Here is a 55,429-nt window from a genome sequence, read left to right on the forward strand (position 1 = left end):
GAAACCGCGCCAGGTGCTCGACGCCGAGCGGGCGTTCGCCGAGACGTACACGTCCGCCGTGCACCGCGGCGCCCACACGGTGGCGGGGGAGGCCACCGAACTGTTCGAGGAGGCCCGCGAGCGCGTGGCGCGTTTCGTCGGCGCACGCCCCGATGAGCTGGTGTGGACCTCGAACGCCACCGAGGGCCTGAACCTCATCGCGTACGGGATGTCGAACGCCTCCCTCGGGCGCGGCGGCGCGGCCGCCGCCCGCTTCCGGCTCGGCCCGGGCGACGAGATCGTGGCCACGGAGGCCGAGCACCACGCCAACCTCGTGCCGTGGCAGGAGCTCGCCGCGCGGACCGGCGCCACCCTCCGCATCATCGGGCTCCACGACGACGGGACGCTGCGTCTCGACCAGGCCGCCGAACTCATCGGCCCGCGCACGCGCGTCGTCGCCTTCGCGCACGTCTCCAATGTGCTCGGCGCCGTCGCCCCCGTCGCCGATCTCGTCGCGCTCGCCCACGAGCACGGTGCGCTCGTCGTCCTCGACGCCTGCCAGTCCGTGCCGCACCTGCCCGTCGACGTCGCCGCCCTCGACGTCGACTTCGCCGTCTTCTCCGGGCACAAGATGCTCGGCCCCACCGGTGTCGGCGCGCTGTACGGCCGATCCGACCTCCTGAACGCCCTCCCGCCGTTCCTCACCGGAGGCTCGATGATCACCACCGTGACCCTCGACGGTGCGGAGTACCTCCCGGCGCCGCAGCGCTTCGAGGCCGGCACCCAGCGCGTCTCGCAGGCCGTCGCGCTCGCCGCGGCGGTCGACTACCTCGACGCGGTCGGCATGGCGGCCATCGCCGCCCACGAGGAGGCCCTCGGTGGCCGGATGCTCGCGGCGCTCGCGGAGATCCCCGGCGTGCGCGTCCTCGGTCCCGGCGTGGGCACGCCGCGCGTCGGCCTCTCCAGTTTCGTCGTCGACGGCATCCACTCGCACGACGTCGGCCAGTTCCTCGACGATCGCGGCATCGCCGTGCGCGTCGGCCACCACTGCGCCCAGCCGGTGCACCGCCGCTTCGGCGCCACCGCGAGCACGCGCATCAGCACCTACCTCTACAACACCGCGGACGACGTGGATGCGGCCGTCGCCGCCGTCGCCGACGCCCGCGCCTTCTTCGGAGTGGCCGCATGACCTCCAGCGATCTGCAGAACCTCTATCAGCAGGTGATCCTCGACCACGCGCGCGAGAAGCACGGCTTCGGCCTGCGCGACGACGCCGCGGCCAGCTCGCACCAGCTCAACCCGACCTGCGGAGACGAGGTCACCGTGGGCGTCCACACCGACGCGGACGGACGCGTCGCCGCCATCAGCTGGGAGGGTCACGGCTGCTCGATCTCGACCGCGTCGGCGTCGCTTCTGAGCGACCTCGTGCACGACGTCGACCGGGCGCAGCTCGGGGAGGCCGTCGCCGCGTTCCGCGAGCTCATGCACTCCAAGGGCACTCTCGAGGGTGACGACGAGCTCCTGGGCGACGCGGTCGCCCTGGCCGGCGTCTCCAAGTACGTCACGCGCATCAAGTGCGCCATGCTCCCGTGGGTCGCCCTGGAGGACGCCCTCTTGAAATCCTCCTGACCACCTCCCCGGTGCCGACAGTGGGGTCGACGGAGGAGTCCAGGTCGGCGGGATTCGGCCGATTCATCCTCCGTTCGCGTGCGGTGGCCCGGGAGGCGCGCTAGGGGACGGGCGCGAGGTCGACTTCGTCGGCGATGGCCTCCAGGGCGGACGGGAGCGACGGGAACGTCGTGCCGTAGACGAGACCGGAGGGGCCGGCCGCCGTCCACGCCGCGGTCCCGCGCTCTACCTTCCCGACGAGGTAGCGCTTGTGTCCGCCGAGCACCTGGCGCTGCGCGATGGGCAGTGTGAGCGGGAACGCGTATACGTCGCCCTGGGGGCTGACAACCAGCTCCCACCTGGCTCTGCCGGGGTTGAATTTACTCGTGAAGATGCGCGACATGATCGCTCGTTTCTACCCTCCTGTCGGCGTCGGTCGCCATGTTCATGACGACCTGTTGCGGACGGGCCGTCCGACCGCCGCGATGGCGGGTGCGGACGGCCCGTCCGCGCGGGTCATTCGTTGCTGAGCGGCAGTCCGGCCGGGTTGACCTCGGAGGTCGCCACGGACTCGTTCGTGAGGTTGTAGGCCTTCAGCACCGCCGCGTACTGGCCGTGCTCGATCAGATAGTCGAATGCTGCGGCGACGGGCGCGGCGAGCCCGCTGCCCTTCTTGGACGTGGCGGCGATCAGACCTTTCAGCGTCTCGCCCGCTCCGGAGAACGTGCCCGCCGTGCGGATCGGGTTGGCCGTCTTCGCGGTCTGCGTCTCCTGGTAGGCGACGCCCGGGTTGGGAGAGAAGTAGGCGTCGATCTTGCCGGAGTCGAGCGCCAGGTAGACGGCGTTCGTGTCCGGGTAGTACTTGACGTCGAGCGTCTTGCCCTCGGCCTGCAGCTTCTGCTGCCATTCGAGCAGGATCTTCTCCTGGTTCGTGCCGCGGTCGGTCGCGACGGTCAGGCCGTCGAGCTTCTCGTAGTCGCCGTCGAACTCCCACGTGTTCTTCTTGAGCACGGCGAACGCGAGGATGTCCTGGCGGTAGGAGGCGAAGTCGTACTTCTGCTTGCGTTCCTCGGTCACGGTGATGTTCGAGAAGCCGGTGTCGATGGTGCCGTTGTCGATGCCGACGAACAGGTTCTGCCAGGTGGCGTTCTTGAACTCGGGCTCCAGGCCGAGCACCTTCGCGACGAGGCGGGCCAGGTCGGGGTCGGTGCCGGTGTAGGTCTTCTGGTCGTCGCCGACATAGGCGATGGGCGGGAAGCCGGAAGGCAGCGCGCCGAGGCCGATGACGAGCTTGCCGCTCTTCGTGACGCTCTCGGGCAGCTGGTCGCGGATGCTGTCGACCTGTTTCACCTCGACGGTGGTCTCGGTACCGACGCCGTTCGAGTGCGCGGCGATGGTGACGGTGTCGGATCCGCCGCTCGTACTGCTCGCCGACGCCTGCCCGGAGCAGGCCGCGAGGGAGGTGACGAGGGCGGTGGCGACGAGCGCGGCGGACGCGATGGTCCGTCGGCGGCGTCGGGGGAAGTGCTGTGTCATGGGATTCTCCAGGTGTCGGATGGAACGGGTGGGGATGTTCAGAGCACGCGGCTCAGGAACGCTCTGGTGCGCTTCTCGCGCGGGGCGTCGAGCACCTCGGCCGGGGTGCCCTCCTCGACGACGACGCCCTCGTCGAGGAAGACGACACGGTCGGCGACCTCGCGGGCGAAGCCGATCTCGTGGGTGACGACGACGAGGGTGGCGCCGCTGCCGGCGAGGGAGCGGATGACCGCGAGCACCTCGCCGACGAGCTCGGGGTCGAGCGCGCTGGTCGGCTCGTCGAAGAGCAGCACGTCGGGCTCCAGGGCGAGAGCGCGGGCGATGGCGACGCGCTGCTGCTGTCCGCCCGAGAGCTGCCGCGGGTACGAGGATGCCTTGTCGGCGAGGCCGACCCGCTCCAGCAGCGCGCGGGCGCGCTCGCGGGCGTCCGCGGGCGGAGTGCCGTGGGCGATGGGGGCCTCGGTGACGTTCTCGAGGATGGTCAGGTGCGGGAAGAGGTTGAAGCTCTGGAACACGAAGCCGATCCGGGCGCGCTGGGCGAGGATGCGGCGCTCGCTGAGCTCTTTCAGCCGGCCGCGGTGCACGTGCACGCCGATCAGCTCGCCGCCCACGACGACGTAGCCCTCGTCGAGGGGCTCGAGGTGGTTGATGGCGCGCAGGAGGGTGGACTTGCCCGAGCCGGACGGACCGAGCACCACGGTGACCGTTCCCGCCTCGATGGTGAGGTCGACCCCGCGCAGGACGGGCTTGTCGCCGAACGCCTTGGTCGCGTTGGTGATCTCGATGCCGGCGCTCACAGTGCACCGTCCAGGCGGTCGTTCGAGAACCCGCGCAGCCAGAAGCGCACGCGCTGGAACGGCGTCGGCGGCAGGGCGCGCACCGAGCCCCGCGCGTAGTACCGCTCGATGTAGTACTGGATGGTCGACACGACGCTGGTGAGCACGAGGTACCAGATGGTGGCGACGACCAGCAGCGGGATGATGTCGCCCGGGTAGGTGCTCCCGATGCTCTGCACGACGCCGAAGAGGTCGAGCAGCGACACGTAGAACAGCAGGGAGCTCGCCTTGAGCAGGCCGATGATCTGGTTGACGTAGGCGGGCACGATCGAGCGCAGCGCCTGCGGCAGGATCACCCGGCGGAACTGCCGCGCGCGGGAGAGGCCGAGCGCCTTCGCGGCCTCCTGCTGGCCGGGGTCGACCGCCAGCACACCCGCGCGCACCACCTCGGACGCGTAGGCGATCTCGCTGAGGCTCAGGCCGATGACCCCGAGCGTCAGGTCGGAGAGCACCGTCACCGTCGGCACCGTGAGCTGCGGCCCGAACGGGATGCCGATGCCGATCGAGGGGTACAGGTTGCCGAGGTTGTAGAGGAAGATCAGCACGAGGATCAGCGGCACCGAGCGGAACAGCCACACGTAGAACCAGCTGACCGCGTTGAGCACCGGGTTCGGCGAGAGCCGACCCAGCGCGACGACGACCCCTCCCACGAAGCTGACGACCGCGCTGATCGCCGTCGCCGTGAGCGTGAGCTGCAACCCGGTGAGGATCGCCGGGCTGAACAGCCACTTCCCGACCTTCGCCCACTCCCAGGACGGGTTCGTGAAGAGCGACTGGCCGGCGTTGACCAGCAGGACGAGCACGAGCGCCGCCGCGATCCAGCGTCCGGGATGCCGGAGGGGGAGGACCGCACGGTCGGAGAGGCGCCGCAGCTCGGCGGCGTCGGGCAGTGAGGAGCGGTTGGCGGAGGAGGCCGCCACGGCGGCTCGTGCGGCGTCCGGCTCGGCCGTGGTGGCGGTCATCGTCGACCTCCCGTCGACGGCGTCTTCTCGAACGACAGCGTCTTCTCGAACGGATGGATGCCGATCTCCTCGGCGGGCAGCGTCGGGTCGTACAGCGGGGCGTAGCCGGCGGCCAGGTACAGAGCCTTCGCCTCCGGCTGGCGCGGACCGGTGGTCAGGTAGATCCGGGTGTAGCCGCGGCGCACGGCCTCCGACTCCAGCTCCGCCACCACGCGGCGCCCCAGGCCTTCCCGGCGGTGCGCCGCACTCGTCCAGATGCGCTTGAGCTCGGCCGTCCGCACGTCGTAACGCTTGAACGCCCCTCCGGCGATCGGCTCGCCGCCGCGCAGGAGCAGCACGAACGCGCCATGCGGCGCCGCGAACTCCTCGGCGGGGTAGCGGCTCAGCTCCGCGGAGGCGCGTTCGCCGAAGAAGTCGCCGTAGCGGGAGTCGTACTCGAGCTCGAGCTCGGCCAGGAGCGGGCGGGCGAGCGCGTCGGTGGCGTCGACGTAGCGGAACTCGTCCGCGATGACGGGTGATGCGGTCATCGACGGGCCTCCAATCGGATGGGGAGCGGTAGGGTCGCCGACGACCGTACGGGCGCTCGTCAAACGGGCGGGAGCGACGGTTACGGTTCGTTTCGCGTCCGTCACACGGCGCAATCCGGGCTTGGCTCCGGCGGCGGATCGGTACACGCTGCCCGGATGCCGTCCTCCGCCCCGACCGCCCGTCCCGACTCCGTTGCCCTCGTCGGCGCGGGCCCGCGCGCCGCCGGCTGGTTGGAGCGGTTCGCGGCCGCGCGTTCGGTGCGCGCGCACCGGCGGCCGATCACCGTGCACCTCGTCGACCCGTTCCCGCCCGGCCCCGGCCGCATCTGGCGGCGGGAGCAGTCGCCGTTGCTGAAGCTGAACTCGATGGTGGAGGACGTCACGATGTTCACGGACGACTCCTGCACCATCGAGGGGCCGGTGCGTCCCGGCCCGTCTCTGCTCGAGTGGGTGGAGGGCGTGCGGTCCGGTGCGATCGCGGACGCGCACGTCGACGACCCGGTCGTTGCGGCAGAGCTGGGCGCGTTGCGCAGGGGCGACTTCCCGACGCGGCGCCTGCAGAGCCACTACCTGGACTGGTTCCTCCGGCGGGCGATCGCGGCGCTCGACGACGACGTGACGCTGGTCCTGCACCGGGATCGGGTGACCGCCGTGCGCGAGGCGGGCGCGGCTCAGGAGGTCTTGCTCGCGGGCGGCGGGAGCCTCCACGTGGGCGCCGTGGTGTACGCGCTGGGCCACGCGGGAAGCGAGCCCTCCGGCGAGGCGGCGGAGCTCGCCGCCTTCGCCGCGCGGCACGGGCTCGACTATCTGGCCCCGGCCTTCACCGCCGACGCCGACCTCGGCGCCTTCGGGGCCGGGCGGACGGTCGCGGTCCGCGGATTCGGGCTGGCGGCCGTCGACCTGGTCGTGCTGCTGACCGAGGGGCGCGGCGGGAGGTTCGACCGCGACCCGTCCGGCGACCTGCGGTACACGCCCAGCGGCCTCGAGCCGCGGCTCCTGATCGGATCCCGGCGCGGGGTGCCGTACCGGTCCAAGATCTCGTCCGCGCTGGTCGGCGAGCCTCCCGCCCTCCGCCACCTCACGCCCGCGGTCGTCGAGCGCCTCGCGGCGTCGTCCGGGCACCTCGACTTCCGGGAGGACGTGTGGCCGCTCATCGCGCGCGAGCTCGTCCACGGCTACTACCGAGAGCTGTTCACCGGGCATCCGGAGCGGGTGCGTCTCGACTGGGCAGTGTTCGCGGCCCGGCTCGACGAGACCGGGCCGGAGGGCGCGGCGTACGACGCGCTCGTCTCCGGCGCGCTGCGGCATCCCGACGACGAACTCCACCTCGACCGGTTCGACCGACCCCTGGCGGGGCTGCGATTCACGAGCCCCGACGACCTGCAGACCTGGATGCGGGAGCATCTGCGCACCGACCTGCAGCACCGCACCTCACCGGACCACAGTGCGACGCTCGGCCTCTTCACCGCGCTGCTGCACGCGCTGTTCGCCCTCGCGCCGCACCTCGCGGGCGATCTCTGGACGGAGGAGTCGCGCCGTCGTGACGTCGTCGGCTGGTGGCCCGGCTACTTCAGCTACGTCGCCTCCGGCCCTCCCGGCCATCGTCTGGAGGAGCTGATCGCGCTCTCGGAGGCGGGCATCGTCCACTTCGCGGGCGCCGACATCCGGGTCGTGCCCGACGAGCGCACCGGGCGGTTCCGTGTCGGCAGTGCGTCGGTCACGGGTGAGACCGCGGTCTCCGCGCTGATCGACGCCTGGCTCCCCGCCGCCACTGCCGAGAGCAGCGATGACCCCGCCCTGCGCGATCTCGTCACGTCCGGCGCCGGCTCGGTGCGCCACGGGGAGGTCCGCGTGGCCGCGGCCGATGCGCGGGTGCTCCGTCCCGACGGCGTGCCGCATCCCGCGCGCTGGGCGATCGGGCCCTTCACCACCGCACCCTTCGCCGGCGCGTTCTCACGCCCGAACACGAACGCCCTCGCGTTCCGCGAGAACGACCGCGTCGCGCAGGCGGTCCTCGACGCGCTCGGCGGGGGGCCGGACCCGGCGACTACGCCGTCCAGTCGGAGAAGCGCGCCAGGAACTCCCGGGTCCGCGCCTGCTGCGGAGCGCCGAACAGCCGAGCCGGAGGCCCTTCCTCGGCGATGACGCCGCGATCGAGGAAGACGACGCGGTCGGCGACGTCGCGAGCGAAGGCCATCTCGTGCGTGGCCATGATGATCGTGGTTCCGCTCGCCTTCAGGTCGCGGACCAGCTCCAGCACCTCTCCGACGAGCTCCGGATCGAGCGCGCTCGTCACCTCGTCGAGCAGCAGCAGCTCCGGGTCGGTCGCGATCGCCCGGACGATGGCCGCGCGCTGCTGCTGGCCGCCCGAGAGACGATCGGGGAACTCCTTCGCCTTGTCGCCGAGGCCGATGCCGGCGAGAAGCTCGAGCGCCTTCTCCTCCGCCGCGCGGCGGGGAACGCGATGCACCCGCCGGGAGGCGAGCGTCACGTTGTCGAGCACGGAGAGGTGCGGGAAGAGGTTGTAATGCTGGAACACCACGCCGATACGCGCGCGGACGGCGTCGGTGTCCACGCGCGGATCGCTGATGTCCTCGTCGCCCAGCAGGATCTGCCCGTCATCGATGCGTTCGAGCAGGTTGACGGTTCGCAGCAGGGTCGACTTGCCCGACCCGCTCGCACCGATGAGCGCGACGACCTCGTGCCGGTCGACGTCGAGGTCGATCCCGCGCAGGACCTCCGTCTCGCCGAAGCTCTTGCGGATGCCCGCGAGGCGGAGCACGGGCGCGGTCATACGACGCTCCCGACCTGCTCGCGACGGCGCACCCGGGCCGAATACCAGTCGGTGAGCCGGATCATCGGCAGCGCCAGGATGACGAAGAGCAGACCGGCCAGCACGTACGGGGTGAAGTTGTAGGTCGCGGCCGTCTCGATCTGCGCGGCGCGCACGGCGTCGACCGCACCCAGGATCGAGATGAGCCCCACGTCTTTCTGCATCGCGACGAAGTCGTTCATCAGCGCGGGCGTCACTTTGCGCACGGCCTGCGGCAGGATCACCAGGCGGAGGGTCTGGTAGTGGCTCAGCCCGAGCCCGCGCGCGGCCAGCCGCTGCGACGGGTGCACCGCTTCGATTCCTGCGCGGAACACCTCCGAAACGTACGCGGAGTACACCAGCACCAGGGCGATCGTGCCCCAGAACTCGGCGGGCATCCGCGGGAAGACGCCCAGTCCCGGGAGGCCGAAGCCCACCAGGTAGAGCACGATGATGAGCGGCGTCCCGCGGAACAGGTCGGTGTAGCCGGCCGCCAGCGCCCGCAGCGGGAAGAAGATCGGGCCGCGGAGGGTGCGGACGGTCGCGATGACGATGCTGACCAGCAGCACGCCGATCGCGGCGACGACGAGCACCCGGATGTTGAGCAGCAGTCCCTCGAACACCCGCGGCCAGGCCTCGATCGCCACCGCAGGGTCGAAGAACGTCTGCTGCACGCGCGCCCATCCGGGGGTGTTGATCACGAACAGCCAGGCGAGCACCGCGACGACCGCGGTGCTCGCGAGGCTGATCAGCACGGACCGCGAGGTCTGTCTGCGGCGGTACAGCCGGCGGTCGCGCTCGATCGCGCTGGGCGCCGGAGCCAGGTCCGCCGGCGACGGGGGAGTGGTGGTCACCGTGGAAGGCTAGCGTGCGCTACTTCAGGACGGGGGCGTCGCCGTCCGAGGCGAGCCACTTCTCTGCGAGCTTGTCCAGTGTCCCGTCGGCGCGGAGCGCGTCCACCGCGGCGCTGACCTTCGTCGTGAGCGCGCTGCCCTTCGGCAGGACGAGGCCGAACTGATCGCCCTGCTGGCCCTCGACCTTGGGCAGCTGACCGACGATCTTGCCGCCGGTCAGCTCCGCATCGCGCAGATAGAAGGCGGTGGGCAGGTCGACGACGATGGCGTCGACCTGCTTGTTCTCCAGCGCGAGCTTGGCGTCGTCGTTGGAGTTGAAGGCCTGCACCCCGCCGCTGGGGGCGATCTCCTTCTCGGCGGCGGCGAAGCTCGTCGTCCCGGTCTGCGCGCCGATCGCGAGCGACTTCAGGTCGGCGAGCGAGGTCGCCTTGGCCGCCGGCGACGCGTCGGTGGTCACGACCACCTGGGTGGTCTCGTAGTACGGCGACGAGAAGTCGACCGCCTTCTTGCGCTCGTCGGTGATGGAGAACTGCTGCAGGTTGAAGTCGAAGTCCTTCGGGCCCGGCGCGATGGCCTGGTCGAAGGTGGTGCGCACCCAGGTCACGTCGCCCTTCGCGAAGCCGAGCTTCTCGGCGACCGCATAGGCGACGGCGGCCTCGAAGCCCTTGCCCGACTCGGGCTTGTCGTCCAGGACCCACGGGGCGTAGGCGGGCTCGGCCGTTCCGATGGTCAGCTTGCCTGCGGTGACGTACCCGGCGTCGGCGGCGGTGCTCGACGTGCCCGAGCCCGAGCCGGACGAGCAGGCGGTGAGAGCGAGGGCGGCTGCGGCGACGGCGGCGGCCGCGACGACGAGACGGCGCGTGCGGGACATGGCATCCTCCGGTGAGGTCGGGTGGTGGGGGACCCCCAGCCTTCCGCACTCCCGTCGGGCCGGGCAACTTTCGGTCGCCGTATTACAGACGCGGCCGCGTTGCGGTCACGGCTCCAGGCGGGCGAGCCAGGTCGTGAGGATGCGTTCCAGGGTGGCCGCGTCATCCGCGGACAGCTCGTCGAGCAGGCGACGCTCGTTGGCCATGTGGGCCGCGAACGCGGCGTCGATGGTCTCGCGCCCGAGCGGGGTGAGAGCGACGACCCGACCGCGGCCGTCGCCGACGGCGGTGCGGCGCGCCACGAGGCCGGCGCGTTCGAGCCGGTCGAGGCGCTTGGTCATCCCGCCGGTGGTGATCATGGTGTGCGCGGCCAGATCGCCGGGAGTCCGCTCGAACGGCGCGCCCGCCCGGCGCAGCGCGGCCAGCACGTCGAAGTCGCCCTCGCCGAGCCCGTGCTGCGCATACACCGCGGTCAGCTCGTCGGTGAGCCGGGACGCGACACGGTGCAGCCGTCCGATGACGCCCTGCGGCGCCACGTCGACATCGGGCCGCTCGCGGCGCCACTCGTCCTGGATGCGCGCGACGTGATCGGGATGTTCCATGCCCGCCACAATACCTTCCCGGGAAGCTAAACTAACTTCCATGGAAGCTAATTCGTCGCCGTCGTCCGCTCGCTGGGGCTGGATCGCGCTCACCGCCGTCGCCCCGGTCGCGTGGGGCTCCACCTACGTGGTCACCCGCGCCGTCCTCCCGGACGAGCCGCTCTGGGGCGCGGTGCTGCGGGCGCTGCCTGCCGGGCTCCTGCTGCTGCTCGTGAAGCGGCGGCTGCCGCGCGGAGCGTGGTGGTGGCGCTCCGCGGTGCTGGGGCTGCTCACCTCGGGCGGCTTCTTCGCGCTCGTGTACGCGGTGGCGCATCTCCTGCCCTCCGGAGTCGCGGCCACCGTGATGGCGGCCTCGCCGCTCGCCATGATGGCGCTGGCATGGCTGATCCTGGGGCAGCGTCCGCGCCTGCTCGCCCTCGCCGGCGGCATCTCCGGGGCCGTCGGCGTCGCGGTCATGCTGCTGGGCGCCGCCGAGGGCGTCGATCCGCTCGGCGTGGTCGCCGCCGTCGCGGCGATGCTCCTGTCGTCCGTCGGCTACGTGCTGGCGACGCGATGGGAGGGGGAGGTGGACGTCTTCTCGGCGACCTCGTGGCAGCTCATCGCGGGCGGGCTCCTCATGCTTCCGCCCGCGCTCGTGCTCGAGGGCGCGCCCCCGGCGCTGGACGGGCCGGCGATCGCGGGCTTCGCCTATGTGACGGTCGTCGCGACGGCCGTCGCGTTCCTCGCCTGGTTCGCGGGCCTGCGTCACCTGGGACCCGCGACCGTCGGCCTGATCGGCCTGCTCAACCCGGTGGCGGGAGTCCTGCTCGGTGCGGTCGTCGCGGGGGAGACACTGACCGGCCGCCAGCTGCTCGGTCTGGCGATCGTGCTCGCCGGCATCGGCGTCGGTCAGTCGGCCAGGGCCTCCAGGAAGCCACGGGTCGGGGCGAAGAAGGCCGTGCCGGTGACCGCCGTCGAGAAGTCCAGGATGCGGTCGTAGCCTCCGGCCGGGTCGCCCACGAACATCCGCTCGAGCATCCGCTCGATCACCCACAGCGCGCGCGAATACCCGATGAAGTAGGTGCCGAACTCGCCCTGCCCCGGTCGCCCGAACGGCATGTTGTCACGCAGGATGTCGTGCTCGACGCCGTCCTCACCCGTGATGGTGGCCAGCGTCTTGTGGGCTTTGCGGCCGTGCTCCACGTCGTCGAGCTCGACGTTCTCGAGTTTGGTGCGGCCGATCACCGCCTCCTGCTCTGCGACGCTCAGCGCGTTCCATGCGCCGAGGTCGTGCAGGTACTTCTGCACGACGACGTAGCTGCCTCCCGCGTGCACCGGATCCTCGTCGCCGACGATCGCCGCCGAGCCGAGCTCGGAGCCGGTCGGGTTGGCCGTGCCGTCGACGAAGCCGAGCAGGTCGCGGGAGTCGAAGTAGCGGAAGCCGGTGACCTCGTCGACCACCGTCACGGCCTCGCCCAGTGCACCGAGCAGCAGGCGCTCGAACTCGAACGTGAAATCGCCGCGCTCCGCCCGGATGTGGAACAGCAGGTCGCCGGGCGTCGACACGGCCGTGTGCGCGCTGCCGCGGACCTCCCGGAACGCGTGCAGCTCCCGCGGTGCCGCGGCGTCGGTGAGGCGCGGCCACAGGGCCGAGCCGATCGCGACGTTGCACGACAGATGCGCGTTCAGATCGCGGAAACCGACCGTCTTCACCAGGCCGGCGAGATCCCCGAGCACGTCCTTCACGGTGGCGGCGGCCTCCGGTGTCCCGTCCACCGTCACAACCAGGAAGATCGCGGCCCGCGAGAGCGGGGCGTCCACGCTCTGGGGTTCGATCGGGACGCGCTGCCAGGGGTGATCCGCGGTCGTTTCGGCCATGGTGACCACTTTGCCGTATCACGAGGGCGTCGCGGAAGCGATTTGGCATCCGACCCGTGATGGCTGATACCGTCGAAGGCGCCCCGGTGTGCTCCGACAGCACGGAACGGGGCCGTGAACCCAGCCCGCGACCCGGGTGCGCGGCCGTCACCAGCGGCCCGCCCGGAGCGTACGGTCGGCTGGGCGTGGGCGCACCCCGATGGTCGCGCCGGCGGCGGTCGTTCGCGCGGAGAGTCCGCGCTCGAGCGGCCCGGATGCCGCAGCACGCCCACCACCCGGGCGCAACCACCGGCCGACATCGTGCCCGTGCGATGCGTGCCTGCGGAGAACAAGTGAGCGAGTCCGTCGCCGTCGAGGCGAAGAACATCTACAAGGTATTCGGGCGCAAGCCCCAGGAGGCGGTCCGCCGGCTCCGGGAGGGCGCATCCCGGCAGGAGGTCTCGGGTCTTGGGACGGCCGCCGTGATCGATGCGGGGCTGACCGTGCAGCGCGGCGAGATCTTCGTCGTCATGGGTCTCTCCGGCTCCGGCAAGTCGACCCTCATCCGGCTGCTGAACGGCCTCCTGGAGCCCACCGCCGGCGAGGTGTCGGTGATGGGGACGACGATCACCGGGTTGACCGGCAAGCGGCTGCGGGAGGTGCGCCAGCGGCACATCTCCATGGTCTTCCAGCACTTCGCGCTGCTGCCGCACCGCACGGTGCTCGACAACATCGCGTACGGCCTGGAGGTCAAGGGCTCCCCGAGCGCGGAACGCCGCGCCCGCGCCGAACAGGTGCTCGAGCTGGTCGGTCTCGCAGGCTGGGGCGACAAGCTCCCGAGCGAGCTCTCCGGCGGCATGCAGCAGCGCGTCGGCCTGGGCCGGGCGCTCGCGGCCGACACCGACGTCCTGCTCATGGACGAGGCGTTCTCCGCCCTCGACCCGCTCATCCGCCGCGAGATGCAGGAGCAGCTGCTGGAGCTGCAGAGCTCCCTCGGCAAGACGATCGTCTTCATCACGCACGACCTCAACGAGGCCATGTTCCTGGGCGACCGGATCGCGGTGATGCGCGACGGCCGCATCGTGCAGACCGGGACGCCGGAGGAGATCCTCACCGATCCCGCGAACGACTACGTCGCCAGCTTCGTGCAGGACGTCGACCGCGCCCGCGTGCTCACCGCCGCGAGCGTGATGGAGCCCGCCCGTGCGCTGGTGACCGTGGCGGGCGGTCCGCGCGCCGCCATGCGCACGATGCGCGACCTCCAGACCTCGGCCGCCTTCGTCGTGGGGCAGGGTCGTGCCCTGCTCGGCGCGGTGCGCGACCGCGACGTGATGCGCCAGGTGCGCGACGGCCGCAGCGACCTCCGCGAAGTGATCCGCGAGGAGATCGCGTCCGTCGACCGCGACGAGGTGCTGAGCGAGCTCGTCGAGCCCTCCGTCGGCAGCGACCTGCCGCTCGCCGTGGTGGACGGCAAGCAGCGGCTGCTCGGCGTCATCCCGCGCGTGACCCTGCTCGCCGCCCTCGGCAACGTGTCCAGCGACACGACGGAGATCCCCGTCGTCGTCGAGCCGCCCGCGACCGTGCCCGTCGACGCGATGACCCTCGCCCTGCAGGAGTCCGCGGGCGACGAACCGTCCGCCCGCGGTGAGGAGGTGCGCGCGTGAACGGCGTCCGGCTCCCCCTCGGCGAGTGGGCCTCCCACGCCGTCGACTTCGTGACCACGACCCTCGGCGGTTTCTTCGATGTCGTCCGGATGGTCTTCACCGGCCTCTACGACGGCATGGACTGGCTGCTCCAGGCCCCGCCGTTCTGGGGCATCATCCTCATCTTCGCCGTGCTGGCCGTGTGGCTGCGCGGCTGGGTCTTCGGTGCGGGGACCGTCGTCGGCCTCCTCGTGATCGCGAGCGTCGACCAGTGGTCGAACGCGATGGACACCCTCGCCCTCGTCCTCGTCTCCGCCGCGATCGCGATCGCGATCAGCGTGCCACTCGGCATCCTCGCCGCCCGGTCGAAGACCGCGTCCGCGATCATCCGCCCGATCCTCGACTTCATGCAGACGATGCCGGCCTTCGTCTACCTGATCCCGGCGCTCATCCTCTTCCGCGTCGGCGTCGTGCCGGGCATGGTCGCGACCATCGTGTTCGCGATGGCCCCGGGCGTCCGCCTCACCGAGCTGGGCATCCGCGGCGTCGACAAGGAGCTGGTGGAGGCCGGCCGCGCGTTCGGCTCTCCGCCGCGCCGCATCCTGCGACAGATCCAGCTGCCGCTGGCCATGCCGTCCATCCTGGCGGGCGTCAACCAGGTGATCATGCTCTCGCTCTCGATGGTCGTCATCGCCGGCATGGTCGGCGCGGGCGGCCTGGGCCGCGACATCGTCCAGGCGCTCAGCCGGGTGGATGTGGGCCTCGGCTTCGAGGCCGGGGTGTCGGTCGTGATCCTGGCGATCGTCCTCGACCGTCTGACCGCCTCGGTCGGCCGCGCGCGCCTGCGCATGCCGAAGCGTGCCCTGGCCGTGCTCGGCGCGGCGGTGCTCGTCGCCGTCGGCGGGACCGCGGTCACCGCGGCCTCCACCGCGAGCGGCGGCGACAAGGGCACCATCACGGTCGCCGTGTTCAACGGCTGGCCGGAGGGAGAGGCCGCCTCCTACCTGTGGAAGCACGTGCTCGAGAAGAAGGGCTACACCGTCGACTTCGAGTACGCCGACGCCGGCCCCGCCTTCGCCGGGCTCTCGACCGGGGACTACGACGTGGCGTTCGACGGCTGGCTGCCGACGACGCACGAGGCCTACATGAAGAAGTACGGTTCCAAGCTCACCGACCTCGGCGCCTGGAACGACGAGGCCAAGCTGACCATCGCGGTCAACAAGGACGCTCCGATCGACTCGCTCGACGAGCTCGCCGCCCACTCGGCGGACTTCGGCAACAGGCTCGTCGGCATCGAGCCGGGCGCCGGCCTGACCCAGGCGACGCAGGACAAGGTGATCCCGGAGTACGGGCTCGGCTCGATGGACTTCGTCACGTCCTCCACCCCCGCAATGCTCGCCGAGCTGACCGCCGCGATGAAGAAGGGCGACGACGTGGCCGTGACGCTGTGGCGTCCGCACTGGGCGTACGACGAGTTCGACCTCAAGGATCTGAAGGATCCCAAGGGTGCGCTCGGCGACGCGGAGTCCATCCACTCCATCGGCAGCAAGGACTTCTCGACGAAGTTCCCCGAGGTCGCCGGATGGGTGAAGGGCTTCACGCTCGACTCGGACCTGCTCTACTCGCTCGAGAACGCGATGTTCAACAGCGGCGCGGAGTCGTCCGCGTACGACCGCATCGTCTCGTCGTGGATGGACGAGCACGCCGACTACGTGGCGACGCTCACTCCGTAGCGGCCGCGGCCGTGGCGCTCGACGACGTGCCGCTCACTCCGACGGAGTGCAGCCAGTCGAAGAGCGACCGCAGCGAGCGCAGCGCGACGGTGGCGTGCGTGGCGCCGGGGATCCGGTCGTACGTCACCGTCGTGCCCGCGTCGCGCTCGGTCCGCACGAACGCGTCGGTCGAGGTCGGCCGCACGAGCCTGTCGTCCTCGCCCTGCGCGACGAAGAGCGGCATCGTCAGTGCCGTCGCGCCCGGCGTGTTCTGGGCGAGCAGACCCGACCACGGCTCGGTGGTCTCCGGATCGTCCGTCAGGAACCGCCCCACGAGTGGCTGGGCGATCGTGTGCAGCTCCTTGTTCTGCGAGAGCAGGCACAGGTCGTTCATCGCGGGCAGCGCGGTGATGGCATGCGGGGTCAGGATGCTCGCGAGCGGCTCGTCGTAGACCGACGCGTAGGCCTGGAACGCGTAGGAGCCGATCGTGACGCCGGAGACGTCACCGATGTCGGCGCGCAGCAGGGACGCGAGGTCGGTCGCGGGTGCGGCGGCCGCCGCCGCCTGCACGTCGAGCTCGGGAGCGTAGCCGTGTGCGAGCTGGGCGGCGAACAGCACGGCCTGGCCGCCCTGGGAGTGACCCCACAGCACGACGCGCTGGCTGCCGTCGCGGCCGAGGACGGTCCGGGCCGCCCGGGCGGCGTCGAGGACGTTGCGGCCCTCCGTCCCGCCGACCAGATAGGAGTCGGGGCCGGCCGTCCCCATCCCGGTGTAGTCCGTGTAGACGACCGCGTAGCCGCGGTTCAGGAAGTCGGTCAGCCCCTCGACGCTGTCATACGGGTCGTCGGAGCGCGATGGCGCGCACTTCTCCGCGGCGCCGGTGGTCGGATGCCCCCAGGAGACGATCGTGCGCCCGCCCGCCGGCGCGGGGGAGCCGGGGGCCACCAGCAGACCCGAGTCGACGACCGGGCGGCCGTCGAGATCGGTCGAGTGGAACAGGATGCGGTAGGCGACGCCTCCGGGAGGGGCTCCGACCGCCGGCGACGTGCGGATGAGGTCCCCGGGTGATCCGGCGGGCAGCGGCTCCGGCTGCTCGTAGAAGGAGGAGATGAACGGCGACGACTCGGCGTCGTCCTGGAGCCGCGCCTCCTGGACCGGGGTGCAGGCGGTGAGCAGCACGACCACGGCGACCGCGCCGAGCGCGACCGTCGCGCGAGGCCGTCGTACGCGCGACGCGTGCGTTCGCGCGCGCTCGGCGCGCCTGCCGCCACGCGTCTGCGCGGTCGTTCGCCTGCCCACGGCGTCAGCCTAGCGGTCCGCCCGGGCGCGGCCCGTACGCTGGGGGGATGACCCTCCCGCGTACCGACACCGTCGTCACCTACCCCGCCGGCGACGTCTCATCCACCGGCACCGTCGTGCACATCGAGCCCCGTGCGGACGGACGCACCGCCGTCGTGCTGGACCGGACCGCCTTCCATGCCGTCGATCCGGTGTGGCCGGACCAGCCGGCCGACATCGGCACGATCACCGTCGGGGGCCGTGCCCGGGCCGTGGTCGACGCCGTCGTCGGGGCGACCGACGGTGAGACGCTTCACGTCGGCGACGCGCCCGTGCGGACCGGCACCGCAGGATGGTCGTTCGTCGTCTGCCACCTGGTCGACGACGCCGACGGCATCGAGCCGGGTGCGTCGGCGACCGTCGAGGTCGAACCCGGCCTGCGTCGTGCCCTGTCGGCCGGCCACACGGCCTGCCACCTCGCCTCCCTCGCCCTCAACGACGCTCTCGCGCCGCTGTGGACGAAGGAGGTGCCCGGTGACGGACGCGGTCGCCCCGATTTCGACCGCCTCGCGATCACCTCCTCCCGCATCCTGCCCGACGGCTCGCGCGACGAGTACCGCATCGGCAAGAGCCTGCGGAAGAAGGGGTTCCCCGCCGCCGAACTGCCTGGCCGGCTCGACGAGATCGCCGCGGCGGCGAACGCGCTGCTCGCGGAGTGGGTGGCGTCAGGCGCAGCGGTCGCGATCACGCGCGAGGGCGACGGGCTCGGCGACCGGCGCCTGTGGACGTGCGCGCTGCCCGGCGGGACCGCGGCCATCCCGTGCGGCGGCACCCATCTCGCATCCCTGGGCGAGCTCACGGCCGTCGAGGTCGTCCTCGAGGCCGCGGAGGCCGACGGCGCCCTCACGGTCGTCATGCGGACGTCCGCGCACTCGGCCTGAGGTCCGGGCCGCGGCGGCGTCAGCGCGGGACGAACGGGAGGACGGCGGCGAACAGGGCGAGCCCCGCTGCGACAGCCCAGCCTGCGCGCACCAGGCGGGCGCTGCGGACCTCGCTCTCGATGCGGGCGAAACGGTCGGCGACATCCGCCGGCTGCCCGGCCGTCCGCCAGGTGCCCGGCTCGTCCACGAGCCGGGTGACGGCGTCCACGGCGGCCGCGTCGGTCACGGGCGGACGCCGGGTGAGCCAGCTCACGAGCTCCTCGCCGCGCACGACCTCCACCGATCGCGGGCGCTGGCGGATGCGCAGCTCCTTCGCCCCGACGACCGCGACGACGGCGCGCACGGGCGCCTGGATCCCCGCGGTCGCCAGTAGGCCGCGCACGCGCGAGGCCTCCAGGTCGGCGTTCCGCAGGGAGGGCGCTGTGGCGCCGTTCACCCGCATGGATCGTTGCGCGACCCACACCCGCGCGCCGCGGTGGTGGGTGGTGTCGATGACGAAGACGCCCGCCGGTCCGACCACCAGATGGTCGAGATCCGCGTCGCCCGACCCGACGGGCAGCGCGTGGAACACGCGCCACCCGTCGGGAAGGCGAGCGAGGCGAGCGCCGATCTCGCGCTCGCCGAGGGCGCCGACGAACCAGGGGACCGTCTCGTCCGCCAGCGGGGTCACCCCGAGGGCGCGGGCGAACGGCGTCCGCGGCGGGGCCGCGTCGTGCAGGCGCACGACCTGCGCCATGACCGCCGCCCCGGGTGCCCGGTCGCTCATCCGTCCGCTGTCCATCGCGTCACGGTATCGGGCGGCGGCCCGGGTCCGCAGTCCCCTGTCCGGGCCGCTCCGGGGCGGCCTACCCCTGGTCGGGGGAGCCGTGTTGCGGCTCCGCGTGCTGGCCGGGCAGGCGTTCCTCCAGCGAGTCGTTGCGTTCCGCCACCGTCTCGAGCTGGTCTTCGCGGGTCTCTCCGAGGTCGGCCACGGCCTCCTGGAGGTCGTCGGCGGTCTTGGTGCCGTCGGCCGTGGGCTGTTCGTCACGATCGGTCATGCCGTGCACGGTACTCGCGGTCGGCTCGAGCCTCGTCCGGCCCTCGCCTGAATCTCGCGCTGCGGGAGTAGCATGCGGCCCATGAGCCGCATCGAAACCGGGATCGTCTCCTACACCGTCTCCGGCGACTACTTCGCCCGTGTCGGCGCCGACTTCGACGCGGAGGCGGTCGACGACGCCATCCTCGCCGAGCTGAACCGCCTCCTGCCGCGCGGCGTCGTGGTGGAGCGCAGCGGGCGCGTGCTGGCCGAGGAGGCGCAGGCCGAGGAGGCCAGGAACCTCGACTGGACCGCCCTCCTCGGCAGCATCGACGTCGACCAGATCCTCGCCGATCACGCGCGCTGACGGTCGGCGCCGACGGGCGGCGCTCACGGTCAGCGGGCCTTCTTGACCACGTCGAACGCAGCGAGGGCGGCCCGGCGCGTCTCGGCGAGATCGACGATCGGCTCCGGGTAGTCGCCGGTGTCCCACTCCGGAACCCAGCGGCGCACGTAGTCACCGTGCGGGTCGAACTTGGTGCGCTGCAGTTCGGGATTGAAGACGCGGAAGTATGGAGCGGCGTCCGCCCCGCTGCCGGCGACCCACTGCCAGTTGAACGGATTGTTGGCCGCATCGGCGTCGACCAGCGTGTCCCAGAACCACTGCTCGCCCCGCCTCCAATCGACCAGGAGGTTCTTGACGAGGAACGACGCGACCACCATGCGCACGCGGTTGTGCATGATCCCGGTCGTCCACAGTTCCCGCATCCCCGCGTCCACGAGAGGAATGCCGGTGCGACCCTGGTGCCAGGCCCGTAATGCCGCAGGATGCAACCGGGGCCAGGGGAAGGAGTCGTACTCGCGATGGATGTTGACGGTCGCCAGGTCGGGGTGCTCGTAGAGGGTGTGGTGCGCGAACTCGCGCCAGCCCAGTTCGCTCACGAAGGCGCTCGCGCCGGCCGCGTTGGTCCGGTCGCGGGCCTCTGCCGTCGCGTGCCACACCTCATGCGGGCTCAGTTCGCCCCAGCGCAGGCGGGGGGAGAGCCGGGAGGTCGCGGCGACGCCCGGGGTGTCGCGATCGTCGCGATAGCGGGCGACGTCCTCGTCCAAGAACTCGACGAGCCGCCGCCGCGCCGCCTTCTCGCCGGGCTCCCAGGCCTCGCGCAGGCCGCCCGCCCAGTCGGGGGCGGTCGGCAGAAGACCCAGATCGTCGAGGGCGTCCCCGTCGACGGGCGAGGCGCGCCGCAGCTCTCGGGGCGCGGGCAGCGGTTTGCGCGGCGGGGGCGCGGCCAGGCAGGCGCGCCAGAACGGCGTGTAGACGGAGAACGGCGTCCCGGATCCGGTGCGGATCGTCCACGGCTCGAACAGCAGGTTCGCGGCGAAGCTGGTCGCCTCCATCCCTGCCGCGCGCGCGGCGGACTTGATCGCCTCGTCGATGCGCCGCTCTGCGCCGCCGTACCGACGGTTCCAGAACACGGCGGCGGCGCCCGCCTCGCGCAGCACGTCGGCGACCACGCGCTGGGCCGGACCGCGCCGGATGATCAGCGGGGTGCCGTGCTGTCCGAGGTCGTCGGCCAGCGCGGCGAGCGAGTGGTGCAGCCACCAGCGCGCTGCCCCGCCCAGCGGGCGGATCCCCGCGGACTCCTCATCGAAGACGAACAGGCAGAGCACCGGGCGGCCGGAGTCGGCGGCCGCCCGCAGGGCCGGGTTGTCGGCGACGCGCAGATCGTCCCGGAACCAGACGACGGCGGGCGCGTCCGCCGTCCCGGCTCCGCCGCCGGATCGGCCCGCACTCACAGGTCGAGGGAGTCGCCGGGTTCGAGCGCGAAGTGCTTTCCGCCGTTCTGCTCGGTGGCCCACCCGATGCGCGCGTTCGAGAGATCCTTGCCCGCCCGGGAGAGGACCATCTCGTGAACCGCGAAGCTGCGCTTGGGCTTCACGGCGAGCACGTAGTCCATGACCTCGGCGACCTTCATCCACGGCGCTCCGGCGGGCGCGGCGAGCATATCGACCTCGACGCCGTCGGGGATCGTGAACGAGTCGCCCGCGTAGTAGAGCTCGTCGTTGATGAGCACGCCCACGTTGTCGACGGTCGGGATGCTGGAGTGGATCACGGCATGCACCCCGCCGAAGAAGCGCAGCGAGAACGGTCCGGCCTCGACGGTTTCGCCGGCGTGTACGACGGTCACGTCGAAGTCCGCCGCCGCCCGCGCGACACCCTCGGGCGCGAAGATCCGCGCGTCCGGGCTCAGGTCGAGCACGCGCTTCAGCTGCTCCGGCGTCCAGTGGTCGGCGTGCTCGTGGGTGATCACCACGGCCACGGTGTTCGCCGCGTCGGTCACGGGCGTCGTGAAGCTGCCCGGATCGACGAACAGCTTCTTCCCCGAATCCTCGAGGAGCAACGCGGCGTGTTCGAACTTCGTGAGTCTCATTCCCCCAGGAAATACCGAACGGCCGACCGGTGCAAGCCGACGGAGGGGGACCGGCTCCGAATGCGCGGGAGGGGCTGGCGGAATATACCCGGTAGGGGTATCGTTCCGGGTGTCATGGACAGCACGAACGCACACGAGCACCAGCACACGGACGGCGCGATGACCTCGCACGCGGAGCACGGCCACGGCGCGCACGATCTCGGCGCGCACGATCACTCCGCCCACGATCACTCCGCGCACGATCACTCCGCGCATGCCGGCCACGACCCGGCGATCTTCCGCCGCAAGTTCTGGCTGACGCTCGTCCTGACCATCCCGACCCTGGTCTTCTCGCACGGCCTGCAGGAGATCCTCGGCCTGTCGGGCCCACGGTTCCCGGGCAGCCAATACATCCCCGCGGTCTTCGGCATCGCGATCTTCTTCTACGGCGGGCTCGTGTTCCTCCGCGGAGCGGTCGGCGAGCTGCGGTCGCGACAGCCGGGGATGATGACGCTGATCTCGCTCGCCATCGTCGTCGCGTTCGGGTACAGCCTCGCGGTGACGCTCGGCCTGCCGGGCATGGACTTCTGGTGGGAGCTCGCCACCCTCATCCTGATCATGCTGCTCGGCCACTGGATCGAGATGTCGGCGGTCATGGGCGCCCAGGACGCGCTGGGCCAGTTGGCGAAACTCCTGCCGGACACCGCCGAGCGGCTCGCCGACCCGCACGCCGACCCCGAGACGGTCGCCGTCGGGGAGCTGCGGGTCGGCGACCTCGTGCGGGTGCGGCCGGGCGCCGCCGTGCCGGTCGACGGCGAGATCGTCGACGGACGCAGCGATCTCGACGAGTCCCTGCTCACCGGGGAGTCGAAGCCGGTCACCCGGGGGACGGGGGAGCAGGTCGTCGCCGGAAGCATCTCCGGCAGCGGGTCGCTCGTCGTCCGCGTCGGGAAGACCGGGGGCGACACCGCGCTCGCCGGGATCATGCGCCTGGTGTCGGACGCTCAGGCCAGCAAGTCGGGCACGCAGATCCTGGCCGACCGTGCGGCCGCCTGGCTGTTCTACGTCGCGCTCGCGGTCGCTGCGATCACCCTCGTCGTCTGGATCCTGCTCCGCCCCGGTGACCCCGCGTTCGTGCTCGAGCGCGTCGTGACGGTGCTCATCATCGCCTGCCCGCACGCGCTCGGCCTCGCCATCCCGCTCGTGGCGCAGATCTCGACCGCGATCGGCGCACGCAACGGACTCCTCATCCGCGACCGGCACGCCATGGAGGACGCCCGCCGCATCGACGTCGTCCTCTTCGACAAGACGGGCACACTCACCGAGGGGCGTCAGGGCGTCGCCGCCGTGACCGCCGTCGACGGCGACGACGATGCCCTGCTCGCTCTCGCCGCCTCCGTCGAAGCGCCGGCCGAGCACCCGATCGCTCGTGCGATCGTCACCGCCGCCCGTGAGCGAGGGCTGTCCATCCCCTCCGTGACGGACTTCGAGGCGCTCGGGGGCCGCGGTGCCGCCGCCACCGTCGCGGGCGAACGCGTCGTCGTCGGTGCGCCGCGGCTGCTGGCCGAGACGGGAGCGACGGCGGCGGGCTCGGTCGCCCGCATGGTGGAGGAGGCCTCGGCGCAGGGGCAGACGGTCGTCTACGTTCTCCGCGGCGATCGCGTCACCGGTGCGATCGCGCTGGCGGATGTCGTCCGGCCCGAGTCGGCGGACGCCGTGCGCGCTCTCCGGGACCGCGGGATCCGTGTCGCCATGCTCACCGGCGACGCACGACCGGTCGGAGAGGCGGTCGCCGCGACCCTCGGAATCGACGAGGTCTACGCGGAGGTGCTCCCGGGCGACAAATCCGGCACCGTGGCGCGTCTGCAGCAAGACGGCTCCCGGGTGGCGATGGTGGGCGACGGCGTGAACGACGCACCCGCGCTCGCGCAGGCGGACGTCGGCATCGCCATCGGCGCGGGCACGGATGTCGCGATCGAGTCGGCCGGCATCGTGCTGGCCGCCAGTGATCCGCGCGGGGTGGCGAAGGTGGTCGAGCTCTCGCGGGCGACCTATCGCAAGATGCTCCAGAACCTGGCGTGGGCGACCGGGTACAACGTGATCGCGCTGCCGCTGGCAGCGGGTGTGGCGACCGGTGCCGGCATCGTCGTCTCCCCGGCGTTCGGCGCCGTGCTGATGTCCGTCTCCACGATCGTCGTCGCGCTCAACGCCCAGCTGCTGCGACGCGTCCGCCTCTGAGATCCGCCCCGCAGCGGGGTCGCGAATCGTCGCTCCGGCGCCGCCATACCGGCGGTTCGCGACCCCGCCGTTCCGGCGGCTCGGCGGCCGTGTGCCATCATCGTGCACTATGGCCGCACATCCCGGAACCGTCGTGGTCGCGGTCAACCCCATGGCCTCGTTCGGCCACCGCCGGGAGGTCGGCCCGCTGGTCGTCGAACGCCTGCGCGAGGCCGGACACACCGTGGTCGCCGTCGACGAGGCGAACATCGAGCTCCTGCGCAGGGAGACCGCACGCGCGGTGGCGGCCGGCGCCGGCGCGCTGGTCGTGGTCGGGGGCGACGGCATGGCGAACCTCGGCATCAACATCGTCGCCGAGACGACCGTCCCTCTCGGCATCGTCCCGAGCGGCACGGGCAACGACCTGGCCGACGGCCTGGGGATCCCGGTGGGCGACACGGACGCGGCCATCGCCCACCTCCTCGCCGCGCTCGGCCGAGAGCCGCGCACGATCGACGCGGGGGTGGTGCGTCACGGCGGCCTCTCCACCTGGTTCGGCGCAGTGCTCTCGGCCGGCTTCGACGCCACCGTCAACGAGCGCGCCAACCACATGACCCGTCCGCGCGGACGCAGCCGGTACATCCTCGCGCTGCTCCGGGAGCTCGCCACCCTGGCCCCGCGCCCGTACCGCCTGGTCGTCGACGGCGAGACCATCGAGACGGAGGCGATGCTCGTCTCCGTGGCCAACAACCGCTCCCTCGGCGGCGGGATGCGCATCGTGCCGCACGCAGCGCTCGATGACGGCCGTCTCGACCTCTTCGTCGTGCGGCGCATGTCGCGCCTGCGCTTCCTGCGTCTCTTCCCGACGGTCTTCCGCGGCGAGCACACCGACCTCCCGGAGGTCTCCTTCCACTCCGTGAGCACCGTCCGCCTCGACGCGGAGGGGGTCGTGGTCTACGCGGACGGGGAGCGGATCGGCCCGCTGCCCGTCGACGTCTCCGTGGTGCCGGGAGCCCTCCGCGTCCTCGCCTGAGGGTCGCGACACACCCGGGCTGGGCGCCCCGTTTTGGAGGATGCCGCCGACCTGTGGCATGATCATTGAGTTGTCAAAACACGGCCCCATCGTCTAGCGGCCTAGGACGTCGCCCTCTCACGGCGGTAACGCGGGTTCAAATCCCGCTGGGGTCACCACTCACGAAGCCCTCTCGGACCATGTCCGGGAGGGCTTCGTCGTGTCGCGCGGCCGCCCGGGCAACGCGGCTTCCTCACGAGATCCATTCCGTCGGGAAGTGGTCTCTGATCCGCTCTGCGAAGTACCGACCGGCCGACGGCGCGGAGCGGAACTCGTGCCAGACCCGGTCGGAGACCAGCCGGTAGCGGTAGCGCGCTCCGGACCGGAACACGATCTCGAGCACGTGCTCGCGATCGTCGAAACCCGCCGCGGCGACCGCGGCGCTCTCGAACTCCACCCACTCCACGCGCGGCACTGTACGCGCGTGCGCCGAGCGCGGGGGAGTCCGGTAGGATGAGTGATCGCGAAGGGGAGTATCCCGGACGGCCGCGGTGCGTGCACCGCCGCCGGCGCTGTGAACGTCATCACGGTCCGCTCTGGACCCGGGCGCAGCGGCATTGGAGACGGTGCGGGAGAGACTTTCGGCTCGTTTCCGATGCCCTTCGAAAGGTCCTCCATGCAACTCGCCCTCCCGCTCTGGTTCGAGGTCGGCTCGATCGTCGTGCTCCTCTTGGTGCTCGCGTTCGACCTGCTCATCGTCTTCAAGCGCCCGCACATCCCGAGCCCGAAGGAGTCGTCGCTCTGGATCGCGTTCTACGTGGGTCTCGCGCTGATCTTCGCCCTGCTCATGCTGCTGCTGGGCGATGCGGAGCACGCGGGGCAGTTCCTCGCCGGCTGGCTCACGGAGTACAGCCTCAGCATCGACAACCTGTTCGTGTTCGTCATCATCATGGGCAGGTTCGCGGTGCCCAGGAAGTACCAGCAGGAGGTGCTCATGGTGGGCATCATCCTGGCTCTGATCTTCCGCGGCGTCTTCATCCTGCTGGGGGCGAGCCTCATCGCGAGCTTCAGCCCGATCTTCTACATCTTCGGCGCGTTCCTGCTCTGGACCGCCTTCAACCAGGCGTTCGGCAACCACGACGATGAAGGAACGGACGACAGCTGGTTCATCCGCTTCATGCGCAAGCACCTCAAGGTCTCCGACCAGTACGACGGCAACAAGCTCCGCACCACGGTTGCGGGCAAGCGGATGTTCACGCCCCTGATCATCGTCTTCCTGGCGCTCGGCACGACGGACCTGCTGTTCGCGCTCGACTCCATCCCGGCGATCTTCGGCATCACGCAGAGCCCGTTCATCGTCTTCACCGCCAACGTGTTCGCGCTCATGGGTCTGCGCCAGCTGTACTTCCTGCTCGGTCATCTGCTCGACAAGCTCGTGTACCTGAAGTACGGGATCGCGTTCATCCTCGCCTTCATCGGCGTCAAGCTCGTCTTCCACGCCATGCACGAGAACGAGCTGCCGTTCATCAACGGCGGCCTGCACCTCGAGTGGGCGCCGGACATCGACACCTGGACGTCGCTCGCGGTGATCGTCGGGTCGATGGTTGTCGCTACCATTGCAAGTCTGGTGAAGCTGCGGATGAGTGGCGGAACCATCGCCGAGGCCATCCACGGCGACGACGACGAGGCCGACGAGGCCCCGGAGGCCGTGACCGGCGAGGTCCCGGTCCCGCGCGATCAGCAGGAGGACCCCCGCACATGACCTCACACGTCGGCGTGAGCGCCCGGAGCGACATCGGGGCGGTACGCCACGTGAACGAGGACTCCTTCCTCGCCGAGGACCCGGCCTACCTCGTGGCCGACGGGATGGGCGGCCACGCCCGCGGCGATCTGGCGAGCCGCACGGCGCTGGAGAGCCTGGCGCGCACGCTGCAGCCGGGCAGCCGGCCGACGCCGGAGGAGGTCGTCGCCGCGATCGACGAGGCCAACGCGGCCGTCCGGGCGCTCTCGGGAGCGGACGAGTCCGGGGCCGCCGTCGCCGGAACCACCCTCGCCGGCGTGGTGCGTGTGCGCGTCCCCGAGCGTGCGGCGGAGCACTGGCTGGTCGTGAACGTCGGGGACTCCCGCGTGTACGAGTGGGACGGCTCCGTGCTGACCCAGCTGACCGTCGACCACTCGGCGGTGCAGGAACTCGTCGACGCCGGCCTCATCTCGGCAGCGCAGGCGGCCGTGCACCCCGAGCGCAACGTCATCACCCGTGCCCTCGGCGCGGAGGACTTCGTCGACACCGACACCGAGCTGCTGCCGGACGCCTCGCGCCGCACGTTGCTGATCTGCTCCGACGGTCTGACCCGCGAGCTGACCGACGAGCGCATCGCGGCCGTCCTCGCCTCCGCCCCCGAGGATCCGGCGGGGGAGCTGGTGGAGGCCGCCGTCGCGGCGGGCGGTCACGACAACGTCACGGTCGTCGTCGTGACCATCGATGAGACCGACGGACCGTCGGTGATATCCTGACTCCGTGCACGCAGGTCTTCTCCTCCTTAGCCGCCGCGGCGAGTCCTAGTTCTCAGGCCACTCTCGCCGCGGAGTCCGTCGACGGCTGATCCGCACGCACGCTAAGGAGCACGAGCACAATGACGACCGAGACCGATCGCACTCCGCTGACCCTCGCAGAGAAGGTCTGGCGGGACCACCTGGTCGTGAAGGGCGAGGACGGCACGCCCGACCTCATCTACATCGACCTGCACCTGGTGCACGAGGTGACCAGTCCGCAGGCCTTCGACGGCCTCCGCATGGCCGGCCGGCCGGTCCGCCGTCCGGACCTCACCATCGCCACCGAGGACCACAACACGCCGACCATCGGCATCGACCGGCCCATCGCCGATCTGACCAGCCGCACGCAGATCGAGACGCTGCGCCGCAACGCCGAGGAGTTCGGCATCCGCCTGCACTCGCTGGGCGACGTCGAGCAGGGCATCGTGCACGTGGTCGGCCCGCAGCTCGGCCTCACGATGCCGGGCATCACCGTGGTCTGCGGCGACTCGCACACCTCGACGCACGGCGCGTTCGGCGCGATGGCGTTCGGCATCGGCACCAGCGAGGTCGAGCACGTCATGGCGACGCAGACCCTGCCGCTCAAGGCGTTCAAGACCATGGCGATCACCGTCGAGGGTGACTTGCGCCCCGGCGTGACCGCGAAGGACATCATCCTGGCCGTCATCGCGAAGATCGGCACCGGCGGCGGGCAGGGCTATGTGCTCGAGTACCGCGGCAGCGCGATCCGCTCCCTCTCGATGGAGGGGCGCATGACGATCTGCAACATGTCGATCGAGGCCGGGGCCCGCGCGGGCATGGTCGCGCCCGACGAGACCACCTACGCCTACCTCAAGGGCCGCCCCCACGCGCCGGAGGGCGCCGACTGGGACGAGGCCGTCGCATACTGGGACACCCTCGCCACTGACGACGACGCGGTCTTCGACGCGGAGGTCTACCTGGACGCCGCCGACATCGAGCCGTTCGTCACCTGGGGCACCAACCCCGGCCAGGGCGTCTCGCTCAGCCAGAACGTGCCGGACCCCGCGCAGATCGAGGACCCCAACGCCCGGGCCGCCGCCGAGCGCGCGCTGGAGTACATGGATCTCGAAGCCGGCACCCCGATGAAGAGCATCCCCGTCGACGCCGTGTTCATGGGCTCCTGCACCAACAGCCGGATCGAGGATCTGCGCGCCTTCGCCTCCCTGATCAAGGGGCGCAAGAAGGCAGACAACGTGCGCGTCATGGTCGTCCCGGGCAGCGCGCGCGTGCGTATCGAGGCCGAGGCGGAGGGCATCGACAAGATCGTCGAGGAGTTCGGCGCCGAGTGGCGCTTCGCGGGCTGCTCGATGTGCCTGGGCATGAACCCGGACCAGCTGGCGCCCGGGGAGCGCTGCGCCTCCACCTCGAACCGCAACTTCGAGGGCCGGCAGGGCAAGGGCGGCCGCACCCACCTGGTGTCGCCCCTGGTCGCGGCAGCGACGGCGATCCGCGGGACCCTGTCCAGCCCCTGGGACTTGGATAACGATGGCGGCGACACGCCGGACGGCGGCGACGCGGACACGCGCGCCGGGGAGAAGGTGAACGCCTGATGGAGAAGTTCGAGACCGTGACGGGTGTGGCCGTCCCGCTGCGCCGTTCCAACGTGGACACCGACCAGATCATCCCGGCGGTGTTCCTCAAGCGCGTGACCAAGACCGGCTTCGAGGACGCCCTCTTCCACGGCTGGCGCCAGGACCCGGACTTCATCCTCAACCAGGACGCCTACCAGGGCGCGACCGTGCTCGTCGCCGGTCCCGACTTCGGCACCGGCTCCTCCCGGGAGCACGCCGTGTGGGCGCTGCGGGACTTCGGCTTCCGGGTCGTCCTGAGCCCCCGGTTCGCCGACATCTTCCGCGGCAATTCCGGCAAGCAGGGCCTGCTCGCCGGGCAGATCACGGAGGAGGACGCGGAGCGCCTCTGGGCGGCCATCGAAGCGCAGCCGGGAATAGCGGCGACGGTGGATCTGGTTGCCAAGACTGCGACGATCGGCCAGGTACAGGTGTCTTTCGACATCGACGATTACACTCGCTGGCGTTTGCTCGAAGGGCTGGACGACATCGCCCTCACCCTGCGTGATGAAGCGCGAATCTCCGAATACGAAAGCGGCCGTGCTGGTTGGCGGCCCAAGACCCTCCCGGTGAAACTTTGAACTCACTTCTTCAGGACGCTCAGGCAGCAGGAGCGCGCGTCGGCCTCAAGGGCGACCGCATCACGATCAACGGCGGCATCCCGCTCCGGGGCCGCATCGAGGTCCGCGGCGCCAAGAACTTCGTCACGAAGGCCATGGTTGCCGCCATCCTGGGCGAAGGCCCCAGCGTCCTGCGGAACGTGCCGGACATCAGCGACGTCCGCGTGGTGCGCGGTCTGCTCGAGGTGCACGGCGTCAAGGTGACCGACGGCGTCGCGGGCGAGCTGCTGCTCGACCCGAGCGCGGTAGAGACGGCCCACATGGCCGACATCGACGCGCACGCCGGGTCGAGCCGCATCCCGATCCTGTTCTGCGGCCCGCTCCTGCACCGCCTGGGCGAGGCGTTCATCCCCGACCTCGGCGGCTGCCGCATCGGCGACCGCCCGATCGACTACCACCTCGAGGTGCTGCGCCAGTTCGGGGCGGTCGTCGACAAGCTGCCGAGCGGCATCCGCATGAGCGCCCCGAACGGCCTCCACGGTGCCAAGCTCGAGCTGCCGTACCCGAGCGTCGGGGCGACGGAGCAGGTGCTGCTCACCGCTGTGCGCGCCGATGGCATCACCGAGCTCAAGGGCGCGGCGATCGAGCCCGAGATCATGGACCTCATCAACGTCCTGCAGAAGATGGGCGCGATCATCTCGGTCGACACCGATCGCGTGATCCGCATCGAGGGCGTCGCGAAGCTCGTCGGCTACAGCCACACCGCGCTGTTCGACCGGAACGAGGCCGCCAGCTGGGCGGCCGCCGCGCTCGCCACGGGCGGCGACGTCTACGTCGGAGGCGCCCGCCAGCCTGAGATGCTGACCTTCCTCAACGTCTTCCGCAAGGTCGGCGGCGCCTTCGAGATCCACGACGACGGCATCCGGTTCTTCCACCCGGGAGGACCGCTGAAGCCCGTCGTGATCGAGACCGACGTGCACCCCGGGTTCATGACCGACTGGCAGCAGCCGCTGGTGGTCGCTCTCGCGAAGGCGGAGGGGGTGTCGATCGTCCACGAGACGGTCTACGAGCAGCGCTTCGGCTTCACCGACGCGCTCATCGACATGGGTGCCAAGATCCAGGTGCACAAGGAGTGCCTCGGCGGCCACGCCTGCCGCTTCGGCCAGCGCAACTTCAACCACTCCGCGGTCATCATGGGCCCGACGGAGCTGAAGGGCGCCGACATCGAGGTCCCCGACCTGCGCGGCGGCTTCAGCCACCTGATCGCGGCGCTGACCGCGGAGGGACGCTCGACCGTCAGCAACGTCGGCATCATCAGCCGCGGGTACGAGAATTTCATCACCAAGCTGGAGCTGCTCGGAGCGGACTTCGTCCTCGAAGGGTGACGGCACGGATAATAGGGATGTGTCCCATCCCGAAGATCCCGCCGTCCCGCGTCCCCCGGTGAAGCGTCAGCGCTCCGAGAAGAGCCGTCCGTCGATCTTCTGGGTCCTGGCGTTCCTCGTCGTGCCGCTGGGCAGTCTGCTCGCGCGGTTCCGTATCGCGGACGGAGCGAAGCTGCCGCGTCACGGCGCGTTCATCGTCGCTCCGAACCACTACAGCGAGATCGACCCGGTGATGATGGGGATGGTGCTGTGGCGGCTCGGCCGACTGCCGCGCTTTCTCGCCAAGGACAGCCTGTTCCGCGTGCCCGTCGTCGGCTGGTTCCTGCGCAAGTCCGGTCAGGTGCCGGTCGCTCGTGGCGGAGCTGCCCGGGGCGCTGCGCCGCTCGACGCCGCGCAGAAGATCATCGACGAAGGGCGCATCGTCGTCGTCTACCCGGAGGGCTCGCTCACGCGTGACCCCGACATGTGGCCGATGCGCGGCAAGACCGGCGCCGCCCGGATGGCGCTGGAGCACGGCATCCCCGTGATCCCGATGGCGCACTGGGGCACGCAGCAGGTGATGGCGCGGTACTCGAAGAAGATCAGCTTCTTCCCGCGCAAGACGATCGACGTGAAGGTCGGCGACCCCGTCGACCTCTCGGCGTTCGAGGGGCGCAGCCTCGACTCCGCGACGCTGGCCGAGGCCACCGCGGTGATCATGGCGGCGATCACCGCCCTGCTCGAGGACCTCCGCGGCGAGAAGGCGCCCGCGCAGCGGTGGGACCCGTCGCAGCACAACCAGAAGGAGACCGGCCGCTTCGATGGCTAGCAAGGCTCGTACCGCACTGCCTCCCGCTCCCCGTCGGATCGCCGTTCTCGGCGCCGGCAGCTGGGGGACCACCTTCGCGAAGATCCTCGCCGACGGCGGGTCCGACGTCGTGCTCTGGGCGCGCCGTCCGGAGCTCGCGCGCGAGATCAACGAGGTCAAGCGCAACAGCGATTACCTCGAGGGCATCAACCTGCCGCGCAACCTGCGGGCGACGTCGAAGCTCGGAGAGGCGCTGCGCGACGCGGAAGTCGTGTTCGTCTCGATCCCGAGCCAGACGCTGCGGGAGAACCTCGCCGCCGTCCAGCCGTACCTCGGCCCGTCCACGATCGTGGTGAGCCTCATGAAGGGCGTCGAGAAGAGCACCGGGTTGCGGATGAGCGAGGTGATCGCCCAGGCCCTCCCGATCGAGGCCGAGCGGATCGCTGTCGCCTCCGGCCCGAACCTCGCGCTCGAGATCGCGCGCGAGCAGCCGACCGCGGCCGTGGTCTCGTCGGTGAGCCTGGAGACGGCGCAGACGGTCGCGATGGCCGCCACCAACCGGTATTTCCGCAGCTTCGTGAACACCGACGTGATCGGCACGGAGTTCGGCGGCGTGCTGAAGAACCTCATCGCCGTGGCGATCGGCATCGTCGACGGTGTCGGCTACGGCGAGAACACCAAGGCCTCGATCATCACGCGCGGGCTGGTCGAGATGACCGACTTCGCCGTGGCGTACGGGGCGGAGGCCCAGACCCTCTCGGGGCTCGCGGGCCTCGGCGACCTGATCGCGACCTGCGAGTCGTCGCTCAGCCGCAACAACACCGCCGGGCGGCTGCTCGGCCAGGGCTACAGCTTCACCGACGTGGTGAAACAGATGAACCAGACTGCGGAGGGGCTGGCCTCGGTCGCCCCCGTGCTGAGCCTGGCGGAGGCGCGCGGCGTGGACATGCCGATCGTGCGGCAGGTGAGCCAGGTGCTCGCCGGAACGCTCGATCCGAAGGACATCGCGCCGCACCTCACGACGGACTCGGACGAGCCGCAAGGCGAAAGGACGACGGATGACGGACACGGCCGCAGTGGCTCTACTCTTCGGGGGGCGTTCAAGCGAGCATTCGATCAGCTGCGCAACGGCGGCCGGGGTCCTCGCGGCGATCGACCGTAGCGCCTACCGCGTCATCCCGATCGGGATCACGCACGACGGCGCCTTCACCCTCCAGCCGGACGACGCCGAGCGGTTCGCGCTCGACGCGGAGGCGCTCCCCGAGGTCGAGGACAACGGCACCCGCGTGCACTGGCCCGAGAGCGCCACGACCCGCGAACTGACCGTCACGCACCCGGACGGCTCGGTGGAGTCCCTCGGCGACGTCGACATCGTGTTCCCGATCCTGCACGGTCCGTGGGGCGAGGACGGAACGGTGCAGGGCCTGCTCGAGCTGGTCGGCCTGCCCTACGTGGGCAGCGGCGTTCTCGCCAGCGCGCTCGGGATGGACAAGCACTTCACGAAGACCGTCCTGCTGCAGGCGGGCATCCCCGTCGCCCCGTGGCAGACCGTGACCGCTCACCGGTGGGGCGCCGCTCCGGAGGCCGTCGAGGCCGAAGCCCGTGACCTCGGGCTTCCCGCGTTCGTCAAGCCGGCGCGGGCGGGGTCGAGCGTCGGCGTGACGAAGGTCAAGGACTGGTCGGAGCTCGCCGCCGCGATCGAGGTTGCCCTCGCCGAAGACGACCGGGTGTTGATCGAGTCGGCCGTCGTCGGCCGTGAGGTGGAGATCGCCGTGCTCGGCGGCCGACCGGGGGAGGCTGCGCGTGCCTCCGTCGCTGGCGAGGTCGTCGTCTCCGGGCGCGACTTCTACGACTTCGCAGCGAAGTACCTCGACGCCCCCGGGATCGACCTGGTCTGCCCGGCCGACCTGAGCGCGGCCGAGCTCGCCGACATGGCCGATCTCGCTGTGCGCGCGTTCGACGCCATCGGGGGAGAGGGCCTGGCACGCGTGGACTTCTTCCTGACCGCGGACGGTTTCGTCGTCAACGAGATCAACACGATGCCGGGCTTCACTCCGATCTCGATGTTCCCGCGCTGCTGGCAGGAGTCGGGGCTGTCGTACCCGGATCTGATCGACGAGCTCATCCAGGTGGCGCTGGCTCGCGCGGCGGCCTGAGCGCCCCGCGCTGCGGTTCGGGACGAACGCTGCGCGGCGCGCGACCGCGGATGTCCCGTGCGACCGCGGTCGCTGCCGTGCGGCGCGCGGGTGGCCTGGCGCGCTGCGGTTCGGGACGAACGCTGCGCGGCGCGCGACCGCGTTCGTCCCGTGCGACCGCGGTCGTCCGGCGGGGCGGCGGATGCCGCTCAGCGGGTGGGCGTGGGCGTCGGCGTCGCTGTGGACCCGTCGGTCGCGCCGTCCGTCGGGGTGAGGCTCGTGTCGAGCGTCGACAGGCACTGCTTGGTCTGCTTGACCGTCGAGACGGCGGAGGCGAACTCGGGCAGCACCGACGAGTCGGACACGCCGGCCACGTGATCGATCACGACCTCCGTCGCGGGGGTGCGGCCGAAGGTCTGATAGACGATCGTCTTGGCGGTCGGGTCCGTCATCAGCACCCAGTCCACGCCGTTGACGTTGACGCACGGCTGGGTGGTCGGCCCGATGTCGGGGACGCCGCAGCGCAGGATGACCGCTGCGGGGTCGCCCCACGCACCGGTGGCCTGCGCGTCCGTGACGCGCTTGTCCTTGTCAGCGACCGTGTCGGGGAGGCGCACGCTGATCTCGGCGCAGCCGGGGTCGTTGGCGTCGGCGCCCGGGTCGAGCGAGACGGTGGGCGCGCATCCGGTCAGGGCGAGCGCGATGGCTCCTGCAGCGAGGACGGAGGCGAGGGCGGTGCGGCGGACGGTCACGATGATTCAGGCTAGCGTTTCCAGACATGGGAATGTCTGAGAGCACGGCGGCCGGTGCGACGATCGGAGAGGTCTCCGAGCGGGAGGCGCTGCGCGGCATCTTTCCCCGCCTCCCCGGGTCGTCGGCCACCCTGGTCGGCCCCGGCGACGACGCGGCTGTGCTCGCCGCCCCCGACGGCCGGTACGTCGTCACGACCGACATGATGGTCCACGGCCCGGATTTCCGGCTCGCCTGGTCGTCGCCGGAGGATCTCGGCTGGAAGGCCGCCGCCACCAATCTCTCCGATGTCGCCGCGATGGGCGCCGTCCCGACCGCGCTGGTGGTGGCCATCGCGGCTCCGGCCGACACTCCCGTCGCCGACCTCGAGGCCATCGCGGACGGGTTCCGCCTGGCGTGCGAGGCACTCGCCCCGGGCTGCGGAGTCGTCGGCGGCGACCTGTCGGTATCGGAGACGATGACCTTCGCCGTGACCGCCTTCGGCGACCTCGAGGGGCGCGCTCCGGTGCTGCGCAGCGGGGCGCGGCCCGGAGACGTGGTCGCGGTGTCCGGGAGGCTGGGAGCGGCCGCTGCGGGACTCCGACTGCTCTTCGACGAGGCCGTCGATGCGTCCGGAGTGCCCGACCGCGATCGGTTCGCTGCCGTCGTGGCCGCGCATCCCGACGCCGTCCGTGCGCAGCTGCGGCCGGAGCCTCCCATCGCCGACGGCCCCCGCGCTGCGGACGCGGGCGCGACCGCCATGCTCGACCTCTCCGACGGCTTGGCGCTCGACGCCCGGCGGGTGGCCGAGGCCAGCGGTGTCGCGATCGATCTCGACCCCGGTCTGCTCGGTGACGACCCGCGCGCCGCCCTCACTGGAGGAGAGGACCACGGCCTGTTCGCCGCCTTCCCGGCCGGCGCAGCGCTTCCCGGCGGCTTCCGCCGGATCGGCGCGGTGCGCGACGGCAGCGGCCTGCTGGTCGCCGGCCGCCCCTTCGACGAGCGCGGCGGCTGGGACCCGTACCTCGAGTGGGACGGCGCAGCCGGCTGACCGCGTCCGCGCGATCACGTTCAGGGGTCGCATCCTGCCGCTCTGCCGGCCGCATTGCGGCAGTTCGCGACCCCCGCGATGCTCGCGGCGGGGGCGTCAGAGCGCGGTGCGGTTCAGCCAGAACAGCGCGGTCTCGCCGTAGTCCTTGCGGCGCGTGAGCTCCAGCCCGTCCGGGAGGGCGGGCTCGCCGTTGCGGGTGCTGCGCTCGACGCAGACGGTGGCGCCGGGCGCGAGAAGAGGGACGAGCGCGGTCAGCACGTCCAGCAGCTCGGCATCGCCCACATCGTAGGGCGGATCGACGAACACGAGGTCGAACGGGCCGGCAGCGCCGGAGAGGTACGACTGCACGCTGGTGGCCCGGACGTCGACGGTCGGACGCGCGGACGCGGGGGCGGCCTTCGTCACGGCCGCGGCGTTGCGGCGGCAGATCTGCGCGGCCGCGGCACCCCGCTCCACGAGGACGACGGAGGAGGCGCCCCGGCTGGCGGCCTCGAGACCGAGGGCGCCCGAGCCGGCGAACAGGTCGAGCACCCGCGCGCCGTGCACCTCGCCGCGCGCGTCGAGCGCCGAGAAGGCGGCCTCGCGCACGCGGTCGCTCGTCGGGCGGGTGCCGCTCTTCGGCACCTGGAGGGTGAGGGAGCCGGCGAAACCGGAGACGATGCGGGTCATGGCACACCGAGCCTAGCGGCACGGGATACCACCATCGCGCACTGGTCTTCGCCGGGCGACGGCACCAAGATAGGGGCCATGGTGGAGCGCCTCGAACAACCCGAGCTCGACGCGTTGTGGGACGTCGACGACCCGGTCGGCTCGGCGGAGCGGATCGCGGCGGCGGCGTCGCGACCCGACCGTCCCGAGCTTGTCCGTGCTGAGCTGCAGACCCAGCGGGCGCGGGCGTTCGGCCTGCAGGGCCGTTTCGCCGAGGCGGACGCCCTGCTGGCGTCACTGGAGCCTGCCACGGGCATCCTCCACGTGCGGATCGTGCTGGAACGCGGGCGCCTGCTCAACACCGAGGGACGCCATGCCGAGGCGGTCGAGATGTTCCAGGAGGCGCTGCAGGCCGCCCGGCGGGAGGGTGACGTCTTCCTCGCCGTCGACGCCGCGCACATGCTCGCGATCGCCGACCCCGCGCGCGGCGAGCAGTGGACGGAGGAGGCCGACGCCGAGCTGGCCGCGACGACGGATCCGCGCATCCTCCGCTGGCGCGTCGCGCTCCGCAACAACCGCGGCTGGTCGTTGCTGGAGGAGGGGGACGCGGAAGCCGCTCTGCGCGAATTCGACCGGGCTCTGGAGGCCGCTGTGGAGTACGGGACCCCCGATCAGCGGTTCGCCGCGCGCTGGGCGGTCGCCCGTGCGCTCCGCAGCGCCGGTCGCGCGGAGGAGGCGCTCGAGCTGCAGCGACGGCTCGCCGAGGAGCGTCCCGAGGATCCGTATGTCGTCGCCGAGCTCGCCGCGCTGACGGGGGCAGCGCCTACGATCGAACCATGACCAACGCCTCCGCCCCGGCTGCCGAGGGCGCGATCACGCTCGACTCGCGGCTCGCCGGCGTGCTCGGCGGGCGCACGGCCTCCGCGTTCGAGAAGGCGTTCGGGATGCGCACCGTGGGCGACCTCCTGCACCACTTTCCGCGCCGGTACGCGCGCCGTGGCGAGCTGACGGCGCTCGCCAATCTGCCGCTGGACGAGAACGTCACGATCATCGCCGAGGTGCTCCGCGTGCAAGAGCGGTCCATGCGGGCGCGCCGGGGATCGATCCTCGAGGTGAAGATCTCCGATGGCGAGGGGATCCTGACGCTGACGTTCTTCAACCAGTCCTGGCGCTCGAAGGATCTCGTGCCGGGCGTGCGCGGCATCTTCGCAGGCAAGGTCTCTGCCTACCGCGGGGCGCTCCAGCTGGCGCACCCCGACTACGAGCTCTTCGAGCCCGACTCCGAGAACGCGGTGGCACCCGGGAGCGCCGCGGCGACGTCGTGGGCGCAGACGCCCATCCCGATCTACCCGGCGACCGGCACGGTCGCGAGCTGGCAGGTGCAGAAGGCCGTCGAACTCGCGCTCGACGCCCTGGACACCGCGCCCGACCCCGTGCCGGCCTCCATCGCGGCCGAACGCGGTCTGCTGTCGTACCGCGACGCGCTCGAGGGCATCCACCGTCCGCAGAAGGACGCGCAGTGGCAGCGGGCGCGCGACGCCCTGCGCTTCCAGGAGGCGTTCGTCCTGCAGGCGGCGCTGCTGCAGCAACGCGCCGCGGCGCGCACGGTCCCGTCGACGCCGCGGCGCGCCGAGCCAGGAGGCCTCCTCGAGCGGTTCGACGCGGCCCTGCCGTTCTCGCTGACCGATGACCAGGCACTGGTCGGCTCGGAGATCACGGCCGACCTGGCCAGCACCGCCGCCATGCATCGGCTGGTGCAGGGCGAGGTCGGCTCGGGCAAGACGCTCGTCGCGCTGCGGGCGATGCTCGCCGTCGCCGACTCGGGCGGCCAGTCCGCGCTGCTCGCCCCGACCGAGGTGCTCGCGGCGCAGCACCTGCGGTCGATCGCGGCGATGCTCGGCCCCGACCTCTCCGCGCAGCTCATGCCCACCCTGCTCACCGGACAGCTGAGCGCCGCGGAGCGCAAGCGCGCACTGCTGCGCACCGTCTCCGGCCAGGCGCGCATCGTGATCGGCACCCACGCGCTGCTCGGCGACGCGGTGACGTTCTTCGACCTCGGGCTCGTCGTCGTCGACGAGCAGCACCGGTTCGGCGTCGAGCAGCGGGAGGCGCTGCGGGCGAAGGGCGGGACGCCCCCGCACGTGCTCGTGCTGACCGCCACGCCCATCCCGCGCACGGTCGCCATGACGGTCTTCGGCGACCTCGACGTGTCGACGATCGCCCAGCTTCCCGCCGGTCGCCAGGGCATCGAGAGCTTCGTCGTGCCCCTGGCCGATCGTCCCGGCTGGGAGCGGCGCATCTGGGAGCGGGCGTCCGAGGAGATCGCGAAGGGCCGCCAGGTGTTCGTGGTGTGCCCGGCGATCAGCGGTAAGGAGGTCGAGGACGACGGCGGCGAGCGGGAGGAGCCCGAGGACGCCGCGGACGACGGAGCGCCGCGCGCGGTCGCCACGGTCGAGTCGGTGGCGGCGCAGGTGCGCGCCGATCCGCTCTTCGCCCGGGCCCGCGTCGGCGTGCTGCACGGCAGGCTCGCGAGCGACGCGAAGGACGAGGTGATGCGCGCCTTCGCGTCCGGCGACATCGACATCCTCATCGCCACGACGGTGATCGAGGTGGGCGTCAACGTGCCGAACGCCTCCGCCATGGTCGTGCTCGACGCCGACCGGTTCGGCGTCTCTCAGCTCCACCAGCTGCGCGGCCGGGTCGGCCGGGGCGAGATCCCGGGACTCTGCCTGCTGGTGACGTCGGCCGAGGAGGGATCGCTGGCGCGCGAGCGGGTGGAGGCGGTGGCGGCGACGCTCGACGGCTTCGAGCTGGCCAACGTCGACCTCGAGCTGCGACGGGAGGGCGACGTGCTCGGCAGCCGGCAGTCCGGTGGCCGGTCGTCCCTGCGGCTGCTGCGGGTCGCGGCCGACGGCGACCTGATCCAGGAGGCGCGTGTCGCCGCGGCGGAGACCCTCGACGCCGAGGGCGGCCTGGCGGCGGTCCCCGCCCTGCAGGCCGCGCTGGCCAGGAGGCTCGACGAGGCGGAGCGCGCCTACCTCGGCAAGTCGTGACAAGGTAACGGATTCACAACGAAATGCCGGGTACCGCGGGATAGTCTGGTGCCCTATGAACAGGATCGCCGTAGTCCCTGGATCGTTCGACCCGGTCACCCTCGGTCACCTCGATGTGATCGAACGCGCCGCCGGGCTCTGGGACGAAGTCCACGTCGTGGTGGTCCACAACCCGGACAAGTCGGCCCTGCTGCCCATCGCGCAGCGGGTCTCGCTGCTGGAGAAGTCGATCGAGGAGGCCGGGATCACCGGCAACGTCATCGTCGCCTCCTGGTCGATGGGGCTGCTGGTCGACTACTGCACGGACGTGGGGGCGCACGTGCTCGTCAAGGGGATCCGCTCGCAGGTGGACGTCGCATACGAGACGCCGATGGCGATCGTGAACCGCCACCTCGCCGATGTCGAGACGGTGTTCCTGCTCCCCAACCCCGCCAACGCGCACGTCTCCAGCTCCCTGGTGCGTCAGGTCTCGGCGCTGGGCGGCGACGTGAGTCCGTACGTCCCGCCCGCGGTTTTCGAACTGCTGTCATCGAGATGAGAGTGCAGGAGCCATGAACAGCTACGCGACGCGCCAACCAACGGAACCCTCCGTCGCTCCGGAGGAGGAGTCGGGCCGCGCCGCAGCGGGCATGGATCTGGCGGAGCTCCGTCGCGCCGCCGAGCAGATCACCGTGAACGTCGAGTCGGTCATCGACGGCAAGCACGACGCCGTGCGCACCGCGCTGGTGGTGCTGCTCGCGGAGGGCCACCTCCTGATCGAGGATGTGCCCGGCGTCGGCAAGACGATGCTGGCGAAGTCGCTGGCGAAGTCGGTCGACTGCACCGTGAGCCGCATCCAGTTCACCCCCGACCTCCTGCCGAGCGACGTCACCGGCGTCTCGGTCTACAACCAGGTGGAGCGCCGCTTCGAGTTCAAGCCGGGCGCGATCTTCGCGAACATCGTCATCGGCGACGAGATCAACCGTGCGAGCCCCAAGACGCAGTCGGCGCTGCTGGAGTGCATGGAGGAGCGGCAGGTCACGGTCGACGGCTCGACCTATCCGCTCGCCGCCCCGTTCATCGTCGTCGCGACCCAGAACCCGGTGGAGATGGAGGGCACGTACGCCCTCCCCGAGGCGCAGCGCGACCGGTTCATGGCCCGCATCGCGATGGGCTATCCGGATGAGGAGTCCGAGCTCGCGATGCTCACGACGCGTGACACGTCGAGCCCGCTCTCGCGGATCGGCCCGGTGGTGACGTCGGAGCAGCTGCGCTCCATGATGACGACCGCGCGCAGCGTGTTCGCGTCCGCCCCGGTGAAGCAGTACGCCGTCGATCTGGTGCGCGCGACCCGGGAGGATCGCGACCTGCGCTTGGGGGCGAGCCCGCGCGCGACGCTGCAGCTGATCCGGGCGGCGAAAGCCCTGGCGGCATTGGACGGACGCGACTTCGTGCTTCCCGACGACGTCGACTCCCTCGCCGTGCCGGTGCTCGGTCACCGTCTCCTGCCCACGAGTCGTGCGCTGGGACATCACCACGAGAGCGCGCCCGTCATCGCCGACATCGTCCGGCGCATCGTCGCCGCCACGCCTGTGCCGGTCGGCTCCGGCGCGATCGGCTCGGGCGGCCGCTAGCGTGCCGGGCCGCGGCCGGGCGTCCAGCCCGCTGACGAAGCCGCGGCCGACCGCGCGCGGCTGGACGCTGGGCGGGATCGGCGTGGCCGCCCTGATCGCCTCCGCCCTGCTCGGGAGGACGGACGTGCTCTTCGTCGGCGTCTTCCTGACGGTCCTGCCGCTCGCCGCGATGATCTCCGTCACCTGGGACCGGCCGCGGCTGGGAGTCACTCGCAGCTTCCACCCCGATGTGGTCGCGGTGGGGGAGACGACCACCATCGTCACGACCGCTCGCAATCTGAGCGGCCGGCCGAGTCCCGCCGCCCGCTGGCGGGAGTTCGCCCCCGCCGGCATCGACGTGCAGGGTCGCGCGCCGTTCCCACGCCTCGGCCCGCACGACGCGCGCGATCTCCAGGGCCGAGACACGACCGTGCTGCGACAGGAGGTGGTGGCCGAGAAGCGCGGTTCGCACCCGGTCGGCCCGCTCGTGATCAGCCGCACCGATCCGTTCGGCATCGCCTACGCCGAGTACGCGCTCGGGCAGCCGCGCGCGCTCCTGGTCACGCCGCGGGTCGTACCGCTCGCTCACGGCGAGCTGGACGTCGCACACAGCGAGGGCACCGAGCACGAGCTGCTGCGCCACAGCATCCCGAGCGCCGACGAGCTGATCGCGCGCGAGTACCGCCCCGGCGATCCGCTGCGACGGGTGCACTGGCGGGCGACGGCGCGTCACGACAAGCTGATGGTGCGCCAGGAGGAGCAGCGGAGCAACCCCGAGGCGTGGCTGCTGCTGGACACCCGCGACGGTCTCGCCGACGAGGCCGCGTTCGAGGCGCAGATCGATCTGATGGCTTCGGTCGGGGTCCACCTCCTCGACGAGGGATTCGCCGTGAGCGTCGTCGAGACGGCGGAGCGTCAGCTGACCGGACGCAGTGGTGCCGGCCGTACCGGGACGCTCGGCGCCACCAGCCCGACGTTCGATCTCAGCGGTTCCGATCGCCTCCTGCTGGCCGACCTCGCCGGCGTCGAGCCGGGCGTCTCCCCGCGCGACGACGCCGTGGCCGAGCTCGCGACCGGCCTCCGCCGCGCGGGGCGGTCGGTTCCGGTGTTCGCGTTCCTCCTCGGCGGCACGGCCGAGCTCGGCTCGCTGGCCGCGCTCCGGTCGATGGGCGACCCGGCGGTGGCGTTCCTGGCCGCCTCGACGCCACCCGAGGTGGAGGAGGTGCTCGCCGACGCGGGTTGGCTCTGCGTCGCGTGCGCGCCCGGCGAGGACGCCGCCACCAGCTGGCAGCGCGCGCTGGCCCGGCAGCGGGCGGTGACCCATGGTTAGCGAGTCCATCCCCGTCGCCGTGCCGAGGCTTGTCCGGAGGCGCGTGGGCTACTGGAGACTCACCGGCGCGATGCTGCTGCAGACGCTCGCCGCGAGCGTGGCGCTGGTCGGACTGATCCAGGGGGCCGGCTGGTGGTTCGCCCTCATGCTGACCTCGTCGCTCCTGCTCGTCGCCGGGGCCGGTCTTCGTACGGCGGGCGTACACCGCGGGATCGTGCCGGTGCTCGAGCTCGTCCTCGGTGCGATGGTGATGACGGCGGCGTTCGGCGGCGGGACAGGGCTGCTCGCCATCATCCCGACGCCGGCGACATTCGCCCACTGGGGCGGCCTCCTGCAGCAGGCGATGCTCTCGATCTACCAGCAGGGGACTCCTGCGGAGAGCCTGCCGGAGTTCCTGTTCCTCGTCGTCGGTGGCGCGGCGCTGATCGCCGTCGTCCTGGACACGCTGGCCGTGGCCGTTCGCGCACCCGCGTTCACCGCGGTCAGCGTCGGCGCGGTGCTCGTCGTGCCGGGCGCGCTGCTCGGCGACGGCCTGGACCCCAGCGCCCTCGCCCTCTCCGCCATCGCCTACCTGTGGTTGCTGCGCGCCGACGTGCGCACCCGCCGTCCGGGCTCCCCGCGGCCGGGCGCAGCGCTGGCGGTCGGCGCCTCAGCGACGCTCGTGGCGGTGCTGCTCGCCGCGACCGCACCGGGCTTCGACCGCGGCGGCGCCGCCTCGTTCACCGCCGGCGGCATCAACATCGGCGGAACCGTCACGCCGCTCATCGACCTCGGCAAGGACCTCCGTCGGCCCACCGCCGTGCGCGCTCTGACGTACACGACGAGCGCGGCCACCGGCCAGTACCTGAAACTCGCGTCGCTCGACCAGTTCACGGGGTCGGTGTGGAAGCATCGCGAGCGCGACACCAAGCGCCTCGCCGAGGGGACGCCGATCGGTCCGGTCGCCGGGCTCTCCGACCAGGTGCCGACGTCGAAGATCACCACGACCGTGAAGATCGACAACATGCAGAGCCGGTGGCTGCCCGTCCCCTCGCCCGTGCAGTCCGTGAAAGGGCTCGCCGGCACCTGGTCGTGGGATCCGGACGATCTCACGATCGGGGGGATCAACGCCACCACCAGGGACCAGGACTACACCGTCACCAGTCTGCTCGTGCAGCCGACGGCGGACCAGCTCAAGGCGGCGGGCGGTTTCGTGCCCGAGGACGTGCAGCGCGACCTGTTCCTGCCTCCGAACCTCCCGTCGATCATCGCGAAGACGGCGGTCGCCGCGACGGAGGGGGCCACGTCGGAGTACGAGCAGGCCGTCGCTCTGCAGGACTACTTCCGCGACAACGGGTTCGTCTACTCGACGCAGACACCGCTCAAGCAGGGCTACGACGGGGACGGCGCCCGCGTGATCGCCGCGTTCCTGGAGGCGAAGAGCGGCTACTGCGTCCACTTCGCGTCGGCGATGGCCCTGATGGCTCGCTCGCTCGGGATTCCGTCCCGTGTCGCCGAGGGCTATCTGCCCGGCGCGAGCGGCGGAGGCACAGCCACCGACCCCGGGCAGTACACCGTGACCAGCGACGACCTCCACGCCTGGCCGGAGCTCTACTTCGCGGGCGTCGGCTGGGTGCCGTTCGAGCCGACCGTGGGCCGGGGGACCATCCCGAGCTACACCCGTCCCGAAACGGCCGCTGCCGCCCCGACGACGGCCCCGAGTTCCGGCACCACGACCGCGCCGAAGCGGATCGTGCCGACGGATCCGGCTCAGATCGCGGGAGCGGCCGGCACCACGCCCCCGTCTCCGCTGCAGCCCGTGCTCTCCGGACTCGGCGTGGCCCTCCTCGTCGTCCTCGTGCTGCTGACACCGGCCGTCGCGCGCCGCGTGCGCCGTCGGCATCGGCTGAGACGCCTGGCCGAGGCCTCGGGCGGGGCATCCGTCGTCTGGGCCGAGCTGCGCGACACCGCGCGCGACCTCGGCTGGTCGGCTCCCGAGACCGAGACACCGCGCGCCTTCGCCCGGCGCATCGCCGATCAGGTGGCGGGGACGGTGGGAGAGGAGGCCGTGCTGCGACTGCTCGAGGTGCGTGAACGTGACGCGTACGGGCCTCCCGTCCGCGGCGCGACGGTCGGCCTGCGCGACGATCTCGTGCGGGTGCTGGACGCGCTCGAGTCCCGTGCGGGCCGAGGCAGACGCGTGCGGGCTCTGCTCCTGCCTGTGTCATTGCTGCCAGCAGGCTGGCCGATCGCTGCGAGTCCCGGAGGCGCCGCGTAGGATTGTCGTCCGTGACCACGTTCAAGAAGACCCCGTACACCGTCAACGTGTACGACCTCATGCGTCGGCCTGGTGCGATGCGCGAGCAGGAGCTGGCGATCCCGGTGCACGAGAAGCTCGGCGAGGGCCTGATCTCGGTGCCCGAAGGTGCGACGCTCGATCTCGACCTGCGCCTGGAGTCCGTGCACGAGGGGATCCTGGTCAGCGCGGAGGCCTCGACCACCGCGACCGGCGTGTGCGGTCGCTGCCTGATCGACATCGAACGGCCCGTCCAAGTCGATTTCCAGGAACTTTTCGCGTATCCTTCTGGAGAAGCTTTCGATTATGAGGTTCACGACGACCACGTGGATCTTGAACCTCTGATCAGAGATGCGGTAGTGCTGGCACTGCCGTTTCAGCCGGTGTGCCGGCCGGACTGCCCGGGTCTCGACCCCGAGACGGGCGAGCGGCTGGCGGATGTACCGGACCGGGAGCCCACCCAGACCGTCGATCCTCGTTGGTCTGCGCTCGCGGGTTTCCAGGCTTCCGACACCGATGAATCCACCCCGTCCAGCGGGAACACAGAAGAGAGATAGTCATGGCCGTTCCGAAGCGGAAGCAGTCTCGCGCCAACACCCGCGCCCGTCGTTCGCAGTGGAAGGCCGAGGTCCCCACTCTCGTCAAGACCGTCGAGGGTGGCAAGGTCACCTACAGCCTTCCCCACCGCGCCAAGGTGGTCGAGGACTCCGCAGGCACCGCCCTGTTCCTCGAGTACAAGGGCCGCAAGGTCGCAGACGTCTGATCGTCCCTCAGCAATGAGAGGGCACGGTCCGGCCGGGGAGAACCCCGACCGCACTGCACTCATCGAGAAGCTCGGAGTCGATATCGACCCCGAGCTTCTCGGGCTTGCGCTCACCCATCGCTCGTACGCGTACGAGCATGGCGGCATCCCGAACAACGAGCGCCTCGAGTTCTTGGGCGACTCGATCCTCGGCCAGGCCGTCACGGTCAAGCTGTTCCGCGAGAACCCGGACCTCGACGAGGGCGAGCTCGCCAAGCGACGTGCCAGCCTGGTGAGCTCGGTGGCCCTCGCAGAGGTCGCCCGGGCCATCGGGCTGGGGGAGTACCTGCTGCTCGGTCGCGGCGAGAACCAGAGTGGCGGCCGTGACAAGGCGTCCATCCTGGCCGACACGGTCGAGGCGATCATCGGGGCCGCCTACCTCGACGCCGGCGGCACCGAGGCGACGGCTCTCGTGCTGCGACTGATCGAGCCGCTGCTCGGCGACCCGGATCGCTTCGGGGCCGCCATGGACCCGAAGACGAGCCTCCAGGAGGCGGCGGCGCACCGCGGGGCCGGCCTTCCGGTCTACACGGTCACCAGCACCGGCCCCGACCACTCGAAGATGTTCCACGCCTCCGTCGCGGTCGGCGATCTGGTCACTGCCGACGGCGAGGGCACCAGCAAGAAGCAGGCCGAGATGGCCGCCGCGCTCAACGCGTGGACCGAGCTGACCAGCCGTCGTGCCCGAGCTCCCCGAGGTTGAGGTCGTCCGCGCCGGACTGGCCCCCGCGGTCTCCGGCGCGACCATCCTCGGCGTGGAGGTGCTCGAACCCCGGTCGCTGAAACGCCACGACCCGCTCGCGGGGGAGTTCGAAGCCCTGCTCACGGGTCGCGTGATGCGCACACCGGCCCGGCGCGGCAAGTTCCTCTGGATCCCGCTGGACGGCGAGCCCCGGCAGGCGATCGTCGCCCACCTCGGGATGAGCGGCCAGATCCTCCTGCGCGATCCCGGGGCGGTCGAAGCCGGCCTGCTGCGCATCCGGCTCCACATCGAGACGCCCCCGCAGCCCGACGGCGCTCGCCGTGAGCTCTGGGTCCACTTCGTCGATCAGCGCATCTTCGGCTCGATGGCGGTCGACGCGCTCGTCCCCACCGCGGACGGCGCGCCCGCCGGTCTGGGCACCGACGACCCTCTGGTGCCCACGCAGGTCGCCCACATCGCCCGCGACCCGCTGGACCCGGCCTTCGACGACCGCGCGTTCGCCGCCGCCCTGTCCCGTAAGAAGACGGGCATCAAGCGCGCCCTGCTCGACCAGACGCTCGTGAGCGGCATCGGCAACATCTACGCCGACGAGGCGCTCTGGGCGGCCCGCATCCACTACGCCCAGGAGGCGTCCAGCCTGTCCGCGGTCCGGGTCCGCACCCTGCTCGCTGAGGTGCGGCACGTGCTCGAGAAGGCGCTGGCCGAGGGCGGCACCAGCTTCGACGCGCAGTACGTCAACGTCAACGGCAACTCCGGCTACTTCTCCCACTCCCTCAACGCCTACGGACAGCAGGGCAGGCCGTGCCCGCGCTGCGGGACGGCCATCGTGCGGGAGCGTTTCATGAACCGGTCGTCGCACTTCTGCCCGCGGTGCCAGCGGCTTCGCCGGAGCGGAGCCGCCTGACGGATCAGCATGCCTGCCGGACGACTCGCGCGCGTGGCAGGATGGCGTGCATGGGATCGGACGAGAACCTGCCCCGCTACCGCCTCCTGACCGGCGTCGACGACGCGGCGTTCTGCGAACGCGTCAGTGCCGCGCTCGACCTCGGTTACGAGCTCCACGGCGGCCCTGCGCTCACCTGGAACGGTGCGACGGGCTATGTCGCCCAGGCCGTCGTCTGGCACAAGGACGGACCGACGCCCGCGAAGCCGCGTCCGGGCGCCTGACGGCGGCCCTTTTTCCCGGTCGGTAAAGTGGTCGGGTGAACATCGGCGATTTCGAGATCCAGGCGATCACGGACGGGAGCGGTACAGAGCAGGCGGCGGAGATCATCTCGCGCTTCTCGGACGCGGAGGCGTGGCGTGGCCACCCGGAGGAGTTCGGGCACGACGGGCGCTGGACGTTCCCCGTCGGCGGGTTCCTGATCCGCGGCGGCGGCCGCCTGATCCTCGTCGACGCGGGAGTAGGACCGCTCGACGAGGGCGGCTATACCGGTGGCGGACTCCCGCAATCGCTGCGGGCGAACGGCGTCGAGCCCGCCCAGGTGACGGACGTGCTGTTCACCCATCTGCATTTCGACCACGTGGGCTGGGCCTCCGTGGAGGGCCGTGCTGCGTTCCCGCGCGCGACCTATCGGGCCCACCGGGCGGACTGGGAGCGGTTCGTCGACGGCCCGGACGCGGACGAGCGTGTCCGCCGCGTGCTCCTGCCGGTCGCGGAACGGTTCGAGCTGTTCGAGGGCGACCTCGACGTCGTGCCGGGCGTCGTCGCGCGCTGGACTCCGGGCCACACGCCCGGCTCGGTCGTGGTCGTCGTGGCCTCCCGCGGCGAGCGCGCGGTGTTGCTCGGCGACACCGTCCACTCGGTCGTGCAACTCGCGGAGGACGACTGGACGGTGGTGTGGGACGACGATCCTGTCGCCGCTTCGCTGATGAGGAACACCCTCGCCGATGAGGCCGCCGAGCGCGGGGATCTCGTCGTCGCCGCGCACTTCCCGGCCCAGGCGTTCGGCAGGGTGGTGTCGTCGGGGGGCCGTCGGCGCTTCGTGCGGTCGACGCGCTGAGCACGTCGGCGCGGACCGCTCGGCCTCACCCCAGCCGCTTCTGCCACGTCCCCGTCAGCGCGTGCGGGCGGAAGCCGAACGCGCGGTTGATCGCGATCATGGGGGCGTTCTCGTCGGCGTTCCAGGTGAGCAGGCGGGTGATGTGCGGGGCGCGACGAGCGAGCTCGTGGATGTTGTGGAGCTTGACGAGGGTGCCGAGGCGGTGGCCGCGGTGGTCGGACGCGACCAGGGTGTCGTACTGCTCCGCCTTCTCGCCGTCGGCGGGCACCGCGATCTCCGTGTAGGCGGCCAGGTCGCCGCTGGCCTCGCACTGGGCCGCCGTGACGAGCAGGGGTTCGCCGCGGGCGGCCAGCTCACGCTCCTGCGCGCGCACGCGGTCGCCCGTCCAGGCCTCGCGGTCGAGCGCGATCCCGCTGTGGGGCACGTCGACCACCATGCGCTCCTTCAGCGCCGCGAAAGAGTCGAGCAGGTCGTCGGGCGCTGCACCGAACCAGGACACGACGCGGTAGCCGTCCGCCGTCGCCGCGGTGCTGGCCAGGGCGAACGCCCGCACCGGCGGCAGCGGTAGGACGAGTTCGCTCGAACGCTCGATCTGGCCGAGCCGGTAGCCGTGGCGCAAGGCGAAGCGCACCCCGGGGTCCTCGGCAGGGAGGCCGGCGGAGCCGGCGGGGGCATGCACCCACGCCCCCTCTTCGGGCAGCGAGCGGACGGGATGCTCGGTGTAGGCGCTCACCACGGTGCGTCCGCCCTCGGCGGCGAGCTCTTCCCCTGCGGCGAGCAGGGCGGAGCCGATGCCGCGACTCCGCAGGGCCGGGACGACGTCGACGAGCAGGGAGACCGTCTCGGCGTCCTCGTCCAGCGGGAAGTCGGCTTCGACACGCCCGACGATCGCGCCCTCCTCGACGGCGACCAGCACGATCTTCTCGAGGTAGTCCTGCTCGCGCAAGCCGGCGAGCGCCTCCTCCGCGGTCTCGACGAAGTCGTCGTCGCCCCACAGCTGGTACACGATCCCGTTGAGCACCCCGACGAGCTCTTCGAACGCGGCGGACTCCGGGGTCCCGAGCCGTTCGGGAGGCGTCAGACGGCGGATCTCCAGCGCGGACCACCTCCCCCTCACAGCAGCCCGGGCGACGTCGCGCGGGCCGAAAAAACTCACACTAGCCCGCCGGGCGTGCCGTGTGAAGTCGGACGTCCCGTTTGGTTTCGATCGTGTAAATCCCGCCCGCGGACCTGGTTGCAAAAGCTTGCGCAGCATGTAGTCTCAGCACACATATTCGTGGTGCGGCGCGGTAACTACGCCGCGTTCGTGACGCATTTCACGTCGAGAGGCAGAAGATGTTACGAAACAAAGTCACCATCGGTGCGGCCGTTGCAGCGTCGGTCGCACTGCTCCTCGCAGGGTGTGCCAACCAGCCGTCCAGCGGGGGATCGACCAGCGGGAGCTCCAAGGTCGACATTCCGGCGATCACCTCGATCGACACACCGAAGGATGCGGTCCTCCCCGCCGGAGACGGCAAGGCGACCTGTCCCGCGGGCCTGACGATCGGCTACGTCGGAGCGGAGACGGGCCCCAACGCCCAGCTCGGCATCAACATCTACAACGGCATCCAGCTCGCCATCGACCAGCACAACGAGGCGAACAAGGGCTGCCAGGTCGGCTTCAAGAAGTTCGACACCGAGGGCGACCCGAACAAGGCGACCGGCCCGGTCACCCAGGCCGTCAACGAGTCCGACATCGTCGGCGTGGTCGGCCTCCCGTTCTCGGGCGAGTCCAAGGCGACCGGAAACATCTTCCAGCAGCAGGGCCTGGTCCACATCACCCCGTCGGCCACCAACCCCGGCCTGACGGAGAACGGCTGGACGACCTTCTTCCGCGGCCTCGGCAATGACGCCGTGCAGGGCCCGGCGGCGGCGAAGTTCCTCACCGACCAGCTGAAGGCCAAGAAGGTCTACCTGGTCCAGGACGACTCCGACTACGGAATCGGCCTCGGAACCCAGACCTCGCAGGCGCTCGGCGACGCGCTCGTCGGCACCGACAAGGTGACCACCGGCCAGAAGGACTTCTCGGCGGTGATCTCCAAGATCATCAACGCGAAGCCCGACGCGGTCTACTACGCCGGGTACTACGCCGAAGGCGCCCCGTTCGACCAGCAGCTGGTCAACAAGGGCTTCACCGGCACGTTCGTCGGCCCGGACGGCGTGAAGGACGACCAGTTCATCAAGCTGGCCGGAGACGCGTCGAGCAACGCGTACTTCACCTGCCCCTGCATCCCGGGTGAGCTCATCCCCGACTTCGAGTCCGCCTACAAGAAGCTCGCGAACGCCGAGCCGGGCACCTACTCGATCGAGGGCTACGACGCCACCACCGTGCTGCTCGCGGGCATCGACAAGGGCAAGACGACCCGCGCCGACCTGCTCGACTGGGTGAAGAACTACGACGCCGACGGTCTGAGCAAGCACTACAAGTGGGACTCGAAGGGCGAGCTCCAGGCGCCGACCGTCTACGGCTACAAGGTCGAAGGCGGCAAGATCGTGCCGATCGGCACCATCGGATAGCGCGACACCGTGAGGATGCCGCGGGCCGCCGTGGCCCGCGGCATCCTTGCGTTTCGGCCCCTCATCCGCACATGCCCGGATCGCCGACGATCCGGCACTGAACCCTGGATGCACGAATGCTCGAACTGATCGCCCTCCATCCCGTCCTCGACAACTCCTGGATCAATTTCGACGTCGGCGCTCTCGTCCAGAACTTCTGGAGCGCCACCTTCGACGGCCTCACCTTCGGTGCCATCTACGGCCTGATCGCGGTCGGCTACACGCTGGTCTACGGCGTGCTCAACCTGATCAACTTCGCCCACTCCGAGGTGTTCATCGTCGGCGCGTACGGCGTCGTGATCACCCTCACCTCGCTGGGCTTCGGCCCCAGCGCCCCCAACCTCAGCCCCGCCGCGATCATCGGCGACCTCCTGCTGGCGCTCCTCGTCGGCATGGCGGCGTCGGCGTTCACCGCGTTCGTGCTGGAACGGGTGGCGTACCGGCCGCTGCGAAAACGGAACGCGCCCCGCCTCGTGTTCCTCATCACGGCGATCGGCGCCTCGTTCACGATCCAGTACCTGATCTTCCTGATCCGGGGAGCGAACGCGGAGCCGGCGGTGACGATGTTCATCCCGACACCGATCTTCGACGTGTTCGGAACGATCGTGAACAGCCAGCAGATCATCATCGTCGTGGCCTCCGTCCTCCTGATGGTCGCCACGGATCTCTTCATCCGCCGCACCCGCACCGGTCGCGGCATCCGCGCCGTCGCACAGGACGCCGACACCGCGACGCTGATGGGCGTCAACAAGGAGAAGATCATCGTCATCACGTTCGTGGTCGGCGGCGTCCTCGCCGGTGCCGCGGCCCTCTTCTACGTGATGCTGGTGCCCTCGGGCGTCATCTACAACGGCGGCTTCGTGCTCGGCGTGAAGGCGTTCGCCGCCGCCGTCCTGGGCGGCATCGGCAACGTGCGCGGCGCCCTCCTCGGCGGCCTGCTGCTGGGCGTGATCGGCAACTACGGCCAGATCCTGCTCGGCGACTCGCAGTGGACCGATGTCGTGGCGTTCGTGGTCCTCGTCCTGGTGCTCCTGGTGAAGCCCACCGGAATCCTGGGCACCTCGCTCGGAAGGAGCCGCGCATGAGCATGACCGAAGGTCCCAAGGTCCTGCCCGACGGCCGGTCGGAGCAGGCGGCGGATGCGATGGAGGCGGCCCGCGGCGGCCGGCGGGGGCCGTTCCAGCCGCTCCGCGACAAATGGAACTCGCTCCCGCGCCCGATCCAGTGGCTGTGGCTGCTGATCGTCGTGGCGCTGGCGTACGCACTGCCGTACCTCAACTTCTTCCCGCTCACCACCGAGCCCGGCAACGACTGGCCGCTCGCGTGCTTCGCGATGGCGACGTACGCGCTGGTCGCGGTCGGCCTCAACATCGTGGTCGGCTACGCCGGCCTCCTCGACCTCGGCTACGTCGCGTTCTTCGCGGTCGGGTCGTACACGGCCGCGATGCTGACCAGCCCGGACTCGCCGTTCCTGAAGATCCCGTACCTGTGGACCATCCCGGTCGCCATGGCGATCACGATGATCTTCGGCGTGATCCTCGGCGTGCCGACCCTCCGGCTCCGCGGCGACTACCTGGCGATCGTGACCCTCGGCTTCGGAGAGATCGTGCGCATCCTCGCGACGATCATCCCGGCGCTGAAGGGTCAGGTCGGTTTCCAGAACGTCGGGCACCCGCCGGGGGAGCAGGCGAACGGCATCCCGATCTTCTCGAACTCGAACGGCGTCCCCTGGTACTGGCTGACGCTCTCGATCATCATCATCGTGCTGCTGCTCGTCGGGAACCTGGAGCGCAGCCGGGTCGGACGGGCGTGGATCGCGATCCGCGAGGACGAGGACGCCGCCGAGATCATGGGCGTCCCGACGTTCAAGTACAAGGTGTGGGCGTTCGCCATCGGCGCCGGCGTCGGCGGCCTCTCCGGGGCCCTGTTCGCCGGGCAGGTCGGCTTCGTCAACAACCAGAAGTTCGACGTGCAGACCTCCATCCTGTTCCTCGCGGCCGTCGTGCTCGGCGGTGCGGGCAACAAGGTGGGCGCGATGATCGGTGGGGCGATCGTGGCGTACATCCCGCTGCGCTTCACGGCGATCGCGGACTACAAGTACCTCATCTTCGGCATCGCGCTCGTGCTCATCATGATCTTCCGCTCGCAGGGTCTGTTCCCGGCGCGGCAGAAGCTCCTGGCGTACGGCAGGCACGCGTACCGACGAGTCGCCCAGGCGGCGAAGGGAGGCGCACGATGACGGACGCGCAGAACCCCGGGACCCCGGAGGATCCGGAGGAGGTCGCGCTCGGCGCCAACGAGGACGAGCTGGAGGCGGCGGGCGTCGACCTCGACGTGGCCGAGGCCGCGGCTCCCGACCGGGAGATCGCGGTCGAGGTCGGCGAGAACATCGTCGAAGTCCGCAACCTGACGGTCAAGTTCGGCGGCCTGCTCGCGCTCGACGACGTGTCGTTCGACATCCGGCGCGGCGAGATCCTCGGACTCATCGGCCCCAACGGCGCAGGGAAGACGACGTGCTTCAACGCGATGACCGGCGTCTACAAGCCGACCAGCGGGGATGTGCTGCTGGAGGGCCAGTCGATCAAGGGGCGCAAGCAGCACCAGATCACCCGGCTCGGACTGGCCCGCACCTTCCAGAACATCCGCCTCTTCGGTGAGATGACGGCACTGGAGAACGTGGTCGTCGGCCTCGACGCGCGCCACCGCACGTCGGTCCCTGGAGCGCTTCTGCGCCTGCCGCGCCACACGCGGGAGGAGAAGTCGGCGATCGAGCGCGGGATGGCGCTGCTGGAGTTCGTCGGCATCGCCGACCTCGCCGGCACGCTCTCCCGGCACCTCCCGTACGGCTACCAGCGCCGCCTCGAGATCGCGCGCGCACTCGCGACCGATCCGAAGGTGCTGTGCCTCGACGAGCCGGCGGCCGGCTTCAACCCGGCGGAGAAGGAGGAGCTGATGGACCTCATCCGCACCATCCGCGCCGACGGGTACACCGTGCTCCTCATCGAGCACGACATGAAGCTGGTCATGGGAGTGACCGACCGGATCGTGGTGCTGGAGTTCGGCCGCAAGCTCGCGGACGACACGCCGGAGGCCATCCGGAACGACCCGCGCGTGATCGCCGCCTACCTCGGGGAGCCCGAAGATGACGTTGCTTGAGCTGAAGAACATCAGCGTGTCGTACGGCCGCATCGAGGCCATCCACGACATGTCCTTCTCGGTCGAGGAGGGGGAGATCGTGAGCCTCATCGGGGCGAACGGAGCGGGCAAGTCGACCACGATGAAGACGGTCTGCGGCATCCTCAACCCGACGAAGGGGTCGATCCTCTTCGACGGCGAGGACATCACGAAGATGAAGGCGCACATCCGTGTGGTGCGCGGCATCTCGCAGGCGCCGGAGGGCCGGGGCATCTTCCCCGGCATGACGGTGATGGAGAACCTCGACATGGGGGCGTTCGGCCGCAAGGACCGCAGCAACATGAGTGCCGACTTCGACCGGGTGTTCGCCCTGTTCCCGCGGCTCGCCGAGCGCAAGTCGCAGGCAGGGGGAACCATGTCCGGCGGCGAGCAGCAGATGCTCGCCATCGGCCGCGCGCTGATGTCGAACCCGCGTCTGCTGCTGCTCGACGAGCCGTCGATGGGGCTCGCGCCGCAGTTCATCCGCCAGATCTTCTCGATCATCACGGAGATCAACCAGCAGGGGACGACCGTGCTGCTGGTGGAGCAGAACGCCAATCAGGCGCTGGCCCGCGCGCACCGGGCGTTCGTGCTGGAGACCGGCAGCATCACCCACGCCGGAACCGGCAAGGAGCTCCTGGCCGACCCGGCGATCAAGGAGGCGTACCTGGGCGTCGCGTGAGCGCCCGCCGAGGGGCACGTCGTGGCCGCCATCCCGCGCGGATGAAGGCCACGACGTGCCCCTCGGCTGCGGGATGGCGGCGGCGCGTTACGGTAAATTCACCTGCGTGTATCTGAAGAGTCTGACGCTCAAGGGCTTCAAGTCGTTCGCTCAGCCGACGACGTTCGCCTTCGAGCCCGGCGTCACCTGCGTGGTGGGGCCGAACGGCTCCGGCAAGTCCAACGTCGTCGACGCGCTGGCCTGGGTGATGGGCGAGCAGGGCGCCAAGACCCTGCGCGGCGGCAAGATGGAGGACGTCATCTTCGCCGGCACCTCGACGCGCGGTCCGCTCGGGCGCGCGGAAGTGCAGCTCACCATCGACAACTCCGACGGCGCCCTGCCGATCGAGTACTCGGAAGTGACGATCTCGCGCACGCTGTTCCGCAACGGCGGCAGCGAGTACGCCATCAACGGCCAGTCGTGCCGGCTGCTCGACGTGCAGGAGCTGCTCAGCGACTCCGGCCTCGGGCGTGAGATGCACGTCATCGTCGGCCAGGGTCAGCTCGACGCCGTCTTGCGCGCGACCCCGGAGGAGCGCCGCGGTTTCATCGAGGAGGCCGCCGGCATCCTGAAGCACCGGCGCCGCAAGGAGAAGACGCTCCGCAAGCTCGACGCGATGCAGGCCAACCTGACGCGCCTCAGCGACCTCGCCGGCGAGGTGCGACGCCAGCTCAAGCCGCTCGGCCACCAGGCCGAGATCGCCCGTGAGGCGCAGTCCATCGCCGCGATCGTCCGCGACGCCCGGGCCCGCCTCCTCGCCGACGAGGTCGTCGGGCTCCGTCGCGTGCTCGACGACCACACGCGCTCGGAGGCCGAGCGGCACTCCGAGCAGATCGTGCTGCAGGAGCAGCTGGAGCAGAAGCAGCTGCGGCGCACCCGGCTGGAGCAGGCGCAGATCGGCGATGCGGTGGACGTGGCCCGCAGCACGGCCTTCGCACTCGAGCAGGTGCAGGACCGCCTGCGCTCCCTCTACACGCTCGCCACGCAGCGGCTCGCCCTGCTCGGCAGCCAGGCGGACTCGCCCGACGACGGCCCGCGTGTCAGCCCGCAGATGGTGCAGGACGCCCACGACGAGACCGAGCGTCTGCGCGGC

56 protein-coding genes and 1 tRNA gene (2 of these 57 only partly in view) are annotated in these 55,429 nt (G+C 71.0%); 38 read left to right on the forward strand and 19 right to left on the reverse strand.

Going from position 1 to position 55,429, the window contains the following annotated elements:
• On the forward strand, positions 1-1,168 hold the 3' portion of the coding sequence (locus tag IT072_RS08905; protein WP_223360932.1) for a SufS family cysteine desulfurase. It extends 110 nt beyond the left edge of the window; only the last 1,168 of its 1,278 coding nucleotides appear in the window; the start codon falls outside the window, past its left edge; it ends in the stop codon at positions 1,166-1,168.
• Entirely contained in the window at positions 1,165-1,608 is a 444-nt protein-coding gene (sufU, locus tag IT072_RS08910) for a Fe-S cluster assembly sulfur transfer protein SufU (RefSeq protein WP_223360604.1), read from the forward strand. The genes IT072_RS08905 and sufU overlap by 4 nt, the downstream gene beginning before the upstream one ends.
• 100 nt (positions 1,609-1,708) lie before the next feature.
• On the opposite strand, the gene IT072_RS08915 is transcribed toward sufU, so the two are convergent.
• The 5 genes from IT072_RS08915 to IT072_RS08935 all read right to left on the reverse strand — a co-directional run bounded on the left by IT072_RS08915 (position 1,709) and on the right by IT072_RS08935 (position 5,448).
• A complete protein-coding gene (locus IT072_RS08915) occupies positions 1,709-1,990 on the reverse strand; it encodes a hypothetical protein (RefSeq protein ID WP_223360605.1) in 282 nt (93 codons plus the stop codon).
• A gap of 113 nt (positions 1,991-2,103) precedes the next feature.
• Positions 2,104-3,123: a transporter substrate-binding domain-containing protein gene (locus IT072_RS08920; RefSeq protein ID WP_223360606.1), complete on the reverse strand. Its 1,020-nt coding sequence runs from the start codon at positions 3,121-3,123 to the stop codon at positions 2,104-2,106.
• Positions 3,124-3,161: 38 nt separating this feature from the next.
• Complete coding sequence (locus tag IT072_RS08925; protein ID WP_223360607.1) at positions 3,162-3,920, reverse strand: amino acid ABC transporter ATP-binding protein; 759 nt, start codon at positions 3,918-3,920, stop codon at positions 3,162-3,164.
• On the reverse strand, positions 3,917-4,921 hold the full coding sequence (locus IT072_RS08930) for an amino acid ABC transporter permease (protein WP_223360608.1): 1,005 nt from the start codon (positions 4,919-4,921) through the stop codon (positions 3,917-3,919). The genes IT072_RS08925 and IT072_RS08930 overlap by 4 nt, the downstream gene beginning before the upstream one ends.
• On the reverse strand, positions 4,918-5,448 hold the full coding sequence (locus IT072_RS08935; protein ID WP_223360609.1) for a GNAT family N-acetyltransferase: 531 nt from the start codon (positions 5,446-5,448) through the stop codon (positions 4,918-4,920). The genes IT072_RS08930 and IT072_RS08935 overlap by 4 nt, the downstream gene beginning before the upstream one ends.
• A gap of 156 nt (positions 5,449-5,604) precedes the next feature.
• Here IT072_RS08935 and IT072_RS08940 point away from each other — a divergent pair, with 156 nt between their 5' ends.
• Positions 5,605-7,593 carry an FAD/NAD(P)-binding protein gene (locus IT072_RS08940; RefSeq protein ID WP_223360610.1) on the forward strand — a complete coding sequence of 663 codons (1,989 nt, stop codon included), beginning with the start codon at positions 5,605-5,607 and terminating at the stop codon, positions 7,591-7,593.
• Here the strand turns inward: IT072_RS08940 and IT072_RS08945 are convergent.
• The 4 genes from IT072_RS08945 to IT072_RS08960 form a co-directional block, all read right to left on the reverse strand.
• Complete coding sequence (locus IT072_RS08945) at positions 7,496-8,242, reverse strand: amino acid ABC transporter ATP-binding protein (protein WP_223360611.1); 747 nt, start codon at positions 8,240-8,242, stop codon at positions 7,496-7,498. The two genes, IT072_RS08940 and IT072_RS08945, sit on opposite strands and share 98 nt — an antisense overlap.
• Positions 8,239-9,114 carry an amino acid ABC transporter permease gene (locus IT072_RS08950; RefSeq protein ID WP_223360612.1) on the reverse strand — a complete coding sequence of 292 codons (876 nt, stop codon included), beginning with the start codon at positions 9,112-9,114 and terminating at the stop codon, positions 8,239-8,241. The genes IT072_RS08945 and IT072_RS08950 overlap by 4 nt, the downstream gene beginning before the upstream one ends.
• A 19-nt stretch (positions 9,115-9,133) precedes the next feature.
• Entirely contained in the window at positions 9,134-9,985 is an 852-nt protein-coding gene (locus IT072_RS08955) for an ABC transporter substrate-binding protein (protein ID WP_223360613.1), read from the reverse strand.
• A 105-nt stretch (positions 9,986-10,090) separates the two neighbouring features.
• Positions 10,091-10,585, reverse strand: coding sequence for a MarR family winged helix-turn-helix transcriptional regulator (locus tag IT072_RS08960; protein WP_223360614.1), 495 nt, complete (start codon positions 10,583-10,585; stop codon positions 10,091-10,093).
• A 40-nt stretch (positions 10,586-10,625) separates the two neighbouring features.
• Between IT072_RS08960 and IT072_RS08965 the strand changes: the two genes are divergently transcribed.
• Positions 10,626-11,564 (forward strand): DMT family transporter, encoded by a 939-nt coding sequence (locus IT072_RS08965; RefSeq protein WP_223360615.1) that lies wholly within the window; start codon positions 10,626-10,628, stop codon positions 11,562-11,564.
• Here the strand turns inward: IT072_RS08965 and IT072_RS08970 are convergent.
• Positions 11,474-12,442, reverse strand: a complete 969-nt coding sequence (locus tag IT072_RS08970) for a Dyp-type peroxidase (RefSeq protein WP_223360616.1) — start codon at positions 12,440-12,442, stop codon at positions 11,474-11,476. The two genes, IT072_RS08965 and IT072_RS08970, sit on opposite strands and share 91 nt — an antisense overlap.
• 311 nt (positions 12,443-12,753) lie before the next feature.
• Here IT072_RS08970 and IT072_RS08975 point away from each other — a divergent pair, with 311 nt between their 5' ends.
• A complete protein-coding gene (locus tag IT072_RS08975) occupies positions 12,754-14,085 on the forward strand; it encodes a quaternary amine ABC transporter ATP-binding protein (protein WP_223360933.1) in 1,332 nt (443 codons plus the stop codon).
• Positions 14,082-15,797, forward strand: a complete 1,716-nt coding sequence (locus IT072_RS21310) for an ABC transporter permease/substrate binding protein (protein ID WP_327058945.1) — start codon at positions 14,082-14,084, stop codon at positions 15,795-15,797. The genes IT072_RS08975 and IT072_RS21310 overlap by 4 nt, the downstream gene beginning before the upstream one ends.
• On the opposite strand, the gene IT072_RS08990 is transcribed toward IT072_RS21310, so the two are convergent.
• Positions 15,787-17,076 carry an alpha/beta fold hydrolase gene (locus IT072_RS08990; protein WP_223360617.1) on the reverse strand — a complete coding sequence of 430 codons (1,290 nt, stop codon included), beginning with the start codon at positions 17,074-17,076 and terminating at the stop codon, positions 15,787-15,789. The genes IT072_RS21310 and IT072_RS08990 overlap by 11 nt on opposite strands.
• A gap of 47 nt (positions 17,077-17,123) precedes the next feature.
• Between IT072_RS08990 and IT072_RS08995 the strand changes: the two genes are divergently transcribed.
• Positions 17,124-17,996, forward strand: a complete 873-nt coding sequence (locus IT072_RS08995; protein WP_223360618.1) for a metal-dependent hydrolase — start codon at positions 17,124-17,126, stop codon at positions 17,994-17,996.
• Between the two features lie 19 nt (positions 17,997-18,015).
• Here the strand turns inward: IT072_RS08995 and IT072_RS09000 are convergent, their stop codons facing one another.
• Both IT072_RS09000 and IT072_RS09005 read right to left on the reverse strand, forming a co-directional pair.
• Complete coding sequence (locus IT072_RS09000) at positions 18,016-18,777, reverse strand: nuclease-related domain-containing protein (RefSeq protein WP_223360619.1); 762 nt, start codon at positions 18,775-18,777, stop codon at positions 18,016-18,018.
• Positions 18,778-18,841: 64 nt separating this feature from the next.
• On the reverse strand, positions 18,842-19,033 hold the full coding sequence (locus tag IT072_RS09005; RefSeq protein ID WP_223360620.1) for a hypothetical protein: 192 nt from the start codon (positions 19,031-19,033) through the stop codon (positions 18,842-18,844).
• An 81-nt stretch (positions 19,034-19,114) separates the two neighbouring features.
• On the opposite strand from IT072_RS09005, the gene IT072_RS09010 reads away from it, so the two are divergent.
• Positions 19,115-19,378 (forward strand): hypothetical protein, encoded by a 264-nt coding sequence (locus IT072_RS09010; RefSeq protein WP_223360621.1) that lies wholly within the window; start codon positions 19,115-19,117, stop codon positions 19,376-19,378.
• A gap of 29 nt (positions 19,379-19,407) precedes the next feature.
• Here IT072_RS09010 and IT072_RS09015 read toward each other — a convergent pair whose 3' ends face one another.
• Together IT072_RS09015 and IT072_RS09020 are read right to left on the reverse strand one after the other, a co-directional pair.
• On the reverse strand, positions 19,408-20,808 hold the full coding sequence (locus IT072_RS09015) for a cryptochrome/photolyase family protein (RefSeq protein WP_223360622.1): 1,401 nt from the start codon (positions 20,806-20,808) through the stop codon (positions 19,408-19,410).
• Positions 20,805-21,443 carry an MBL fold metallo-hydrolase gene (locus tag IT072_RS09020; protein WP_223360623.1) on the reverse strand — a complete coding sequence of 213 codons (639 nt, stop codon included), beginning with the start codon at positions 21,441-21,443 and terminating at the stop codon, positions 20,805-20,807. Before IT072_RS09020 ends, IT072_RS09015 begins: the two co-directional genes overlap by 4 nt.
• Positions 21,444-21,557: 114 nt before the next feature.
• Between IT072_RS09020 and IT072_RS09025 the strand changes: the two genes are divergently transcribed.
• The 3 genes from IT072_RS09025 (at position 21,558) to IT072_RS09035 (ending at position 24,830) form a co-directional block, all read left to right on the forward strand.
• On the forward strand, positions 21,558-23,660 hold the full coding sequence (locus IT072_RS09025) for a heavy metal translocating P-type ATPase (RefSeq protein WP_223360624.1): 2,103 nt from the start codon (positions 21,558-21,560) through the stop codon (positions 23,658-23,660).
• A 109-nt stretch (positions 23,661-23,769) separates the two neighbouring features.
• The gene (locus tag IT072_RS09030) at positions 23,770-24,672 is read left to right on the forward strand and encodes a diacylglycerol kinase family protein (protein ID WP_223360625.1); all 903 of its coding nucleotides are present in this window, start codon (positions 23,770-23,772) and stop codon (positions 24,670-24,672) included.
• An 82-nt stretch (positions 24,673-24,754) separates the two neighbouring features.
• A tRNA-Glu gene (locus IT072_RS09035) sits at positions 24,755-24,830 on the forward strand.
• A 74-nt stretch (positions 24,831-24,904) separates the two neighbouring features.
• Here IT072_RS09035 and IT072_RS09040 read toward each other — a convergent pair.
• Positions 24,905-25,117: a KTSC domain-containing protein gene (locus IT072_RS09040; protein WP_223360626.1), complete on the reverse strand. Its 213-nt coding sequence runs from the start codon at positions 25,115-25,117 to the stop codon at positions 24,905-24,907.
• Positions 25,118-25,327: 210 nt separating this feature from the next.
• On the opposite strand from IT072_RS09040, the gene IT072_RS09045 reads away from it, so the two are divergent.
• From IT072_RS09045 to IT072_RS09080, 8 genes are all read left to right on the forward strand, one after another.
• Complete coding sequence (locus IT072_RS09045) at positions 25,328-26,413, forward strand: TerC family protein (protein ID WP_223360935.1); 1,086 nt, start codon at positions 25,328-25,330, stop codon at positions 26,411-26,413.
• A complete protein-coding gene (locus IT072_RS09050; protein ID WP_223360627.1) occupies positions 26,410-27,165 on the forward strand; it encodes a PP2C family protein-serine/threonine phosphatase in 756 nt (251 codons plus the stop codon). Before IT072_RS09045 ends, IT072_RS09050 begins: the two co-directional genes overlap by 4 nt.
• A 119-nt stretch (positions 27,166-27,284) precedes the next feature.
• Positions 27,285-28,775, forward strand: a complete 1,491-nt coding sequence (gene leuC, locus IT072_RS09055; protein WP_223360628.1) for a 3-isopropylmalate dehydratase large subunit — start codon at positions 27,285-27,287, stop codon at positions 28,773-28,775.
• Complete coding sequence (gene leuD / locus IT072_RS09060) at positions 28,775-29,374, forward strand: 3-isopropylmalate dehydratase small subunit (protein ID WP_223360629.1); 600 nt, start codon at positions 28,775-28,777, stop codon at positions 29,372-29,374. Before leuC ends, leuD begins: the two co-directional genes overlap by 1 nt.
• On the forward strand, positions 29,371-30,738 hold the full coding sequence (gene murA, locus IT072_RS09065; protein ID WP_223360630.1) for a UDP-N-acetylglucosamine 1-carboxyvinyltransferase: 1,368 nt from the start codon (positions 29,371-29,373) through the stop codon (positions 30,736-30,738). Before leuD ends, murA begins: the two co-directional genes overlap by 4 nt.
• A gap of 19 nt (positions 30,739-30,757) precedes the next feature.
• Positions 30,758-31,546, forward strand: a complete 789-nt coding sequence (locus IT072_RS09070; RefSeq protein ID WP_223360631.1) for a lysophospholipid acyltransferase family protein — start codon at positions 30,758-30,760, stop codon at positions 31,544-31,546.
• Positions 31,539-32,687, forward strand: coding sequence for an NAD(P)H-dependent glycerol-3-phosphate dehydrogenase (locus IT072_RS09075; RefSeq protein WP_223360632.1), 1,149 nt, complete (start codon positions 31,539-31,541; stop codon positions 32,685-32,687). Before IT072_RS09070 ends, IT072_RS09075 begins: the two co-directional genes overlap by 8 nt.
• Positions 32,584-33,681, forward strand: coding sequence for a D-alanine--D-alanine ligase family protein (locus tag IT072_RS09080; protein ID WP_223360633.1), 1,098 nt, complete (start codon positions 32,584-32,586; stop codon positions 33,679-33,681). The genes IT072_RS09075 and IT072_RS09080 overlap by 104 nt, the downstream gene beginning before the upstream one ends.
• Before the next feature lie 188 nt (positions 33,682-33,869).
• On the opposite strand, the gene IT072_RS09085 is transcribed toward IT072_RS09080, so the two are convergent.
• The gene (locus IT072_RS09085; RefSeq protein WP_223360634.1) at positions 33,870-34,412 is read right to left on the reverse strand and encodes a DUF3515 family protein; all 543 of its coding nucleotides are present in this window, start codon (positions 34,410-34,412) and stop codon (positions 33,870-33,872) included.
• Between the two features lie 26 nt (positions 34,413-34,438).
• On the opposite strand from IT072_RS09085, the gene thiL reads away from it, so the two are divergent.
• Positions 34,439-35,440 (forward strand): thiamine-phosphate kinase, encoded by a 1,002-nt coding sequence (thiL, locus tag IT072_RS09090; RefSeq protein ID WP_223360635.1) that lies wholly within the window; start codon positions 34,439-34,441, stop codon positions 35,438-35,440.
• A 96-nt stretch (positions 35,441-35,536) separates the two neighbouring features.
• Here the strand turns inward: thiL and rsmD are convergent, their stop codons facing one another.
• Complete coding sequence (gene rsmD / locus IT072_RS09095) at positions 35,537-36,109, reverse strand: 16S rRNA (guanine(966)-N(2))-methyltransferase RsmD (RefSeq protein ID WP_223360636.1); 573 nt, start codon at positions 36,107-36,109, stop codon at positions 35,537-35,539.
• A gap of 78 nt (positions 36,110-36,187) precedes the next feature.
• Between rsmD and IT072_RS09100 the strand changes: the two genes are divergently transcribed.
• The 12 genes from IT072_RS09100 to IT072_RS09155 are packed head-to-tail and all read left to right on the forward strand — an operon-like array spanning position 36,188 to position 47,846.
• Positions 36,188-36,928: a hypothetical protein gene (locus IT072_RS09100; RefSeq protein ID WP_223360637.1), complete on the forward strand. Its 741-nt coding sequence runs from the start codon at positions 36,188-36,190 to the stop codon at positions 36,926-36,928.
• A complete protein-coding gene (locus tag IT072_RS09105) occupies positions 36,925-39,141 on the forward strand; it encodes an ATP-dependent DNA helicase RecG (protein WP_223360638.1) in 2,217 nt (738 codons plus the stop codon). The genes IT072_RS09100 and IT072_RS09105 overlap by 4 nt, the downstream gene beginning before the upstream one ends.
• Positions 39,142-39,196: 55 nt before the next feature.
• The gene (coaD, locus tag IT072_RS09110) at positions 39,197-39,679 is read left to right on the forward strand and encodes a pantetheine-phosphate adenylyltransferase (RefSeq protein WP_223360639.1); all 483 of its coding nucleotides are present in this window, start codon (positions 39,197-39,199) and stop codon (positions 39,677-39,679) included.
• A gap of 13 nt (positions 39,680-39,692) precedes the next feature.
• Positions 39,693-40,754, forward strand: coding sequence for an AAA family ATPase (locus tag IT072_RS09115; RefSeq protein WP_223360640.1), 1,062 nt, complete (start codon positions 39,693-39,695; stop codon positions 40,752-40,754).
• Position 40,755: 1 nt separating this feature from the next.
• Positions 40,756-42,063 (forward strand): DUF58 domain-containing protein, encoded by a 1,308-nt coding sequence (locus IT072_RS09120; RefSeq protein WP_223360641.1) that lies wholly within the window; start codon positions 40,756-40,758, stop codon positions 42,061-42,063.
• Positions 42,056-44,320: a transglutaminase family protein gene (locus tag IT072_RS09125; RefSeq protein WP_223360642.1), complete on the forward strand. Its 2,265-nt coding sequence runs from the start codon at positions 42,056-42,058 to the stop codon at positions 44,318-44,320. The genes IT072_RS09120 and IT072_RS09125 overlap by 8 nt, the downstream gene beginning before the upstream one ends.
• A 59-nt stretch (positions 44,321-44,379) precedes the next feature.
• A complete protein-coding gene (locus IT072_RS09130; protein WP_442786800.1) occupies positions 44,380-44,895 on the forward strand; it encodes a YceD family protein in 516 nt (171 codons plus the stop codon).
• Positions 44,896-44,897: 2 nt separating this feature from the next.
• Complete coding sequence (gene rpmF / locus IT072_RS09135; protein WP_021759817.1) at positions 44,898-45,101, forward strand: 50S ribosomal protein L32; 204 nt, start codon at positions 44,898-44,900, stop codon at positions 45,099-45,101.
• Positions 45,102-45,114: 13 nt separating this feature from the next.
• Positions 45,115-45,843 carry a ribonuclease III gene (gene rnc, locus IT072_RS09140; RefSeq protein WP_223360643.1) on the forward strand — a complete coding sequence of 243 codons (729 nt, stop codon included), beginning with the start codon at positions 45,115-45,117 and terminating at the stop codon, positions 45,841-45,843.
• Positions 45,821-46,747: a bifunctional DNA-formamidopyrimidine glycosylase/DNA-(apurinic or apyrimidinic site) lyase gene (mutM, locus tag IT072_RS09145; protein ID WP_223360644.1), complete on the forward strand. Its 927-nt coding sequence runs from the start codon at positions 45,821-45,823 to the stop codon at positions 46,745-46,747. Before rnc ends, mutM begins: the two co-directional genes overlap by 23 nt.
• 50 nt (positions 46,748-46,797) lie before the next feature.
• Positions 46,798-47,010 carry a DUF1737 domain-containing protein gene (locus tag IT072_RS09150; RefSeq protein ID WP_223360645.1) on the forward strand — a complete coding sequence of 71 codons (213 nt, stop codon included), beginning with the start codon at positions 46,798-46,800 and terminating at the stop codon, positions 47,008-47,010.
• 35 nt (positions 47,011-47,045) lie between these two features.
• On the forward strand, positions 47,046-47,846 hold the full coding sequence (locus tag IT072_RS09155) for an MBL fold metallo-hydrolase (RefSeq protein WP_223360646.1): 801 nt from the start codon (positions 47,046-47,048) through the stop codon (positions 47,844-47,846).
• Between the two features lie 25 nt (positions 47,847-47,871).
• Here IT072_RS09155 and IT072_RS09160 read toward each other — a convergent pair whose 3' ends face one another.
• The gene (locus IT072_RS09160; RefSeq protein WP_223360647.1) at positions 47,872-49,002 is read right to left on the reverse strand and encodes a GNAT family N-acetyltransferase; all 1,131 of its coding nucleotides are present in this window, start codon (positions 49,000-49,002) and stop codon (positions 47,872-47,874) included.
• 179 nt (positions 49,003-49,181) lie between these two features.
• Here IT072_RS09160 and IT072_RS09165 point away from each other — a divergent pair, with 179 nt between their 5' ends.
• The 6 genes from IT072_RS09165 to smc all read left to right on the forward strand — a co-directional run.
• Positions 49,182-50,402 (forward strand): branched-chain amino acid ABC transporter substrate-binding protein, encoded by a 1,221-nt coding sequence (locus IT072_RS09165; RefSeq protein ID WP_223360648.1) that lies wholly within the window; start codon positions 49,182-49,184, stop codon positions 50,400-50,402.
• A gap of 116 nt (positions 50,403-50,518) precedes the next feature.
• On the forward strand, positions 50,519-51,526 hold the full coding sequence (locus tag IT072_RS09170; RefSeq protein WP_223360649.1) for a branched-chain amino acid ABC transporter permease: 1,008 nt from the start codon (positions 50,519-50,521) through the stop codon (positions 51,524-51,526).
• On the forward strand, positions 51,523-52,680 hold the full coding sequence (locus IT072_RS09175; RefSeq protein ID WP_223360650.1) for a branched-chain amino acid ABC transporter permease: 1,158 nt from the start codon (positions 51,523-51,525) through the stop codon (positions 52,678-52,680). The genes IT072_RS09170 and IT072_RS09175 overlap by 4 nt, the downstream gene beginning before the upstream one ends.
• Positions 52,677-53,597, forward strand: a complete 921-nt coding sequence (locus IT072_RS09180; protein ID WP_223360651.1) for an ABC transporter ATP-binding protein — start codon at positions 52,677-52,679, stop codon at positions 53,595-53,597. The genes IT072_RS09175 and IT072_RS09180 overlap by 4 nt, the downstream gene beginning before the upstream one ends.
• Positions 53,584-54,297, forward strand: a complete 714-nt coding sequence (locus IT072_RS09185; protein ID WP_223360652.1) for an ABC transporter ATP-binding protein — start codon at positions 53,584-53,586, stop codon at positions 54,295-54,297. The genes IT072_RS09180 and IT072_RS09185 overlap by 14 nt, the downstream gene beginning before the upstream one ends.
• 106 nt (positions 54,298-54,403) lie before the next feature.
• Positions 54,404-55,429, forward strand: the start of a protein-coding gene (smc, locus tag IT072_RS09190) for a chromosome segregation protein SMC (protein WP_223360653.1). It continues 2,538 nt past the right edge of the window; the window shows 1,026 of its 3,564 coding nt (coding positions 1-1,026); the start codon lies at positions 54,404-54,406; the stop codon falls past the right edge of the window.

Origin of the sequence: Leifsonia sp. ZF2019 (assembly GCF_019924635.1) — a bacterium.
Classification (GTDB): domain Bacteria; phylum Actinomycetota; class Actinomycetes; order Actinomycetales; family Microbacteriaceae; genus Leifsonia.

Bases quoted from the DNA above. Each gene is read 5' to 3' on its own strand.
- sufU (WP_223360604.1), top strand. From the start codon at position 1,165: ATGACCTCCAGCGATCTGCAGAACCTCTATCAGCAGGTGATCCTCGAC.
- IT072_RS08915 (WP_223360605.1), bottom strand. From the start codon at position 1,990: ATGTCGCGCATCTTCACGAGTAAATTCAACCCCGGCAGAGCCAGGTGG.
- IT072_RS08920 (WP_223360606.1), bottom strand. From the start codon at position 3,123: ATGACACAGCACTTCCCCCGACGCCGCCGACGGACCATCGCGTCCGCC.
- IT072_RS08930 (WP_223360608.1), bottom strand. From the start codon at position 4,921: ATGACCGCCACCACGGCCGAGCCGGACGCCGCACGAGCCGCCGTGGCG.
- IT072_RS08935 (WP_223360609.1), bottom strand. From the start codon at position 5,448: ATGACCGCATCACCCGTCATCGCGGACGAGTTCCGCTACGTCGACGCC.
- IT072_RS08940 (WP_223360610.1), top strand. From the start codon at position 5,605: ATGCCGTCCTCCGCCCCGACCGCCCGTCCCGACTCCGTTGCCCTCGTC.
- IT072_RS08945 (WP_223360611.1), bottom strand. From the start codon at position 8,242: ATGACCGCGCCCGTGCTCCGCCTCGCGGGCATCCGCAAGAGCTTCGGC.
- IT072_RS08955 (WP_223360613.1), bottom strand. From the start codon at position 9,985: ATGTCCCGCACGCGCCGTCTCGTCGTCGCGGCCGCCGCCGTCGCCGCA.
- IT072_RS08960 (WP_223360614.1), bottom strand. From the start codon at position 10,585: ATGGAACATCCCGATCACGTCGCGCGCATCCAGGACGAGTGGCGCCGC.
- IT072_RS08965 (WP_223360615.1), top strand. From the start codon at position 10,626: ATGGAAGCTAATTCGTCGCCGTCGTCCGCTCGCTGGGGCTGGATCGCG.
- IT072_RS08970 (WP_223360616.1), bottom strand. From the start codon at position 12,442: ATGGCCGAAACGACCGCGGATCACCCCTGGCAGCGCGTCCCGATCGAA.
- IT072_RS08975 (WP_223360933.1), top strand. From the start codon at position 12,754: ATGCGTGCCTGCGGAGAACAAGTGAGCGAGTCCGTCGCCGTCGAGGCG.
- IT072_RS08995 (WP_223360618.1), top strand. From the start codon at position 17,124: ATGACCCTCCCGCGTACCGACACCGTCGTCACCTACCCCGCCGGCGAC.
- IT072_RS09000 (WP_223360619.1), bottom strand. From the start codon at position 18,777: ATGGACAGCGGACGGATGAGCGACCGGGCACCCGGGGCGGCGGTCATG.
- IT072_RS09005 (WP_223360620.1), bottom strand. From the start codon at position 19,033: ATGACCGATCGTGACGAACAGCCCACGGCCGACGGCACCAAGACCGCC.
- IT072_RS09010 (WP_223360621.1), top strand. From the start codon at position 19,115: ATGAGCCGCATCGAAACCGGGATCGTCTCCTACACCGTCTCCGGCGAC.
- IT072_RS09020 (WP_223360623.1), bottom strand. From the start codon at position 21,443: ATGAGACTCACGAAGTTCGAACACGCCGCGTTGCTCCTCGAGGATTCG.
- IT072_RS09025 (WP_223360624.1), top strand. From the start codon at position 21,558: ATGGACAGCACGAACGCACACGAGCACCAGCACACGGACGGCGCGATG.
- IT072_RS09030 (WP_223360625.1), top strand. From the start codon at position 23,770: ATGGCCGCACATCCCGGAACCGTCGTGGTCGCGGTCAACCCCATGGCC.
- IT072_RS09045 (WP_223360935.1), top strand. From the start codon at position 25,328: ATGCAACTCGCCCTCCCGCTCTGGTTCGAGGTCGGCTCGATCGTCGTG.
- IT072_RS09050 (WP_223360627.1), top strand. From the start codon at position 26,410: ATGACCTCACACGTCGGCGTGAGCGCCCGGAGCGACATCGGGGCGGTA.
- leuC (WP_223360628.1), top strand. From the start codon at position 27,285: ATGACGACCGAGACCGATCGCACTCCGCTGACCCTCGCAGAGAAGGTC.
- leuD (WP_223360629.1), top strand. From the start codon at position 28,775: ATGGAGAAGTTCGAGACCGTGACGGGTGTGGCCGTCCCGCTGCGCCGT.
- IT072_RS09075 (WP_223360632.1), top strand. From the start codon at position 31,539: ATGGCTAGCAAGGCTCGTACCGCACTGCCTCCCGCTCCCCGTCGGATC.
- IT072_RS09080 (WP_223360633.1), top strand. From the start codon at position 32,584: ATGACGGACACGGCCGCAGTGGCTCTACTCTTCGGGGGGCGTTCAAGC.
- thiL (WP_223360635.1), top strand. From the start codon at position 34,439: ATGGGAATGTCTGAGAGCACGGCGGCCGGTGCGACGATCGGAGAGGTC.
- rsmD (WP_223360636.1), bottom strand. From the start codon at position 36,109: ATGACCCGCATCGTCTCCGGTTTCGCCGGCTCCCTCACCCTCCAGGTG.
- IT072_RS09100 (WP_223360637.1), top strand. From the start codon at position 36,188: ATGGTGGAGCGCCTCGAACAACCCGAGCTCGACGCGTTGTGGGACGTC.
- IT072_RS09105 (WP_223360638.1), top strand. From the start codon at position 36,925: ATGACCAACGCCTCCGCCCCGGCTGCCGAGGGCGCGATCACGCTCGAC.
- coaD (WP_223360639.1), top strand. From the start codon at position 39,197: ATGAACAGGATCGCCGTAGTCCCTGGATCGTTCGACCCGGTCACCCTC.
- IT072_RS09115 (WP_223360640.1), top strand. From the start codon at position 39,693: ATGAACAGCTACGCGACGCGCCAACCAACGGAACCCTCCGTCGCTCCG.
- IT072_RS09125 (WP_223360642.1), top strand. From the start codon at position 42,056: ATGGTTAGCGAGTCCATCCCCGTCGCCGTGCCGAGGCTTGTCCGGAGG.
- IT072_RS09130 (WP_442786800.1), top strand. From the start codon at position 44,380: ATGCGTCGGCCTGGTGCGATGCGCGAGCAGGAGCTGGCGATCCCGGTG.
- rpmF (WP_021759817.1), top strand. From the start codon at position 44,898: ATGGCCGTTCCGAAGCGGAAGCAGTCTCGCGCCAACACCCGCGCCCGT.
- rnc (WP_223360643.1), top strand. From the start codon at position 45,115: ATGAGAGGGCACGGTCCGGCCGGGGAGAACCCCGACCGCACTGCACTC.
- IT072_RS09150 (WP_223360645.1), top strand. From the start codon at position 46,798: ATGGGATCGGACGAGAACCTGCCCCGCTACCGCCTCCTGACCGGCGTC.
- IT072_RS09165 (WP_223360648.1), top strand. From the start codon at position 49,182: ATGTTACGAAACAAAGTCACCATCGGTGCGGCCGTTGCAGCGTCGGTC.
- IT072_RS09170 (WP_223360649.1), top strand. From the start codon at position 50,519: ATGCTCGAACTGATCGCCCTCCATCCCGTCCTCGACAACTCCTGGATC.
- IT072_RS09175 (WP_223360650.1), top strand. From the start codon at position 51,523: ATGAGCATGACCGAAGGTCCCAAGGTCCTGCCCGACGGCCGGTCGGAG.
- IT072_RS09180 (WP_223360651.1), top strand. From the start codon at position 52,677: ATGACGGACGCGCAGAACCCCGGGACCCCGGAGGATCCGGAGGAGGTC.
- IT072_RS09185 (WP_223360652.1), top strand. From the start codon at position 53,584: ATGACGTTGCTTGAGCTGAAGAACATCAGCGTGTCGTACGGCCGCATC.